The 57,098-nt window shown below is 65.3% G+C and carries 49 protein-coding genes and 4 tRNA genes (2 of these 53 running past the window's edge); 31 read left to right on the top strand and 22 right to left on the bottom strand.

Annotated features, from left to right (window positions below; all coding sequences use genetic code 11):
* Both EYB42_RS05065 and EYB42_RS05060 read left to right on the top strand, forming a co-directional pair.
* A protein-coding gene (locus tag EYB42_RS05065; protein WP_135448765.1) for a peptidylprolyl isomerase crosses the window boundary here: on the top strand, positions 1–185 show its 3' end. 328 nt of this gene lie to the left of the window's left edge; only the last 185 of its 513 coding nucleotides appear in the window; the start codon falls outside the window, past its left edge; its stop codon occupies positions 183–185.
* Positions 186–364: 179 nt separating this feature from the next.
* Complete coding sequence (locus EYB42_RS05060) at positions 365–937, top strand: peptidylprolyl isomerase (RefSeq protein ID WP_135448764.1); 573 nt, start codon at positions 365–367, stop codon at positions 935–937.
* Between the two features lie 37 nt (positions 938–974).
* Here the strand turns inward: EYB42_RS05060 and tyrS are convergent, their stop codons facing one another.
* Positions 975–2,225 (bottom strand): tyrosine--tRNA ligase, encoded by a 1,251-nt coding sequence (gene tyrS, locus EYB42_RS05055; RefSeq protein ID WP_135448763.1) that lies wholly within the window; start codon positions 2,223–2,225, stop codon positions 975–977.
* A 55-nt stretch (positions 2,226–2,280) separates the two neighbouring features.
* Between tyrS and EYB42_RS05050 the strand changes: the two genes are divergently transcribed.
* Positions 2,281–3,381 carry an anhydro-N-acetylmuramic acid kinase gene (locus EYB42_RS05050; RefSeq protein WP_135448762.1) on the top strand — a complete coding sequence of 367 codons (1,101 nt, stop codon included), beginning with the start codon at positions 2,281–2,283 and terminating at the stop codon, positions 3,379–3,381.
* Between the two features lie 87 nt (positions 3,382–3,468).
* On the opposite strand, the gene rarD is transcribed toward EYB42_RS05050, so the two are convergent.
* From rarD to EYB42_RS05020, 6 genes are all read right to left on the bottom strand, one after another.
* The gene (gene rarD / locus EYB42_RS05045) at positions 3,469–4,374 is read right to left on the bottom strand and encodes an EamA family transporter RarD (protein WP_135448761.1); all 906 of its coding nucleotides are present in this window, start codon (positions 4,372–4,374) and stop codon (positions 3,469–3,471) included.
* 78 nt (positions 4,375–4,452) lie between these two features.
* On the bottom strand, positions 4,453–4,872 hold the full coding sequence (locus EYB42_RS05040; RefSeq protein ID WP_135448760.1) for a cupin domain-containing protein: 420 nt from the start codon (positions 4,870–4,872) through the stop codon (positions 4,453–4,455).
* Positions 4,869–5,405, bottom strand: a complete 537-nt coding sequence (locus EYB42_RS05035; RefSeq protein WP_135448759.1) for an rRNA large subunit pseudouridine synthase E — start codon at positions 5,403–5,405, stop codon at positions 4,869–4,871. Before EYB42_RS05035 ends, EYB42_RS05040 begins: the two co-directional genes overlap by 4 nt.
* A gap of 39 nt (positions 5,406–5,444) precedes the next feature.
* Positions 5,445–5,777, bottom strand: a complete 333-nt coding sequence (locus EYB42_RS05030; protein WP_135448758.1) for a YrdB family protein — start codon at positions 5,775–5,777, stop codon at positions 5,445–5,447.
* Between the two features lie 4 nt (positions 5,778–5,781).
* On the bottom strand, positions 5,782–7,059 hold the full coding sequence (gene eno / locus EYB42_RS05025; protein WP_135448757.1) for a phosphopyruvate hydratase: 1,278 nt from the start codon (positions 7,057–7,059) through the stop codon (positions 5,782–5,784).
* 51 nt (positions 7,060–7,110) lie between these two features.
* Positions 7,111–8,007, bottom strand: a complete 897-nt coding sequence (locus tag EYB42_RS05020) for a DMT family transporter (RefSeq protein WP_135448756.1) — start codon at positions 8,005–8,007, stop codon at positions 7,111–7,113.
* A 142-nt stretch (positions 8,008–8,149) separates the two neighbouring features.
* On the opposite strand from EYB42_RS05020, the gene EYB42_RS05015 reads away from it, so the two are divergent.
* The 4 genes from EYB42_RS05015 (at position 8,150) to EYB42_RS05000 (ending at position 14,369) form a co-directional block, all read left to right on the top strand.
* Positions 8,150–9,040 (top strand): DMT family transporter, encoded by an 891-nt coding sequence (locus EYB42_RS05015; RefSeq protein ID WP_135448755.1) that lies wholly within the window; start codon positions 8,150–8,152, stop codon positions 9,038–9,040.
* A 464-nt stretch (positions 9,041–9,504) separates the two neighbouring features.
* Positions 9,505–13,197, top strand: coding sequence for a vitamin B12-dependent ribonucleotide reductase (locus EYB42_RS05010; protein WP_135448754.1), 3,693 nt, complete (start codon positions 9,505–9,507; stop codon positions 13,195–13,197).
* On the top strand, positions 13,197–13,745 hold the full coding sequence (locus tag EYB42_RS05005) for an ImmA/IrrE family metallo-endopeptidase (RefSeq protein ID WP_167850928.1): 549 nt from the start codon (positions 13,197–13,199) through the stop codon (positions 13,743–13,745). Before EYB42_RS05010 ends, EYB42_RS05005 begins: the two co-directional genes overlap by 1 nt.
* A 228-nt stretch (positions 13,746–13,973) precedes the next feature.
* The gene (locus tag EYB42_RS05000) at positions 13,974–14,369 is read left to right on the top strand and encodes a Fur family transcriptional regulator (protein ID WP_240783975.1); all 396 of its coding nucleotides are present in this window, start codon (positions 13,974–13,976) and stop codon (positions 14,367–14,369) included.
* Here EYB42_RS05000 and EYB42_RS04995 read toward each other — a convergent pair.
* Positions 14,366–14,887, bottom strand: a complete 522-nt coding sequence (locus tag EYB42_RS04995; RefSeq protein ID WP_240783973.1) for a flavin reductase family protein — start codon at positions 14,885–14,887, stop codon at positions 14,366–14,368. The two genes, EYB42_RS05000 and EYB42_RS04995, sit on opposite strands and share 4 nt — an antisense overlap.
* 52 nt (positions 14,888–14,939) lie before the next feature.
* The gene (locus EYB42_RS04990) at positions 14,940–16,964 is read right to left on the bottom strand and encodes an NADH:flavin oxidoreductase (protein ID WP_135448750.1); all 2,025 of its coding nucleotides are present in this window, start codon (positions 16,962–16,964) and stop codon (positions 14,940–14,942) included.
* 131 nt (positions 16,965–17,095) lie between these two features.
* Here EYB42_RS04990 and EYB42_RS04985 point away from each other — a divergent pair, with 131 nt between their 5' ends.
* Complete coding sequence (locus EYB42_RS04985; protein ID WP_135448749.1) at positions 17,096–17,728, top strand: TetR/AcrR family transcriptional regulator; 633 nt, start codon at positions 17,096–17,098, stop codon at positions 17,726–17,728.
* A gap of 271 nt (positions 17,729–17,999) precedes the next feature.
* On the opposite strand, the gene EYB42_RS04980 is transcribed toward EYB42_RS04985, so the two are convergent.
* From EYB42_RS04980 to EYB42_RS04970, 3 genes are read right to left on the bottom strand one after another with little or no spacing between them, the layout of a single operon-like run.
* Complete coding sequence (locus EYB42_RS04980; RefSeq protein ID WP_135448748.1) at positions 18,000–21,329, bottom strand: efflux RND transporter permease subunit; 3,330 nt, start codon at positions 21,327–21,329, stop codon at positions 18,000–18,002.
* Between the two features lie 10 nt (positions 21,330–21,339).
* A complete protein-coding gene (locus tag EYB42_RS04975; protein WP_135448791.1) occupies positions 21,340–22,521 on the bottom strand; it encodes an efflux RND transporter periplasmic adaptor subunit in 1,182 nt (393 codons plus the stop codon).
* Positions 22,522–22,528: 7 nt separating this feature from the next.
* The gene (locus tag EYB42_RS04970) at positions 22,529–23,101 is read right to left on the bottom strand and encodes a TetR/AcrR family transcriptional regulator (protein ID WP_240783971.1); all 573 of its coding nucleotides are present in this window, start codon (positions 23,099–23,101) and stop codon (positions 22,529–22,531) included.
* Positions 23,102–23,315: 214 nt separating this feature from the next.
* Between EYB42_RS04970 and tgt the strand changes: the two genes are divergently transcribed.
* The gene (gene tgt / locus EYB42_RS04965; protein ID WP_135448746.1) at positions 23,316–24,446 is read left to right on the top strand and encodes a tRNA guanosine(34) transglycosylase Tgt; all 1,131 of its coding nucleotides are present in this window, start codon (positions 23,316–23,318) and stop codon (positions 24,444–24,446) included.
* On the opposite strand, the gene EYB42_RS04960 is transcribed toward tgt, so the two are convergent.
* On the bottom strand, positions 24,443–24,853 hold the full coding sequence (locus tag EYB42_RS04960; RefSeq protein ID WP_135448745.1) for a hypothetical protein: 411 nt from the start codon (positions 24,851–24,853) through the stop codon (positions 24,443–24,445). The genes tgt and EYB42_RS04960 overlap by 4 nt on opposite strands.
* Before the next feature lie 263 nt (positions 24,854–25,116).
* On the opposite strand from EYB42_RS04960, the gene EYB42_RS04955 reads away from it, so the two are divergent.
* Both EYB42_RS04955 and lon read left to right on the top strand, forming a co-directional pair.
* Positions 25,117–26,199 carry a Hint domain-containing protein gene (locus EYB42_RS04955; protein ID WP_167850927.1) on the top strand — a complete coding sequence of 361 codons (1,083 nt, stop codon included), beginning with the start codon at positions 25,117–25,119 and terminating at the stop codon, positions 26,197–26,199.
* Between the two features lie 187 nt (positions 26,200–26,386).
* Positions 26,387–28,783 carry an endopeptidase La gene (lon, locus tag EYB42_RS04950; RefSeq protein ID WP_135448743.1) on the top strand — a complete coding sequence of 799 codons (2,397 nt, stop codon included), beginning with the start codon at positions 26,387–26,389 and terminating at the stop codon, positions 28,781–28,783.
* 51 nt (positions 28,784–28,834) lie between these two features.
* Here lon and EYB42_RS04945 read toward each other — a convergent pair whose 3' ends face one another.
* Positions 28,835–29,266: a tail fiber domain-containing protein gene (locus tag EYB42_RS04945; RefSeq protein ID WP_135448742.1), complete on the bottom strand. Its 432-nt coding sequence runs from the start codon at positions 29,264–29,266 to the stop codon at positions 28,835–28,837.
* A 168-nt stretch (positions 29,267–29,434) separates the two neighbouring features.
* Between EYB42_RS04945 and EYB42_RS04940 the strand changes: the two genes are divergently transcribed.
* From EYB42_RS04940 to EYB42_RS04905, 8 genes are all read left to right on the top strand, one after another.
* On the top strand, positions 29,435–29,857 hold the full coding sequence (locus tag EYB42_RS04940; RefSeq protein WP_135448741.1) for an HU family DNA-binding protein: 423 nt from the start codon (positions 29,435–29,437) through the stop codon (positions 29,855–29,857).
* Between the two features lie 13 nt (positions 29,858–29,870).
* A tRNA-Val gene (locus EYB42_RS04935) sits at positions 29,871–29,945 on the top strand.
* Between the two features lie 90 nt (positions 29,946–30,035).
* Positions 30,036–30,111 (top strand) — tRNA-Val (locus EYB42_RS04930).
* Positions 30,112–30,364: 253 nt separating this feature from the next.
* Positions 30,365–31,300 carry a pirin family protein gene (locus EYB42_RS04925; protein ID WP_135448740.1) on the top strand — a complete coding sequence of 312 codons (936 nt, stop codon included), beginning with the start codon at positions 30,365–30,367 and terminating at the stop codon, positions 31,298–31,300.
* Positions 31,301–31,383: 83 nt separating this feature from the next.
* Positions 31,384–31,460 (top strand) — tRNA-Asp (locus EYB42_RS04920).
* Between the two features lie 30 nt (positions 31,461–31,490).
* Positions 31,491–31,567 (top strand) — tRNA-Asp (locus tag EYB42_RS04915).
* A gap of 80 nt (positions 31,568–31,647) precedes the next feature.
* Entirely contained in the window at positions 31,648–32,004 is a 357-nt protein-coding gene (locus EYB42_RS04910; RefSeq protein ID WP_135448739.1) for a hypothetical protein, read from the top strand.
* 85 nt (positions 32,005–32,089) lie between these two features.
* Entirely contained in the window at positions 32,090–32,311 is a 222-nt protein-coding gene (locus EYB42_RS04905) for an RND transporter (protein WP_135448738.1), read from the top strand.
* Positions 32,312–32,383: 72 nt separating this feature from the next.
* On the opposite strand, the gene EYB42_RS04900 is transcribed toward EYB42_RS04905, so the two are convergent.
* A complete protein-coding gene (locus tag EYB42_RS04900; protein ID WP_135448737.1) occupies positions 32,384–32,827 on the bottom strand; it encodes a GNAT family N-acetyltransferase in 444 nt (147 codons plus the stop codon).
* Positions 32,824–34,209 (bottom strand): dipeptidase, encoded by a 1,386-nt coding sequence (locus tag EYB42_RS04895; RefSeq protein ID WP_135448736.1) that lies wholly within the window; start codon positions 34,207–34,209, stop codon positions 32,824–32,826. Before EYB42_RS04895 ends, EYB42_RS04900 begins: the two co-directional genes overlap by 4 nt.
* 201 nt (positions 34,210–34,410) lie before the next feature.
* Between EYB42_RS04895 and hemA the strand changes: the two genes are divergently transcribed.
* The 3 genes from hemA (at position 34,411) to ispG (ending at position 38,179) form a co-directional block, all read left to right on the top strand.
* The gene (hemA, locus tag EYB42_RS04890; protein ID WP_135448735.1) at positions 34,411–35,640 is read left to right on the top strand and encodes a 5-aminolevulinate synthase; all 1,230 of its coding nucleotides are present in this window, start codon (positions 34,411–34,413) and stop codon (positions 35,638–35,640) included.
* A gap of 120 nt (positions 35,641–35,760) precedes the next feature.
* Positions 35,761–36,972, top strand: a complete 1,212-nt coding sequence (locus EYB42_RS04885; protein ID WP_135448734.1) for a helix-turn-helix domain-containing protein — start codon at positions 35,761–35,763, stop codon at positions 36,970–36,972.
* Between the two features lie 82 nt (positions 36,973–37,054).
* Complete coding sequence (gene ispG, locus EYB42_RS04880; protein WP_135448733.1) at positions 37,055–38,179, top strand: flavodoxin-dependent (E)-4-hydroxy-3-methylbut-2-enyl-diphosphate synthase; 1,125 nt, start codon at positions 37,055–37,057, stop codon at positions 38,177–38,179.
* Positions 38,180–38,270: 91 nt separating this feature from the next.
* On the opposite strand, the gene EYB42_RS04875 is transcribed toward ispG, so the two are convergent.
* Entirely contained in the window at positions 38,271–39,011 is a 741-nt protein-coding gene (locus EYB42_RS04875; protein WP_135448732.1) for a DsbA family protein, read from the bottom strand.
* 184 nt (positions 39,012–39,195) lie between these two features.
* Between EYB42_RS04875 and EYB42_RS04870 the strand changes: the two genes are divergently transcribed.
* From EYB42_RS04870 to EYB42_RS04855, 4 genes are all read left to right on the top strand, one after another.
* Positions 39,196–40,404 (top strand): N-acetylmuramoyl-L-alanine amidase, encoded by a 1,209-nt coding sequence (locus EYB42_RS04870; protein ID WP_135448731.1) that lies wholly within the window; start codon positions 39,196–39,198, stop codon positions 40,402–40,404.
* 112 nt (positions 40,405–40,516) lie between these two features.
* Positions 40,517–43,066: a penicillin-binding protein 1A gene (locus EYB42_RS04865; RefSeq protein ID WP_135448730.1), complete on the top strand. Its 2,550-nt coding sequence runs from the start codon at positions 40,517–40,519 to the stop codon at positions 43,064–43,066.
* 90 nt (positions 43,067–43,156) lie between these two features.
* Positions 43,157–44,284, top strand: coding sequence for a peptide chain release factor 2 (gene prfB / locus EYB42_RS04860; RefSeq protein ID WP_135448729.1), 1,128 nt, complete (start codon positions 43,157–43,159; stop codon positions 44,282–44,284).
* Between the two features lie 152 nt (positions 44,285–44,436).
* On the top strand, positions 44,437–45,204 hold the full coding sequence (locus tag EYB42_RS04855) for a DUF2189 domain-containing protein (RefSeq protein ID WP_135448728.1): 768 nt from the start codon (positions 44,437–44,439) through the stop codon (positions 45,202–45,204).
* Here EYB42_RS04855 and EYB42_RS04850 read toward each other — a convergent pair.
* The 5 genes from EYB42_RS04850 to EYB42_RS04830 form a co-directional block, all read right to left on the bottom strand.
* Entirely contained in the window at positions 45,183–46,535 is a 1,353-nt protein-coding gene (locus tag EYB42_RS04850) for an MFS transporter (RefSeq protein WP_240783968.1), read from the bottom strand. The two genes, EYB42_RS04855 and EYB42_RS04850, sit on opposite strands and share 22 nt — an antisense overlap.
* A 115-nt stretch (positions 46,536–46,650) precedes the next feature.
* Positions 46,651–47,169, bottom strand: a complete 519-nt coding sequence (locus EYB42_RS04845) for a bactofilin family protein (RefSeq protein ID WP_135448726.1) — start codon at positions 47,167–47,169, stop codon at positions 46,651–46,653.
* Positions 47,159–48,496: a M23 family metallopeptidase gene (locus EYB42_RS04840; protein ID WP_135448725.1), complete on the bottom strand. Its 1,338-nt coding sequence runs from the start codon at positions 48,494–48,496 to the stop codon at positions 47,159–47,161. The genes EYB42_RS04845 and EYB42_RS04840 overlap by 11 nt, the downstream gene beginning before the upstream one ends.
* 190 nt (positions 48,497–48,686) lie before the next feature.
* Complete coding sequence (locus tag EYB42_RS04835) at positions 48,687–49,502, bottom strand: ferritin-like domain-containing protein (protein WP_240783966.1); 816 nt, start codon at positions 49,500–49,502, stop codon at positions 48,687–48,689.
* Between the two features lie 71 nt (positions 49,503–49,573).
* Complete coding sequence (locus EYB42_RS04830; RefSeq protein WP_135448724.1) at positions 49,574–50,035, bottom strand: peroxiredoxin; 462 nt, start codon at positions 50,033–50,035, stop codon at positions 49,574–49,576.
* 164 nt (positions 50,036–50,199) lie between these two features.
* Between EYB42_RS04830 and EYB42_RS04825 the strand changes: the two genes are divergently transcribed.
* The 5 genes from EYB42_RS04825 to lpdA all read left to right on the top strand — a co-directional run.
* Positions 50,200–53,547, top strand: a complete 3,348-nt coding sequence (locus EYB42_RS04825) for a hypothetical protein (RefSeq protein WP_167850926.1) — start codon at positions 50,200–50,202, stop codon at positions 53,545–53,547.
* A complete protein-coding gene (gene queA, locus EYB42_RS04820) occupies positions 53,544–54,584 on the top strand; it encodes a tRNA preQ1(34) S-adenosylmethionine ribosyltransferase-isomerase QueA (RefSeq protein ID WP_135448722.1) in 1,041 nt (346 codons plus the stop codon). Before EYB42_RS04825 ends, queA begins: the two co-directional genes overlap by 4 nt.
* Positions 54,584–55,846: an MFS transporter gene (locus EYB42_RS04815; RefSeq protein WP_135448721.1), complete on the top strand. Its 1,263-nt coding sequence runs from the start codon at positions 54,584–54,586 to the stop codon at positions 55,844–55,846. The genes queA and EYB42_RS04815 overlap by 1 nt, the downstream gene beginning before the upstream one ends.
* A 54-nt stretch (positions 55,847–55,900) precedes the next feature.
* Positions 55,901–56,482 (top strand): DUF924 family protein, encoded by a 582-nt coding sequence (locus tag EYB42_RS04810; protein WP_135448720.1) that lies wholly within the window; start codon positions 55,901–55,903, stop codon positions 56,480–56,482.
* A gap of 76 nt (positions 56,483–56,558) precedes the next feature.
* Positions 56,559–57,098: the 5' end (the start) of a dihydrolipoyl dehydrogenase gene (gene lpdA, locus EYB42_RS04805; RefSeq protein ID WP_135448719.1), read on the top strand. It continues 858 nt past the right edge of the window; only the first 540 of its 1,398 coding nucleotides appear in the window; the start codon lies at positions 56,559–56,561; its stop codon lies off the right edge, out of view.

Genomic DNA, 57,098 nt, shown 5'->3' with positions numbered 1-57,098 from the left:
ACCCGAACTCGGCCAACAGCCAGTTCTTCATCAACTTCCGCGACAATCATTTCCTGAATGGCCAATATACCGTCTATGGCCGCGTGATCTCGGGGATGGAGCATGTGGACAAGATCACGCGCGGCGAGCCGCCGGCCAACCCGGACCGGATGATCTCGGTCCGCGTGGCGGCCGACGTTCTGTGACGGCAGTTCCGGCGTGACCGGCTGGTCGTGGGGCAGGCCATCGTGCCTTGCCCCGCCCACCCCTGGCGGGATGCGGCAGGCCTGCCGGACAGCCCCCGCGGATGTGATGCCTCCCCGGTTGACGCAGGGGCCAAGGCCATGGACAAGGCCTCCGAACCAACATCTCGAAAGGACATCTCATGCTGCGCAGACTTGTCGTCGCCCTGACGCTTGCGGCGACGCCCTTGCTTGCCCAGGACTCTGACGGCCCCGGCCCGAACCTCGTGATCGAGATCGCCGGTCAGGCCAACGGCACCGTGGTCATCGACCTTCTGCCCGATGTGGCGCCGAAACACGTGGCGCAAGTCGTCGCGCTGGCGAAAGAGGGCGCCTATGACAACGTGGTGTTCCACCGCGTCATCGACGGCTTCATGGCGCAGACGGGCGACGTGCAATACGGCAAGGCCGGGGGCGACCTTTCCATGGCCGGCATGGGCGGCTCTGCCATGCCCGACATCCCGGCAGAGTTCACCAACGCGCTGTCCTTCCAGCGGGGAATGGTCGGCATGGCGCGGGCGCAGGATCCGAACTCGGCCAACAGCCAGTTCTTCATCATGTTCGATGACGGCAGCTTTCTTGACGGGCAGTATACGATCTTCGGCCGGGTGATTTCCGGTATGGAGGTCGTGGACGCAATCAAGCGGGGCGAGGGGCGGAACGGCGAAGTTACCGCCCCCGCCGATGTCATGGTGAAGGTCACCGTCCAGGAATGAGACCTGCGCGGGGTGGGCGCATGACCCACCCCAATTGCTAGCTCATCACCACCAATGCGTGGCGTTTCTTGCCTGCGCTCAGCTTCATCGGCTCGATCAGATGGCTCGCGCCGAAGCGCAGGCCCGGGTCGGTGATCAGCTCGTCGTTCACCCGCGCGCCCCCTTCCGCGATCAGACGCTTGGCCTCCTTGCCGCTGGATGCCAGGCCCGCACGCACCAGAAGCTGCACAATGCCCACACCTTCGGCCAGCTCTTCGGGTTCCAGAGCCACGGTGGGCAGGTCGTCGCCGATTCCGCCCTTTTCGAACACTTCGCGTGCCGTTGCCTCGGCCGCCGCCGCTGCCTCGGCCCCGTGCAGAAGGGTCGTGGCATGGTTCGCAAGAACAACCTTTGCCTGATTGATCTCGGCCCCGCTCAACGCGCCCAGGCGGTCGCATTCCTCGACCGGCAGTTCGGTGAAGATCTTCAGGAACCGGCCCACATCGGCGTCGGTCGTGTTGCGCCAGAACTGCCAGAACTCGTAGGGGCTCAGCATGTCGCCGTTCAGCCAGACCGCGCCCTGCGCCGATTTGCCCATCTTGCGCCCGTCGCTGGTGGTCAGCAGCGGCGTGGTCAGCCCATAGATCTCCTTGTCCACCACGCGGCGGGTCAGGTCGATCCCGTTGATGATGTTGCCCCACTGGTCCGACCCGCCCATCTGCAACAGGCAGCCGTAGCGCCGGTAGAGTTCCAGGAAATCATAGGCCTGCAGGATCATGTAGTTGAATTCCAGGAACGACAGCGACTGTTCGCGGTCCAGCCGGGACTTCACGCTCTCGAAGGACAGCATCCGGTTCACGCTGAAATGCCGCCCGATGTCGCGCAGGAAATCCAGGTAGTTCAGATTGTCCAGCCATTCGGCATTGTTCAACATGATGGCGTCGGTCGGGCCCTCGCCATAGGTCAGATAGTTTGCAAAGACCTTCTTCAGCCCGGCGATGTTGGCGTCGATCGCCTCGGGCGTCAGCAACGGCCGCTCCTCCGACCGGAACGAGGGGTCGCCCACCTTGGTCGTGCCCCCGCCCATCAGCGTGATCGGCTTGTGGCCCGTCTTCTGCAACCAGCGCAGCACCATGATGTTCATCAGATGCCCAACATGCAGGCTGGGCGCGGTCGCGTCATAGCCGATGTAGGCCGGCACCACACCCTTCAACAATGCCTCGTCAAGCGCCTGATAGTCCGTGCAATCGGCAACAAAGCCGCGCTCGAACATCACGCGCATGAAGTCAGATTTCGGATGGTAGTGCATGGGTGCCTCGGTCTAGGATGCGCGCGGTATATCTTTGGCGGGAGCCTAAGGGAAGATGCGCAAGGAAGGGGCCCTGTGGGCGCTGGGCGCGATGTCCGGCACCTCGCTCGATGGTGTCGATGCCGCCATGATCAGGACAGACGGGATCACGATCGAGAGCTTCGGCCCCTCGGCCTTCCGCCCTTACAGCGCGAAGGAACAGGCCACGATCCGTGCCGCCCTGGGGCGCTGGCCTGGTGAGCCGGGCGTCGCCGAGGCGGCCCGTGTTGTCGAGGATGCGCATGTCGAGCTTCTGGCCCGGTTCACCGGGGCGGAACTGGTGGGCTTCCACGGCCAGACCCTGGCACATGACCCGGCCGGGCGCGGTACGCACCAGTGCGGGGACGGCGCCCTTCTGGCGCAGGTTCTGGACCTGCCGATCGTCTGGGATTTCCGCAGTGCCGATGTCACCATGGGCGGGCAGGGCGCGCCGCTTGCGCCTTTCTATCATTTCGCCCTCGCCCGCCATCTGGGCCTGACCGAGCCGGTGGCCTTCCTGAACCTTGGCGGGGTGGGCAACTTGACCTGCGTGAACCCCACCGCCGATAGGCCGGAAACGCCGGGCGCGCTGCTGGCGTTCGATACCGGGCCGGCAAATGCGCCACTGAACGACCTGATGCTGGCTAGAACCGGCCAGCCGGTTGACCGTGACGGCGCGCTTGCGGCTCGGGGCCGGGTTGACGAAGATTTTGTCGCCAGGGTTCTGTCGGACCCATGGTTCGATCTGCCCCCGCCCAAGTCGCTGGATCGCAACGATTTCCAGAGTATGGTCGAGGCACTTGACGACCTTGGTGACGCCGATGCCGCCGCCACGCTGACAGCGGTGGCAGCTGCGGGCGTCGGTGCGGGCCTTCTGCACCTTCCCGCGCCGGTCAGCCGCATCCTGGTGACCGGCGGAGGGCGGCGCAACCCGGTGATGATGGCCGAGTTGCGCCGCCGTCTGCCATGCCCTGTCCAGCCTGTCGAGGATCTGGGTCTCGACGGTGACATGCTGGAAGCACAGGCCTTTGCCTTTCTGGCCGTGCGGGTGCTGCGCAAGATGGCCACGTCGGGCCCCGACACGACGGGCGCACCGGCCCTGGTCGGTGGCGGCCAGATCAGCCGCCCCGAGGGCTAGGCCCCTGCCTCGGCGACCCTGCGCCGGTGTGGCCATCCGGCTCTTGGGCAGCTGTCCCTGATCGTTCCTGGAACGGCCTGCCGAAGCTCAGCGAAGGCGTGCCCTCAGGACCGGCAGCGAATAGAGGGCAAGCGCGCTCCAGATCATTCCAAAGGCCAGCAGCTTCATGCCGCTGAACGGTTCGTCGAAGATGAACACCGCTGTCAGGAAGATCAGCGTGGGGGCGATGTATTGCATCACCGCAATTGTCGAAAGCCGCAGCCGTTTCGCCCCGTTGGCATAGATCATCAGCGGGCCCGCGGTGACGATCCCGCAGCCAAGAAGCAGTGCGTCGTCCCAGGCCACCCCTTGCAGGAAATGCCCGCCCCCCGTTGCGGAAAGCCAGATCATGTAGCCCAGCGCTACGGGCAGCAGGATCAGTACCTCCAGGGCGAACCCTTGGTTCGGTCCGATCGGCAGCCATTTCTTCAGGAAGGCGTAGAAGCCCCATGTGACCGTCAGCCCCAGTGCGACCAGCGGCAGGCGCCCTGCGTCCCACGTCAGGATTGCCACGGCAACGGCAGCCAGGCCAATGGCCACACCCTGCATCCGCCCGATACGCTCGCGCAGAAGTGCCGCGCCCAGGAAGATGGAAAACAGCGGGTTGATGTAATAACCCAGTGCCGCATCCAGCGCATGGCCGGATCCAATGGCCCAGACATAGATCCCCCAGTTCACGCTGATCAGCGCAGCCGTCATTGCGCCCATGCCCAGCATCCGGGGGCTGCGCAGCGCGGCCGTCAGATCGGCCGTCCGCCGAAGCCAGAGCAAGACCGCCATTGCCACCGGCACCGACCAGATGACCCGGTGGGCGATCACCTCGACCGGCGGGACATGCGCAAGCGCCTTCATGTACAGCGGCAGGAAGCCCCACAGCAGATAGGCCGTCAGCGCGAACAGAAAGCCCGACAGGCTGTCCTCGTTCCTTGCAGTCAGGGCAGGGGTATCGACCATGGGCTTCCCCTACCCAATGCGCCCGCCGGCCACCATGACAATCTTGTGCCCGGAACAATGCGCCAGACAGGTCTTGTCTCAGATCTGGCGCGGCAGCGTCCAGCCTGGCGGGGCAAGCTCGAACCCATCGAAACGGAAGCCGGGCGATACCGTGCAGCTGACAAGGGTCCATTCCCCCGTGGACCGTGCGGCCTGCCACCAGCCTGCCGGCACCACCGTCTGCACGACCTCGCGCCCCAGGATGTCCGGGCCCAGCCGCACATCGGCTGCGGCTGTCACGCCCAGCGACAGGACCAGCGGGGCACCTGCGTGCCACAGCCAGATTTCGTCCGCATCAACGCGATGCCAATGGCTTCGCTCTCCGGCGCGCAGCAGGAACAGGATCGCGGTTCCGCTGGCCCGGCCACCGATGTCCGGTCCGGCCCAGGTCTGTCGATACCAGCCCCCCTCCGGGTGAGGTTCCAGTTCGAGCTTGCGGATGATGTCTTCTGCGCTCATGCCTGTCTCCATTCGCCGGGGGCCAGCCCCTCCAGCGTCCAGTCCCCGACCCGCCAGCGGATCAGCCGCAGGCAGGGCAACCCCACAGCCGCGCACATGCGCCGCACCTGCCGGTTGCGCCCCTCGCGGATCGTCAGCTCGATCCAGCTGTCCGGCACGGTCTTGCGCACCCGGATCGGCGGCGTCCGGGGCCAGAGCCAGCCCGGCTGCCCCACCGCACGGGCCTTTGCGGGCAGGGTCGGGCCATCGTTCAACTCCACACCCCGCCGCAAACGCTCCAGCGCTGCCTCGGTCACCAGCCCCTCGACCTGCGCGAAATAGGTCTTTTCCAGCTTGAACCGCGGGTCCGCGATCCGCGCCTGCAACCGGCCATCGTCGGTCAGCACCACCAGCCCCTCGCTGTCGCGGTCCAGCCGCCCGGCCGGATAGACCCCTTTGACCGGCACGAAATGGGCCAGCGTCGCGCGCCCCTCGCCGTCGGTGAACTGGCAAAGGACGTCATACGGTTTGTTCAGAAGGATAACCCGCGCCATGTCTTTGCCATAACCCGCCGCAGGCACAGCTAAAAGCCGTCAGGGCCGGTCGGCAAGCCCGAGTATCAGCGACAGCGCGGCTGCTCCGGCGAACAGGGGCCAGGCCCAGCCGGGTCCCCCGGCCCGCCAGGCCAGCGTGCCAAGCAGGAAAAGGCCTGCCTTGAGTGCAAGAAGTGCCCCGGGATCAAGGCGGCGGGGCGAGGCAGGGGCCGCCCATAGACCCCAGACCACCGTCACGCCCGCAATGGCCATTGCGGCAATCAGCCATCCCGCCGGCCCGCTCTCGAAGGTCAGGTAGGTTGCACGACCGACCCCGGCCAGCAGCGCCATCTCGACCGCAAAGGCCAGTGCGCCGTTGACCAGGGTCAGCACGCGGTCAACCCTTCAGGATCGACCGCCCGGCATACTCTGCCGTCTCGCCCAGCATCTCTTCGATACGGATCAGCTGATTGTATTTCGCCAGCCGGTCAGACCGCGAAAGCGAGCCGGTCTTGATCTGCCCGCAGTTCGTGGCCACGGCGAGGTCGGCGATGGTGCTGTCCTCTGTCTCGCCTGACCGGTGGCTCATGACGTTCGTATACCGCGCGCGGTGCGCCATCTCGACGGCATGCAATGTTTCGGTCAGGGTGCCGATCTGGTTGACCTTGACCAGCATCGAGTTCGCTACCCCTTCGGCAATCCCGCGCGACAGGCGCTTGGGGTTGGTCACGAACAGATCGTCGCCCACCAGCTGCAGCTTGTGGCCGAGCTTGTCGGTCAGAAGCTTCCATCCTTCCCAGTCGTCCTCGGCGCAGCCGTCCTCGATCGAAACGATCGGATAATCCGCCGCCAGCCTGGCCAGCCATTCGACATTCTCTTCCGGGCTCAGCGACAGGCCCTCGCCCTTCATCTCGTACTTGCCGCCCCGGAAGTATTCCGTCGAGGCGCAGTCGAGCGCGAGGTAGATGTCCTCGCCAGGTTTGTAGCCTGCCTTTTCTATGGATTTCAGAATGAAATCAAGCGCATCTCGGGCCGAATTCAGATTCGGCGCGAAGCCGCCCTCGTCGCCGACATTGGTATTATGCCCGGCCGCCGACAGTTCTTTCTTCAGCGTGTGGAACACCTCGGACCCCATCCGCACCGCCTCGCGGATGTCCTGGGCACCGACCGGCATGATCATGAATTCCTGGATGTCGATCGGGTTGTCGGCGTGTTCGCCGCCGTTGATGATGTTCATCATCGGCACCGGCAGCACCCGGGCGCTGGTCCCGCCCACATAGCGATACAGGGGCTGCGAGGTATATTCCGCCGCTGCCTTCGCCACCGCAAGGCTGACCCCCAGGATCGCATTTGCGCCGAGCCGCGACTTGTTCGGCGTGCCGTCCATCTCGATCATCGTGCGGTCGATGCCGACCTGCTCGGTCGCGTCGAAACCGACGATCTCTTCGGCGATCTCGCCGTTCACCGCGGCGACGGCCTCCAGAACGCCCTTGCCCTTGTAGCGCTTGGCGTCACCATCGCGCTTCTCGTTGGCCTCATGCGCGCCGGTCGAGGCGCCCGAGGGCACCGCCGCGCGGCCCATGCTGCCGTCTTCCAGCGTTACGTCCACCTCGATCGTGGGGTTGCCGCGGCTGTCCAGGATTTCGCGGGCGTGAATGTCGATGATCGTGCTCATGGGCGGTTTCCTCAAGGCCGAAGGGTGCTCTCCCGGCCCCTTTACCCCGGCTCAGGCGACGAGGGAAGCGCGTTTGAGCCGCCGTTCGCGGGCGAAGGCGTAAAGCCCCGAAGCGACGATCAGACCCGCGCCGGCAAGGGTCGGGCCGTCGGGGCGTTCAGCCAGGAACGCCACCCCGAGGCTCATCGAAAAGACCAGACGACTGTAACGGAACGGTGCCACGACCGCGACTTCGCCCGTGCGCGTGGCCGCCGTCACCGCCCAGTAGCCCGCGGTGCCGAAGACGACAGCCCCCAGCAGGATGATCGTCTCGGGTCCGGAAACCGCCTTTGCCTGGCCGCTGGCCAGCATCATCCCGATGCCGAGCAGCGTCACCGACAGAAGCCCCCAGGCCGAGACCTGCGCCGTCGTGACCGAGGCCGGAATAGCGCGCGCTGCAAGGTCGCGCAGCACGATCCCGGCGACCGAGATCAGGACCAGAAGCGTTTCCACCCGGAAGCCATCGCTGCCAGGGCGGATCACCAGCAGAACCCCTGCGAAGCCCGCCAGAATCGCCGTCCAGCGCCGCCAGCCAACCCGCTCTGCGAAGACCAGGGCAGCGCCCATGGTGACGGCCAGCGGAAGCGCCTGCAACACTGCGGCAACGGTGCCAAGCGGCACTGCGGCAAGGGCGGCGACGTAACTTGCCGCAGCGATCATTTCTCCGGCATTTCTTGCAAAGACAGCGGGATGAAGCGCTTCCTTCACCCAGATTCCCCGCCCTTGCCTGCGCGCCATGACCCAGAACACCGGCGCGCCAAGGGCACCTGAAATCAGGACGATCTGACCGACGGGCAGGCCAGTGGCAGCAAGTTTCAGGAACAGGTCCTCGACCGCAAACAGCGCCATCTCGGCCAGCATCAGAAGGATGCCTGTCAGGTTATCGCTTCGGGGTTCGCTGCGGGCCATCGGGCCGTTCTATGCCCGCCGCGGAGCGAAGGAAAGCGTCTGCACCTCGATCAAGGTGGCTGATCCCGCCACGCTTGGGCATCGCGGCCTTGTTCCCGCCGCGCAGGCCATGCACAAGTGCCGGGCGGCAAGGAGCAAGAGCATGCAGCGCAAGGATCGGCTTGATGCCTTCGGCGGATCAGTCCTTTTGGGGGTGACGCTGCTTCTGGCCTTCAACCAGGTAATCGTGAAGCAGGTGAACCAGGGCTTGCAGCCTGTGTTCTTCGCGGGTCTGCGGTCAGCGCTGGCAGTGCTGTTCGTCTGGGCCTTGCTGCTTTTCCGGCACCGTCCACCGCGACTGAGGCGCAGCGCCCTTGGCCCGGGCCTGCTGATGGGCGCCGTCTTCGCAGCCGAGTTCTTTTGCCTTTTCATGGCGCTCGACCTGACGACGGTGGGGCGCACCTCGGTCATCTTCTATTCCATGCCGGTCTGGTTCGCGATCATCGCGCATTTCGGTCTTGGCGAACGGATCACGCCGATCCGGGCGCTTGGGCTTGCAATGGCCTTCACCGGGGCGGCCTGGGCGATCCTGGCTGGCAGTGCTTCGGGCGAAGGCAGTCTGATCGGCGACCTTTTCGCCCTGGGCGGTTCCTGGGGCTGGGCGGGGACCGCCTTCATCGCGCGCCGCCCGGTGATGCGGGACGAGGGGCCCAAGATGCAGCTGTTCTGGATGGTCCTTGTCTCTGGACCGATTCTTCTGCTGGCGGCGCCGGCGTTCGGCCCGCTGATCCGCGATCTGCAACCGGCCCATCTGTTCTGGCTGGTGTTCCAGGCGTCGGTCGTGGTGGCCGGGGGCTTCGTCACATGGCTCTGGCTTCTGTCGGTTTATCCGGCCTCGACCGTGGCCTCGTTCTCGTTCCTGACCCCGATCCTGGCCATTCTGCTGGGTGCCTTGATCTTCGGCGAATCCGTCACCTTGCCGATTCTCGGCGCGGCCTGTCTGGTCGCGGCCGGAATCGTGCTGATCAATCGGCCGGCGCGCCCGGCGCTCTGAAGGCCTGTGCAGAATCGCCCGGCGCCGAATTGGCGTGGGCCCTCCGGCTGCAAGGCGGCCGGTCAAGCGCGCTGCATTTCTGCGAAATCGGGGACACTTCACAAACTGCTCGAACCTTGTCCCCAAACCTGTCCACAGGGGGGCGTCTGCTGCACCGCTGACAGGGTGGTGTGGCAGCCCAACGTCAAGGGAGAAAATTTCGATGAAGGCAAAATTTTCCCGTTGATCGACTGTCATGATTACGACAGTTTGATAAAGCGGCAGGGGAAACCACAAAATCTAGTGCCGCAGTGGACAGGCAGATTGACCCAGTAGAAAGGGCATCCGGAACGGATGCGCCCCTCCCGCCGGTGCAGGCCGGCAGGATGGCGGGTTGTTGTCTTTCGCTGCAACCGGATCGGCACCCCGCGCAAGATTGCAGCATTCATCGGCCTTATTGGCCGCAAGAACGGGAGTTCAGGGGCATGAAGATCGAGCGGCACTTCACCACCGAGGCCACCGGCGCCTATGGGGCCATGGCCTTCACGACCACCGTTTCGGAAATCCGCAACCCCGACGGGAAGGTTGTCTTCCGCAACGACGCGGTGGAAGTCCCCGAAGGCTGGAGCCAGGTCGCCAGCGACGTTCTGGCACAGAAGTATTTCCGCAAGGCAGGTGTGCCGGCGGCGCTGAAGAAGGTCAGGGAAAAGGGCGTGCCCGAGTTCCTGTGGCGCTCGGTCGCAGACGAGGAGGCCTTGGCCAGCCTGCCCGAGGACCAGCGCTACACTGGCGAGACCTCGGCCAAGCAGGTCTTTGACCGTCTGGCAGGCGCCTGGGCCTACTGGGGCTGGAAGGGCGGCTATTTCACCACCGAGGCCGACGCCCGTGCCTATTATGACGAGATGCGCTTCATGCTGGCCCGCCAGATGGCCGCGCCGAACTCGCCGCAGTGGTTCAACACCGGCCTGCACTGGGCCTACGGCATCGACGGCCCCGGCCAGGGCCATTTCTACGTGGACTACAGGACCGGCAAGCTGACCCAGTCCGACAGCGCCTACGAACATCCACAACCCCATGCGTGCTTCATCCAGTCGGTGAAGGACGACCTTGTGAACGAAGGCGGCATCATGGACCTCTGGGTGCGCGAGGCGCGGCTGTTCAAGTATGGCTCGGGCACCGGCACCAACTTCTCCAGCCTTCGGGGCGAGGGCGAGAAGCTTTCGGGAGGCGGCAAGTCCTCGGGCCTGATGGGCTTCCTCAAGATCGGCGACCGCGCGGCGGGGGCGATCAAGTCGGGCGGCACCACGCGCCGCGCGGCCAAGATGGTGATCGTGGACATGGATCACCCCGACATCGAGGAATTCATCAACTGGAAGGTGATCGAGGAACAGAAGGTCGCCTCTTTGGTGGCCGGATCCAAGATGCACGAGGCGCGGCTGAACGACATCTTCGCCGCGATCCGCCAGTGGGACGGCGCGGAAGGGGATGCCACCGATCCGGCGAAGAACGCCGCTCTGAAGGCTGCGATCAAGGCAGCCAAGAAGGCGATGATCCCCGACACCTATACCAACCGCGTGCTGCAATACGCGCGGCAGGGCTTCACTTCGATCGAATTCCCGACCTACGACACCGACTGGGATTCCGAGGCTTACATCTCGGTCTCGGGCCAGAACTCCAACAACTCGGTCCGCGTCACCGACGCCTTTCTGCGCGCGGTGAAGGAGGATCTGCCCTGGGAGCTGATCCGCCGCACCGACGGCAAGGTGGCCAAGACCGTCTCGGCACGCGATCTGTGGGACCAGATCGGCCATGCCGCCTGGGCCTGCGCCGACCCCGGCATCCAGTTCCACGACACCGTCAACGCCTGGCACACCTGCCCCGAGGACGGGCCGATCCGGGGCTCGAACCCGTGCTCGGAATACATGTTCCTCGACGACACCGCCTGCAATCTGGCGTCGATGAACCTGCTGACCTTCTACAAGGACGGCCGCTTCGACGCCCAGGCCTATGTGCATGCCACCCGCCTGTGGACGGTCACGCTGGAAATCAGCGTTATGATGGCGCAGTTCCCTTCGAAGGAAATCGCCCAGCTCTCCTATGATTTCCGCACCCTTGGCCTGGGTTATGCCAACATCGGCGGCCTTCTGATGAACATGGGCCTCGGCTATGACTCGGACGAAGGCCGCGCCCTTTGCGGTGCGCTGACCGCGATCATGACGGGCATCTCCTATGCCACCAGCGCCGAGATGGCAAAGGAACTGGGGCCGTTCGCGGGCTATGAGCGGAACAAGCAGCACATGCTGCGCGTCATCCGCAACCACCGCGCCGCGGCCCATGCGACCGGCCAGTATGAAGGGCTGAACGTCCCGGCTGTCCCGCTGGATCATGCGAACTGCCCCGACCAAAGCCTTGTTACCCTTGCCAAATCCGCGTGGGATGAGGCGCTGCGCCTGGGCGAGGCCTACGGTTACCGTAACGCCCAGACCACGGTGATCGCGCCCACCGGCACCATTGGCCTCGTCATGGACTGCGACACCACCGGCATCGAGCCCGACTTCGCCCTGGTGAAGTTCAAGAAGCTTGCCGGCGGCGGCTATTTCAAGATCATCAACCAGTCGGTCCCTGCCGCGCTGGAGGCCCTCGGCTATTCCACGTCGCAAGCCGCCGAGATCGTCGCCTATGCCGTCGGCCACGGCTCGCTCGGCCAGGCCCCGGCGATCAACCACACCGCGCTGATCGGCCACGGCTTTGGCCCGCGCGAGATCGAGAAGATCGAGGCTGCGCTGCCTTCGGCCTTCGACATACGCTTTGTCTTCAACCAGTGGACGCTGGGCGAGGACTTCTGCAAGGGCACTCTCGGCATCCCCGCCGAAAAACTTGCCGATCCGACCTTCGACCTGCTGCGTCACCTCGGCTTCACCAGGGCGCAGATCGAGGCCGCCAACGATCATGTCTGCGGCACCATGACACTGGAAGGCGCTCCGCACCTCAAGCCCGAACACTACAAGGTCTTCGACTGCGCCAATCCCTGCGGCAAGAAGGGCACCCGCTATCTGTCGGTGGAAAGCCACATCCGCATGATGGCTGCCGCCCAGTCCTTCATCTCGGGCGCGATCTCCAAGACGATCAACATGCCGAACTCCGCCACCATCGCTGATGTGCTGGCAGCCTACGAACTGTCGCATTCGCTGGGTATCAAGGCCAATGCGCTTTACCGCGACGGCTCCAAGCTCAGCCAGCCGCTCGCCTCTGCGCTGATCGAGGACGACGACGAGGCCGAAGAGCTGCTCGCCTCGGGCACGGTCACCGAAAAGGCCCAGGTCGTGGCCGAGAAGATCGTCGAGAAGGTGATCGTCAAGGAGATCGTCCGCAGCCACCGCGAGAAGCTGCCGGAACGCCGCAAGGGCTATACCCAGAAGGCGATCGTGGGCGGGCACAAGGTCTATCTGCGCACCGGCGAATATGCCGATGGCAGCTTGGGCGAGATCTTCATCGACATGCACAAGGAAGGCGCGGGCTTCCGGGCGATGATGAACAACTTCGCCATCGCGGTCTCGGTCGGCCTGCAATACGGCGTGCCGCTGGAGGAATTCGTCGAGGCCTTCACCTTCACCCGGTTCGAACCCGCCGGTATGGTCCAGGGGAACGACTCGATCAAGAACGCGACCTCGATCCTCGACTACATCTTCCGGGAACTGGCGATCAGCTATCTTGACCGCACCGACCTTGCCCATGTCGCGCCCAAGGGGGCGAGCTTCGATGACCTCGGCCGGGGCGACGAGGAAGGCAAGCGCAACTTCGCCGAACCCAGCGAGATCGCGGCCTCGAAATCGCTCGAGGTGCTGAAGCAGGTCGCCTCGACCGGCTACATGCGCAAGCGCCTGCCGCAGGAACTGGTGGTGTTGCGGGGCGGGCAGGGGGCCACCGGCTTCGGCGGGGGGCTGGCGACCGGCACCGACAGCGCCGCGCCCCTGACGGCGGTCCTGTCGGAGACAAGGGTCTCGGGCTTCTCGGAAACCACCAGCAGCTTTGCGATCAGCACGGCGGATGCGCGCACCAAGGCCAAGCTGCAGGGCTATACCGGTGACAGCTGCGGCGAATGCGGCAACTATACGCTGGTCCGCAACGGCACCTGCCTGAAGTGCAACAGCTGTGGCGCCACGACCGGGTGCAGCTGATGGGCAAGAAGCAGTTTCTCACCCTCAATGATGCCTTGAGTGTCGTTCGCACCGGCGCCGATGCGCATGCGCTCAGGCAGTTCAACTTCATGAACAAATCGCTACCTGCTTCGGTGGGTGACTTGCTGCGGGAACTCGGGTTTGGCTGCCGTTTTGAAGCTATGCCCCATGCCGTCTCTGGCAAACTCGTGCCCGATACCTGGGCCGAAAAAAGCTACGAGGTGGTTCTGAATAGCCGGCACCCGCGCTTGCGGCAGCGCTTCAGCGCTTTGCACGAAGTGGGCCACTATTACCTGCATGTCGACCCGTGCGATCCTCTTGCGCCCGTCAAGCATAGGGCGACTGGCGATACGTTGGACCAAGTATATGACCTTGCCGGGATGCTCGAAGAGAGCGAGGCAAATCAATGGGCCGACGCTGTCATTTTTGGCAACCAAGCTCTGGAGGGAGCCCTTGGGCTATACGGGAGGGATCTGGACGCGCTGTCTCGCCATTTCGCGTTCTCGAAAGAGGTTGTGGAGCGGGCGCTGAAGCGTCGCGGGCTCTGAGCCAGCTTCAGTAGACCTTTCCCTCCCCAAAGATCCCACGGGGGTCCGGGGGTGTGAAACCCCCGGTCCTCTACCAGCCATCCGGCGCAATGACTGAAAGCCTGGGACCTCCCTCCCCCCACGGTGGGGGAGGGATGGGGTGGGGGGATATGCCTTCCGGCCCGAAGGTTTGACCCCCGGCAGCCCAGCCGCTACCATCCCGGCATGAAGCCCGATCCTGCCCGCAAGATGACTCAGGCCCTCCGCGACACCGGCGTGCGCGTCACGCGCCAGCGCGAGGCATTGCTCAAGGTCCTGACCGAGGCCCAGGACCACCCCGACGCGGCCGAGTTGCACCGCAGGGCGCGGGAGTTAGACGACAGCCTGTCGCTGGCCACCGTCTATCGGACGCTCTCGGTGCTGGAGAGGGAAGGCGTGGTTCTGCGCCTTGCCCTGGAAAACGGGGGCGCGCGGTACGAGGTGGCGAACACCGCGCATCACGACCACATCATCGACCTCGACAGTGGCGAGATCATGGAGTTCCACTCCGAAAAGATCGAGCAGCTTCAACGCGAGATCGCCGCCGAGCTTGGCTACGAGATCGTCCATCACCGGATGGAACTTTACTGCCGGAAGAAGCCCTAGCCGGCAAAGCTGCCATAGCGGCCCTGGCTGAAGACCAGTGGCTTGCCCGCCCGCACCGCCATGCGCAGCACACGGCCCAGGATGATCGCATGATCCCCACCGTCATGAACGGCATGGCGCGCGCAGTCGAACCGGGCCAGCGCCCCGCTCAGCGCGGGCAGTCCTTCGGACGTCAGCGAATGGTCAAGCCCGGCGAACCCGGCACCGCCCCGGGCGAAGCGAGCCACCCAGTCGCGCTGCCCTGCCTCCAGCACATGGATCGCGAAATGCCGTGCCCCGGTGAAGATGGCAAACCGCGACGAGGCGCGGGCAGGGGACCACAGCACCAGTGGCGGGTCAAGCGACACCGACGAGAAGCTGTTGGCCACGAAGCCCACCGGCCCTTCGGGCCCCAGCGTCGTGACCAGCGTCACGCCGGTCGCAAAGCGCCCGAAGGCGTCGCGCAGCGCGCGCGGGTCGGAAGGGTCAAGCAGCAGTTCGGTCGAAGCTGTTCCGTCAGGCATGGCAGGTCCGTTCATGGGCCCTACCAGATATGCCGACGTCCGCGACAATCAACGTCAGATCTGCCGGTCAGACTGTGCGCAAAAGCCTGAGTGCGTCGTAGATCGCCGCATGGGTATTGCGCGCGGCCACCGCATCGCCGATCCGGTAAAGCGCAAAGCCGGGTACCTCGGGTTGCGGCCGTCCGCCGATCAGGGCCTCATAATCCACGGCGCCAAGATTGCCTGACAAGGGCTTGAGGTCAAAGTAGATATCTGCCAGCGGCTGGGTGCCGTGATTGACCACCACCTGATCGTACAGCGACGTTTTCGCCAGCTTCATGTAGTCCGACCCGATGGTGGCCTTCAGCTGGTTTCCGGCCCTTTCCACCGCCAGCAGGCGATAGGTCACCGTGAAGGTCACGTCCTTGTCCTGCAAGGCGCGCATGTAGGGCACCAGATTCATGCCCATCACCTCGGGCGCGAAGGTGCGGTCCGGTGTCATGATCTCGACCCTCGAGCCTGCCTCGGCGATGACCTGCGCCGCCTGCAGGGCCGCATGGTCCCCGGCGTCGTCGAACAGCAGCACGTTCGCCCCCGGCTTCACATCGCCTGACAGGATGTCCCAGGTGGAGACGACCAGATCGTTGCCGGCACCAAGCACATCGGTCGTGGGCAGCCCGCCCGTGGCGATCACCACCACGTCCGGGTTTTCTGCCGTCACGTCGGCGGCTTCGGCAAAGGTGTTGAAGCGGAACTCTACCCCCCGTGCGGCGCATTGCGCCATGCGCCAGTCGATGATGCCGATCATCTCGCGCCGGCGCGGCGTCAGCGAGGTCAGCAGCACCTGCCCGCCCGGATCGGCCGCTGCCTCGAACACCACGACGTGGTGGCCGCGCTCGGCCGCCACGCGCGCGGCTTCCAGGCCTGCGGGGCCCGCGCCAACCACAACGACCTTCTTCTTAACCGAAGCTGGCGCGATCTCGTGCGGCTGCGTTTCCTCGCGCCCGGTCGAGGGGTTGTGGATGCACAGCGCCATGCCCCCCTGATAGATCCGGTCCAGGCAGTAGGTCGCACCGACACAGGGGCGGATGTCGGCCTCGCGCCCCTCGACGATCTTGCGCACGATATGGGGGTCGGCCATGTGGGCGCGGGTCATGCCCACCATGTCAAGCTGCCCCGTGGCCACTGCATGCCGGGCGGTCGCCACGTCGGGTATCCGCGCGGCGTGGAAGGTGGGCATCCCCACCTCGGCCCGCACGCGGCCTGCGAAATCCAGATGCGGGGCGGATCGCATGCCCTGGATCGGGATCACGTCCGTCATGGCCGGGTCGGTATGGATGCGGCCCTTGATGATGTTGAGAAAGTCCACCAAGCCGCTGTCGCGGAACAACTTTCCGATGGCGATGCCTTCCTCGGGGTCGATCCCGCCGGGCGCGTCCTCGTCTGCCGTATAGCGCACGCCCAGCAGGAAATCCGGCCCCACGCGCCTGCGGCAGGCGGCCAGCACCTCCATCGTGAATCGGGCTCGGTTTTCCAGACTGCCCCCCCAGGGCGCAGGCAGTGCATTGGTCAGGGGCGACATGAACTGGTCCATCAGGTGGCCGTAGCATTCGAATTCCACCCCATCGAGCCCCGCCGCCTGCATCCGTTCGCAGGCATCGGCATAGTCCGTGATGATGCGGCCGATGTCCCAATCCTCGATCACCTTGGGAAAGGCGCGATGAGCCGGTTCCCGGGATGGCCCCGCCCCCACCACCGGAAGCCAGTCGCCCTTGTCCCAGCGCGTGCGGCGGCCAAGGTGGGTCAGCTGGATCATCACGGCGGCCCCGGCCTCGTGGCAGTCGTCGGCCAGCCGCCTCAGCCACGGCACGACCTCGTCCTTGTAGGCCAGAACGTTGTTGAAGGCTGGCGGACTGTCCTTCGACACCGCGGCCGAGCCGGCCGTCATCACCATCGCCACGCCCGCCTTGGCCCGTTCCAGATGATACAGCCTGTAACGGTCCTTCGGCATGCCGTCTTCCGGGTAGGCCGGTTCGTGGCTGGTGGTCATGATCCGGTTGCGAAGCGTCAGGTGCTTCAGTTGATAGGGCTGAAGAAGCGGGTCGTTCGACATGGGCCGGGGCCTCTGGCTTGGAAGTCTGGGCCAACGCTAGACCGGGGATGGAGTCGGCTCAAGAAAAATCGACATGTGTGTCGAGTTTTCTGGCCTTGTGCCGGAAGCCGGCCCGCGCATAGGGTGCCGCCATGGATGCAGAGCGCAACGAACGCGGCTGGCGTGGCAGTCCGGACCTCTGGCTGGATGCCGCCTACGAACTGCTTGTCGAAGGCGGGGTCGAGGCCGTCAAGGTCATGCCGCTGGCCCAGCGCCTTGGCCTGTCGCGCACCAGTTTCTACTGGCATTTCCCCGACCGTGAGGCGCTTCTGGCCGGGTTGATCGACCGGTGGCAGGCAAAGAATACCGGCAATCTGGTCGCACGATGTGAGGCCCCGGCCCAGACCATAGCCCAGGCCATGTTGAATCTCTGCGACTGCTGGCTGGACTCTGCGCTGTTCGATAGCCGCCTGGAATTTGCCATGCGGACCTGGGCGCTGACCGACAGGGCGGTTGAGCAGGCGATGGCCGATGCAGATGCCACACGCATCGCCGCGATTACCGCGCTTTTCCGTCGCTTCGGCTATCCAGACGGCGAAGCCGACACCCGGGCACGCACGCTGTATCTGACCCAGGTGGGCTATATTGCACTTCGGTCGAACGAGACCCTCGAACAGCGGATGGCACGGATCCCGGCCTATGTTCTGACCTTCTGCGGTGTGCCGCCCACCTCGGATGACGTGGCCGCCTTCGAGGCCCGCCACCAGGAATGGTCAGGCGGCTAGGCCGGGCCGGAAGCTGCCGGCTCAGCTTTGCGTTCGGGGCCGATTGAAGCAGCCGCTGACGGATCCTTGCGCATGGATCCCTACAGGGGGGGGCGGGCGTATCGCGTCCCCATTTCAGAGCCCGCTGACCAACCTGAGCTGACCGACCTGCATCGCAAATCGTCTGCCGCCATGATCTTCAATGGAGAGCGTCAGGGATCGTGCGGGGTGCCGCGACCAGTGCCCACGCCCCCATCCCCTCCCCACACACAAGGGGGGAGGGGGAGGTGCCTCATTCTGCCGCGTGTGGGCGCGGCTTGCGGGCGGCAAGCGCTGCTTCCAGCGCGGCAAGGCGGCCTTGCAGCAGGGCAAGGTCCATCTCCCCGCGCTCGATCCGTTCGGCCAGAACATGCGGCTCGGGGGTTTCAGGCTCGGCCTCCTTCCTGCCGATGAACCGACCGAGCACCCACGAAAGCAGCCGCGACAGATCGTCCATCACCAGATACATCGACGGCACGATCACAAGGCTGAGGACGGTCGAGACGATGATCCCGCCGATCACGGCGATGGCCATGGGCGAACGGAACGCGCCGCCTTCGCCCACCCCCAGCGCCGAGGGCAGCATCCCGGCCGACATCGCGATCGATGTCATCACGATCGGCCGCGCCCGCTTGTGCCCGGCCTCGATCACGGCGTCGATCCGCTTCAGGCCGCGCGCCCGCATCTCGATGGCAAAGTCGATCAGCAGGATGGCGTTCTTGGCCACGATCCCCATCAGCATCAGGATGCCGATAAGAACGGGCATCGACAGCGGATTCTGGGTCAGGATCAGTGCCGCGGCCACCCCGCCCACCGACAGCAGCAGCGAGAAGATGATCGTCAGCGGTTGCAGCACCGAGTGGAACAGCAGGATCAGGACGAACATCATCAGAAGCACGCCCAGCACCATGGCATTGACGAAGCTGCCGACCAGTTCCGCCTGGATCTCGGCGTCACCCGAGGGGCGCACCACGACCGAAGACGGCAGGTTCAGTGTCGGCAGGATCTGCATGAAGCGTTCGGTCGCCTGGTCCAGCACATAGCCCGGTGCGATGTCGGCGCCGATGGTGGCCACGCGCTGGCGGTTCAGCCGCTTGACGATCGAGGGCCCTTCGCCCACTTCCACGGTCGCCACGGCCGACAAGGGCACCGGGCCCCTTGCGGTCTGCACTTTCAGCGCCGAAATCCGGGCCAGACTGTCGCGCGACACCTCGTCAAGCTGCACGCGGATCGGCACCAGACGATTGTCGATCGAAAGCTTGCCCAGCGCGGCAGACACGTCACCGATCGTCGCGACGCGGACAACGTTGGCGATCTGCTGCACCGTGACACCCAGGCGCGCGGCTTCTTCCAGCTTGGGCGTGATCTGCACCTCGGGACGGGGCAGGGCGGCCTCGGCCGAGGGGTTCACCAGCATCGGCTCGTCCCGTAGCGCGGTTTCGATCTTCTGCACCGCATGGTTCAGCGCCGCCTCGTCAGAGGACAGGATGTCGAAACTGAAGGGCCGCGACCCGCCGCCGGGACCGCCCACCTTGAAGGCGCGGACGTCGGGGATGGCGCGAAGGGCAAGGAAAACCTCTTCCTCGATTTCGGATTGCGGCCGGATCCGGCCCTGCAACGGTGTCTCTGGCAGCAGGGCGCCGATCAGCGGCAGTTTCTGACCCAGATCGGAAAGCTTGCGGCCTAGCCCGTTGTCCAGGCGGTCCAGGATGATGGTGAAGCTTGCCCGCCGGATGTCTCGATCACCCAGCGGGGTCGAGCCGCCGACCACGAGAACCGATTTCACGCCGTCTATGTCCGCGACCACCTGGCGCATCGCCTCGGTCGTCCGGTCAGTATCCTCCAGCGTAGCGCCCGGCGGCAGCTCCACGGCAACGACGATGCGGCTTTCGTCCTCGGGCGGGAACAGGCTGCCCGGAACCCCCAGCATCGCCTGGACCGAGAAGATCACCAGTCCGATGGCGGCCACGACGGTCAGGTAATAGGTGGGCAGGCCCAGCCATGGCAGCTTGCGGAAGCGCCAGACCCGCGTGGTGAGGCGCACCAGTCCCAGATAGCCACGCATGATGAAGCCGTCGCGATGGCTGTTTTCGCCATGCCCCTCGGCATCCTTTGCGCGCATCAGGTAGGCGGCCATCATCGGCGTAATGAGGCGCGCCACCGCCAGCGAGAACAGGACAGCAATCGCCACGGTCAGGCCGAACTGCCGGAAATACTGACCCGGAATGCCCGGCATGAAGCTGACCGGCACGAAGACTGCCACGATGGTTGCGCTTGTGGCGATGACCGCAAGGCCGATTTCGTCCGCCGCGTCGATCGCCGCGCGGTAGGGCGTCTTGCCCATGCGGATGTGCCGGGCGATGTTTTCGATCTCCACGATCGCGTCATCGACCAGGATGCCGGTTGCAAGGGTGAGGGCAAGGAAGCTGACAAGGTTCAGCGAGAACCCCAGCATGTCCATCAGCCAGAAGGTCGGCACGGCAGAAAGGGGCAGGGCAACCGCCGCAATCAGCGTTGCGCGCCAGTTGCGCAGGAAGGCCAGCACCACGAGAACCGCCAGCAGCGCCCCTTCCAGCAGCGTATGGATCGCCGCTTCGTAGTTGCCGTATGTGTAGAACACCGAATCGTCGATCATCGTGATCTTGACGTTCGGATTGTCCCTGCGCAGCTGCTCGACGACGCTGTTGGTGGTCTCGGCAACGCTGACCTCCGATGCGCCCTTGGCGCGGAACACAAGAAAGCTGACCTGCGGCTCGCCGTCGATGCGGGTGAAGCTTTTCAGTTCCTCGTAACTGTCGATGACCTGGCCGAGGTCGGACAGGCGTACGAACCGACCTGATGGCAGGGCGATAGTGGTGGCGGCCAATTGCTCGACCGTGCCGCTGTCGCCCAGGGTGCGGATCACCTGTTCGCCCGAGCCGAGGCTCAACTTGCCCGCGCCAAGGTTCGTGTTCGTCGCCGCGATCTGGGCGCTGACCGCCTGGGCCGTAACGCCGTAGCTGTCCAGCTTGACCGGGTCGAGTTCGACGCGGATTTCCCGGTCGGCCCCGCCGATCCGGGTGACGCGACCGATCCCGGGGCGGCCTTGCAGCGCGCGGGTCACCGTGTCGTCCACGAACCAGCTGATTTCCTCCATCGTCATGTCGGGGGCGCTGACCGCGAAGGTCATGATCGCCTGGCCCTCGACGTCGATCCGGCTGACGATGGGCGCCTCGATGCCGCCGGGCAGGTCGCCACGGATCTGGTCGACCGCATCCTTCACATCCTGCACGGCCTTGTCGGTGGGCACCTCCATGCGGAATTCGACAACCGTTGTGGACAGCCCGTCGGTGACGTTCGAGGTGACGTTCTTCACCCCGGTGATGCCGGCGACGGCATCCTCGATTTCCTTGGTGACCTGGCTTTCCATCTCGGCCGGCGCAGCGCCGGACTGGGCCACGCTGATGGCGACAAGCGGCACGTCGATGTTCGGAAAGCGCGTGATCGGCAGGGTATTGAAGCTCTGCCAGCCAAGCACCATCAGCAGGAAGAAGGCCAGAAGCGGCGCAACCGGGTTTCGGATCGACCAGGCGGAAAAGTTCATGATGCGATCCTCAGTTGGTGGCGCCGGCATCCGGCACCGGGTTGATCCGGTCGCCTGCCCGCACGAAGGCCCCGGCCTTGGCAACCACTAGGTCGCCGGCCGCAAGACCGTTGACGATCTCGACAAAGGCGCCGTCGCGAATGCCGGTGGTGACCACCACCCGTTCGACCAGCCCATCCCGGACGCGCATCACCGTGGGGCCCTCGGCGGATGAACCGACTGCGGTCAGCGGCACCGCCAGAGCCTGATGCTCGTCTGCCACGATCTCTGCCTCGACGAACATGCCGACGCGCAGCCGGTCCGGCTCGTCGATGTGGATCCGTACCCTCCCCAGGCGGGTGACCGGGTCGATGGTGGGTTCGACCATCCGCACAATGCCGGACAGGGTATCGGGCACGCCCACGGCACGCAGCAGGGCGGGCTGGCCTTCCTTCAGCCGCAGCACATCGCCCTCCGATACATCGGCGCGCAGCTCCAGTGCCCCGTCGCGGATCAGCACGAACATCGGCTGTCCCGCAGCCGTCGCAATGGCGCCCAGCCTGGCGTTGCGCGCAATGATCCTGCCGGCAACCGGTGCCTTCACCTCGGTCCGGCTGAGCATAAGATCGACGTTCTCAAGCCGGGCCTCGGCAAGGGCAAGTTGGGCCCGTGCCGATTCCAGGGCCTCTTTCGCCACTTGCACCCGCGCCTTTGCCGCGGTGGCATTCGCGTTCGCGGTGTCCAGTTGCGCCTGCGGGGCTGTGCCCTGTTCGCGCAGCCGCGCAGTGCGATCGGCAACGCGGACGGCCTCGGCCTCGGCGGCCTGGGCCTCGACCAGTTGCGCCTCGACCTGGGCGATTCCCGCACGTGCGGCTGCCAGGGATGCCACGGCCTCGGACTTCTGCAGCTCCAGCGACGTGCGGGAAAGGACCGCCAGCACCTGCCCGGCAGCGACCGTATCGCCCACGTCGGCCCGCAATTCTTCCAGCGGCTGGCCCTCGATCAGGGGCGCGACCTGGACCTCTTCGACAGCGGCCACAAGGCCCGAGGCGATCACGCGGTCGGTCAGCGTGCGCGACCGCACCTCGGTCACGGTGATCGCCGGAAGCGAGGACATCGCCGGTTCGGCCGCAGCTTCCTGCGCCAAAAGCATGGGGGCTGGCAGCACCAGGCCGAGGGACAAGGCAAGTGTCAGGAAATGAGAGGAACGCATCACGCGGTCAGCCTTCTGCAATATCGTTGGAAATGTCGGCAAGGATGCGGTCGATCACCGCAACAACCTGTTCCCGTAGCGCCGGAGAGGCCGGCCCGCACTGTGCGGTGCGTGTTGCCATGGCTTTCACCAGCATCACCAGCAACTGGCACTGCCCAAGATAGCGGGCACAGGCATCCTCATGGCTGCGGCGGGTTATCCGGGCGAAGATTGCGCAAAGCAGCCGGGTGATCGTTTCCTCCATCTGGCCGGCCGCGGCACGGATCTCGGGCTTGCGGATTGCCGCAGCGGTGATTTCGGCCCAGAGCTGGCCATCCTTCAGGCTGTCCTCGTGGAAATGCGACAGGATCCGTTCCCGAAGGCACGCGATCGGCTGATCCGATGTCTGGATTTCCGCGAAATCGGCCTGGATTTCGGCAAGGTCGTAGCTGCACATCGCCTGCACGATGGCCGCCTTGGACGGGAAATAGCGGTAGAAGTTGCCCACGCTCATGCCGGCGGCACGGGCGAGATCCTGCATCGAGGCCCCGTCGAACCCCTTTTCGGCAAACGCCTGCCGGATGGAGCCAAGGATCTCCATCGTGCGTTCTTCAGAGCCTTGCGGCGCGCTGGGGATTGGAAAGCCTGCCATGTCTGAGGAGTGACCCGGTTGGGAATGAACGTTCATTCACGCAAATAGACAACTGCACGGGAACGTCAAGTGGAATACGCGGCAGTGGGCGCTGCGGATGTCTTCCGCTTGGCATTTCCGAAGTTTTGGCCCAAAGGGGCGGCAGAAAGGGGACGTTTCCGCCATGGCCGAAGGCTTCAGTTTCTCAATTTCGGCGACAGACGGCGCCGCACGGACCGGGGTGATCCAGACCCCGAGGGGAGAGATTCGCACCCCCGCCTTCATGCCGGTGGGCACCGCCGCCACGGTCAAGGCAATGCTGCCCGAAAGCGTGCGTGCCACGGGGGCTGACATCCTGCTGGGCAATACCTATCACCTGATGCTGCGCCCCACGGCCGAGAGGATCGCGGCTCTGGGGGGGCTGCACCGGTTCATGAACTGGCCGAGACCGATCCTGACCGACAGCGGCGGGTTCCAGGTCATGTCGCTGGGCCCCTTGCGCAAGCTGACCGAGGAGGGGGTGCGCTTTTCCTCGCATCTTGATGGCTCTCGGCACATCCTGACTCCGGAACGCAGCATGGAGATCCAGCGCCTTCTGGGATCGGACATCGTGATGTGCTTTGACGAATGCCCCGCGCTGCCGGCGACCGAGGCAGAGGTCGCGCGCGCCATGCGCCTGTCGATGCGTTGGGCGCAGCGGTCGCGCGACGCCTTCGGCGACCGGCCGGGTCACGCGCTGTTCGGGATCATGCAGGGCGGCGTCACGCGCGAGCTGCGCGAGGAATCGGCCGAGGCGCTGAAGGCGATCGGCTTTGACGGCTATGCCATAGGGGGCCTGGCCGTGGGCGAGGGGCAGGAGGCGATGTTCGGCGTGCTCGACTATGCGCCGGGTTTCCTGCCGGTGGACAAGCCGCGCTATTTGATGGGCGTGGGCAAGCCCGACGACATCGTGGGGGCGGTCGAACGCGGTGTGGACATGATGGACTGCGTGCTTCCCTCGCGGTCGGGGCGCACCGGTCAGGCCTGGACCCGGCGCGGTCAGGTGAACCTGCGCAACGCGCGACACAAGGACGACCCCCGTCCCCTTGACGAGGCCTGCACCTGCCCGGCCTGCACAGGCTATTCCCGCGCCTATCTGCACCATGTGGTCAAGGCCGACGAGATCATCGCCTCTATGCTGCTGACCTGGCACAACCTGCACTATTACCAGACCCTGATGCAGGGCCTGCGCGACGCGATTGCCGGGCAGCGTCTTGCCGCATTCGTGGCCGAATTTCATGCAACGCGCGCGGCGGGCGACCTGGAGCCTGTCTAGGCCGTTGCCGTGACCGGGCGCCGCTGGCGCTGGCGCATGGCAACGATGGCCATGCCGCCCAGAATGACGACGGTTGCACCGAGAAGGGGCTGATCGGCAACCGGGCGCAGCACGGCGGGAAAGGCCGCGACTGCCGCCGCGAAAGTCAGCCTCGCCCACTGCACGGCATCCGAAAGCGCGGTGAGACCCGGAAGCAGAAGTGCCGTCGCCACCGCGGCCGGCGTCACGAATGCCATGTAAAGCAGCCCCGTGAACAGCGGTATCGGCAGGCTGCCCACATGGCCCGTGCGATCGACATGCAGCAGCAGGCCCGCCAGGAAGGAAAGAACCGCAACCCGCAGGGCCCGATGCCGCTGCGCGGCAATTCCCCTTAGCCTTATCCTGACCTGATCCAAGCGCGGTTTCATGCCGCCTTGGTGTCATCCAACTGCGGAAAGATTGCGGCAGAAAGGGTGTGAAACCGTGTCCGCCTTCTGCAGCAAAGCGGCTTGGTGTGCGAATGCCGTTGGGATCGGCGGGCACTGGCGGAAGATCATGGGAATGTGACTGATTGGCCGCAGTAGCCTCGGTAAGAGTGCCTTTCGGGCAAGGCTTATCGGTCCCGATGTTGACAGCAGGGGGCCGTGCTTGTTTTGTTCGAGCAAAGGATCGTCGAACGGGAGATCGGGCAGTGGGGACGTTTACTGTATGGGCTCGACAGGACTCGATCACAGCCAACAATGCGACCCTGAACCCCATCGGGACTAATCAGGCGCCGACCACGGAACTTACCTTTACCGACAACAACGGTGCCGGTGACCTGAATATCGAATACAACGGTGGGTTGCCCGACCCGGATACCCAGGTCATAATCGATGGCACCGCCTACAATTTTACCGTGGTGCTTTCCGGCACTCTGCCCAGCAACTCTCAAGTGCCGGCGTCCCTTGTCGGGCGAACGGTGCTTCTTCTGCGAGTGACTGTCGGCGGAACGGTGCGCGAGTATTTCTACGTCGTTGGTCAACCACCGGCGACATCTGCGCAGATGGACGCTATCGGCAGCGGCGCCATTCCCCTTCAGAATGTCAACACCACGCCGCCGCCCTACTGCTTTGGCATGGGGACAGAGATTGCGACACCATCGGGCCGGCGCAAGGTCGAGACGTTGCGTGCGGGTGACTGTGTTCTCACCGCGGATGACCGCACCGTCACCATCGCCTGGATCGGAATGTCGCGTTACACCAGAGAGGAGGCTATTGCTTCCTGTGCTTTGCGCCCGGTGCATATTCATGCCAATGCGTTCGGGCCCGGCTGCCCGGATCGTGAACTTGTCGTGTCGCCGCAGCACAGGATCGTCGTCCAGGGTGGCGCCTGCGAGCTTCTGTTCGGCCATTCGAAGGTCTTCGTCACGGCCCGTCACCTGATCGGAACCCTTGCAAGCGCACCAGAACCAGAGGACGACGTGGTCTACTACCACATCCTGCTGGAAAAGCACGATACCTTGTTGTCGAACGGCCTTTCCACGGAAAGCTTCCAGCCGGCGCGGCGCATGGTAGAGGCCATGGACACCGCCGCGCGCGCATCGCTTGAGGCGGTCTTGGATGTTCTGGGCCGCGACGCGATGCTGACAAGGACTGACGCCTTGCAGACGCTTACCCACCGGGAAACCCTGGTGCTTCTTGATGATCTGGTCGAGGAAGTGCCGCCAATCGGTGTAAGCCTGTCATCAACTCGGCGCGCGACGGTCTTAGCTGATCGTGGATGCGCGGCCTGACTGGGGCAGCTCATCGCAAAGGCGGCGCAAATGGTCTTGTCCCTGCCTGCGCAGAGGTTCAGACTGAGCCTTCCGAACGCCGCTTGAATCCCGAAAGCCGGGACCACAAATAACAGCCAACAGGCGGAACGGGCCGGGTTGCCGATGGTCGGGGCCCCGCCGCGTTGCCGCGAGTGAAGGTAGTCACATGAGCACCGAAAGCTATCCCGTCCTGCCGCTGCGCGACATCGTGGTCTTTCCCCACATGATCGTGCCGCTTTTCGTCGGCCGCGAGAAATCGGTCCGCGCGCTGGAAGAGGTGATGCAGGACGACAAGCAGATCCTTCTGTCCTCGCAGAAGGATCCCACCGCAGATGACCCGCAGAGCGACGGGATCTTCCGCGTGGGCGTTCTGGCCAATGTCCTGCAACTGCTGAAGCTGCCCGACGGCACGGTGAAGGTGCTGGTCGAGGGCAAGCAGCGCGTGCGGATCACCGGCTTCCTGGACAACCCCGCTTTCTTCGAGGCGACGGTCGAGCCGCTGGTCGAGACCGAGGGCGACAAGACCGCCGTCGAGGCTCTGGTCCGCGCCGTGAGCGAAGAGTTCGAGCGCTACGCCAAGATCAAGAAGAACATTCCCGAAGAGGCGCTGGCGGCGGTGTCAGACACGCGCGACCCGGCGCGTCTGGCCGACTTGGTGGCAGGCCATCTGGGCGTGGACGTGAACCAGAAGCAGGCGATCCTTGAGACGCTGGAAATCGCCGAGCGGCTGGAGAAGGTCTATGGCCACATGCAGGGCGAACTTTCGGTCCTGCAGGTCGAGAAGAAGATCAAGTCGCGCGTCAAGACCCAGATGGAGAAGACCCAGCGCGAATACTACCTGAATGAGCAGATGAAGGCCATTCAGCGTGAACTGGGTGACGGCGAAGACGGCCAGAACGAGATCGCCGAACTGGAAGAGCGGATCAAGAAGACCCGGTTCAGCAAGGAGGCGCGCGAAAAGGCCGAGGCCGAGCTGAAGAAGCTGAAGTCGATGTCGCCGATGTCGGCCGAGGCGACGGTCGTGCGCAACTATCTCGACTGGCTTCTGGGTGTGCCGTGGGGCGTGAAGTCCCGCGTGAAAAAGGATCTGTCGGCCGCTCAGAAGGTGCTGGACGCCGACCATTACGGGCTTGAGAAGGTCAAGGAACGGATCGTTGAATACCTGGCGGTGCAGGCGCGCTCGACCAAGCTGAAGGGGCCTATCCTGTGCCTCGTCGGCCCTCCGGGCGTGGGCAAGACCTCGCTGGGGCGGTCGGTAGCCAAGGCCACGGGGCGCGAGTTCATCCGCATCAGCCTTGGCGGCGTGCGGGATGAATCGGAAATCCGCGGCCACCGGCGGACCTATATCGGGTCGATGCCGGGCAAGATCATCCAGGCCCTGAAGAAGGCCAAGACGACCAACCCGTTGATCCTGCTGGATGAAATCGACAAGATGGGCCAGGACTTCCGGGGTGACCCCGCGTCGGCGCTGCTCGAGGTGCTGGATCCCGAACAGAACTCGACCTTCGTCGATCACTATCTGGAGGTCGAATACGACCTGTCGAACGTGATGTTCATCACCACGGCCAACAGCTACAACATGCCGGGGCCGCTGATGGACCGGATGGAGATCATCCCGCTGGCCGGCTACACCGAGGATGAAAAGCGCGAGATCGCCAAGCAGCACCTGCTGCCCAAGCAGATCAAGGCGAACGGCCTGAAGAAGGGCGAATTCAGCATCACTGACGAGGCGCTGAACCATGTCATCCGCTACTATACCCGCGAGGCGGGCGTGCGGAACCTGGAACGCGAGATCGCCAAGCTGGCCCGGAAGGCCGTGACCGACATCCTGAAGGGCAAGGCCAAGCGCGTCGAGGTCGATCCGGCGAAGGTCGAGGAATACCTGGGCGTACAGAAATACCGCTATGGTCTTGCCGAAAAGGAGGATCAGGTCGGCGTGGTGATGGGGCTGGCCTGGACCAGCGTCGGCGGCGATCTGTTGCAGATCGAGGCGCTGAAACTGCCGGGCAAGGGCCGGATGAAGACCACCGGGAAACTGGGCGACGTGATGAAGGAATCAATCGACGCGGCGTCGAGCTATGTCCGCTCGATCGCGCCCCAGATCGGGGTGAAGCCGCCCAAGTTTGACACGATCGACATTCACGTCCACGTTCCGGATGGCGCGACGCCCAAGGATGGCCCTTCGGCGGGTCTGGCCATGGTGACGTCGATCGTCTCGGTGCTGACGGGCATTCCGGTCCGCAAGGACATCGCCATGACCGGCGAGGTCTCCCTGCGCGGCAACGCCATGCCGATCGGGGGCCTGAAGGAGAAGCTGCTCGCCGCACTGCGCGGGGGAATCAAGACCGTTTTCATCCCCGAGGAAAACGCCAAGGATCTGGCAGAAATCCCCGAGAACGTGAAGCAAGGGTTGAAGATCATCCCCGTGAGCCACGTGCGCGAGGTTCTGGCCCAGGCGCTGGTGCGCCAGCCCGAACCCGTGGAATGGGACGAGGCGGCGGAAGAAGCGGCCGCTGCGGCCAGGGCGGCGCAGAACCAGCCGCCAGCGCAGACCGCGCATTAGCCAGGCAGAAGGCGCGCCCATGGGGCGCGCCTTTTCCTTTCCGGCATTGTGCTATTCGATGCGGCGCAGTTCCAGGCCGAGCTTTGCGTAATCGACCGCCTTGTAGCCATAGGGCAGCGGCTTGATGGCGCCGGGGTGCATCACTTCGACCTCCTGCGCCATCACGCCCTCCCAGACGCCCTCCATGCCCTTGTAGCGATACCGATAGACGCCAAGGCCCAGATGGTTCGTGCCGAGGCGGCGGATATCCTCCTTGAGCCGGATGTCGCTGACCTCGACCGGCGGTTGCGGATCATCGTCGCCCGAGGCGACGGCGACCAGGATAGCCGCCACCAGCAGAAGCGGGATCAGCGCGCCGCTGGAGGATGCGGGCTTCTCCTGGACGACCTCGAGCTCGTCCTGGATCGCCACTGGTCCGCCGGCGCTGACGGGGTTGAGGGTGCCCAGGGTCAGGGCGGTGGAAAGCAGAAGGGCCTTGCGCATGTCTACTCCTGTCACTGAAACGCGCGCTTTCGCGGCGTGCAATGAAGGCTAATCCGCTGAGGTTCGGCGTGACAAACCTTTCTGTCGCGAGGGTCGCAATGCCGCTGGCACAGGGACGGAACGCCGACTACAGTTCGGCGCTGACGCGACAGTCTTTCAGAAGGCATCATGGCACCGCGCACGTCCAAGACCCCCGAGACGAAACCGGCCAAGTCCTCGGCCAAGGCCAGGTCTGCAGGCAAACCGACAGCGAATTCCCCAGCGGCGGCGAAGCCTGCCAAACCGGCGCTGACCGTCGCCGAGAAGGCTGCCTCGGCAGAGGGCAAAGTCGGCACCCTGAGGCTCAAGGATCTGGTCGATCGCGCGGCCGCTGCCACCGGGGGCAAGAAACCACAGGTCAAGAAGACGGTCGAGGCGACGCTTGCCGCGATGGCTTCGGCGCTGGCCTCTGGTCATACTCTTGTCCTGCCACCGCTTGGCAAGCTGCGGGTTGCGAAATCCACCGGTGGCGCGATGACACTGAAACTGCGCGTGCCGACTGGAAAGGTTCCGGCCGGAAAGCCCCTTGCAGACGACGGCGAGGACGAATAAAAGCGCGGACATCGGGCGATTAGCTCAGCGGTAGAGCGCTTCGTTCACATCGAAGATGTCAGCGGTTCAAATCCGTTATCGCCCACCATTCTTTCCGAAAGCGCGCCCCTTGGGCGCGTTTTCTTCATTTCGGCGGGGCTTGCGCTGCCCGTCTGCAAAAGGGTAGGGACAAAGGCGGGGGCGGTTAGCTCAGCTGGTAGAGCGTCTCGCTTACACCGAGAATGTCGGGGGTTCGAATCCCTCACCGCCCACCATTTCCCATCCGATCGTCTTGCCACCCGAATCGTCGCGCGAGCGGACGGATACGCGAGGCATTTCCGGCCTTCCTCTCTGCACAAGTATCCCGGGGATGCGGGGCCTGGCCCCCGCCTTTGCCCCGGTGAGGCGTGGGCCACTGTCCGCGGAAGCGTGGCGGCGCGTGTTCGCCCCTGCACAGGGTTCGCGCGGGGCTTCGGGGGTGCAATTCCGCTCTGTCGCCCCTACCTTTCAGACAAAGGAGATCCGCCCATGTGGAACCCGCTGCTTGACCCGTCCATCCCGATCGGCGACGCCGTCGATGCGATCGAAACCGTCATCGTCCCTCGTGCCCGCGACCTGGGTGGCTTCGAGGTGCGCCGTGCGTTGCCTTCGGCGCAGCGCCAGATGGTCGGGCCGTTCATCTTCTTCGACCAGATGGGCCCGGCCGAGTTCCTGACCGGGCAGGGCATCGACGTGCGGCCGCATCCGCACATCGGGCTGGGCACGGTGACCTATCTGATGAAGGGACGCCTGCACCACCGCGACAGCCTTGGCACCGACGCCTGGATCGAGCCTGGCGCAGTGAACTGGATGCTGGCGGGCCAGGGCATCACCCATTCCGAACGCACCGATGGCGAGGCCCGCAAGGGCCCTCAGTCGATGTTCGGGCTTCAGACCTGGCTGGCGCTGCCGAAGGACCGCGAGGAAGACGCGGCGGGTTTCGTGCACCTGCCCAAATCCGCGCTGCCCGAACTGGAAGGCGAGGGCAAGGAGGTGCGCCTGATCCTGGGCAACGCCTGGGGGGTGCGCGTACCGATGGAGATGCCCTCCGAGGTCTTCTACGCCGACGCGCGGCTGGCCCCCGGCGCGGCGATTCCCCTGCCGGACGATCACGAGGATCGAGGCGTCTATGTGCTGGAGGGCGAGGTCTCCGTCGGCGGGCAGGTCTTCGATTCGGGGCGGATGCTGGTCTTCCGGCCGGGCGACCGGGTTTCGGTCAGGGCAGGCAACAGGGGCGCGCGGATCATGCTTCTGGGCGGCGCCACGATGGACGGGCCGCGCTTTATCTGGTGGAACTTCGTCGCATCGAGCCGAGAGAAGATCGAGGCCGCGCGCGAGGCCTGGCGTGCGGGTGACTGGATGCACGGCCGCTTCAGCCTGCCGCCGGGGGATGACCAGGAATTCATCCCGGCACCCGAGCGGTGAAATTTCGCTGTCGTGCCCATTGACGGCGGCGAAGGGGTTCAGTATCACGCCCCCCACGTCCGGGGGACCGGAGGAAAGATCGCGCGGTGGTAGCTCAGTCGGTTAGAGTACCGGCCTGTCACGCCGGGGGTCGCGGGTTCGAGCCCCGTCCACCGCGCCAGTTTCCTGAAATCGTCCCGGTCGCCCATGCGCGGTGGTAGCTCAGTCGGTTAGAGTACCGGCCTGTCACGCCGGGGGTCGCGGGTTCGAGCCCCGTCCACCGCGCCATTTCGTTCCCGACCCCGAATACCGGCTTGCGATTTGTTCCTGTGGCTGGATAAACCAGAAGCAGTTGCAGAAGGTGTCGGATGGTTCACCGCAAGCTTGCCGTCGTGCTGAGTCTCGTGTGCGGGCCCGTTCTGGCCGAGGCTGTTGATCTGCCATACGGGTTCGATGGTCTCTATGCGCCCGAGGGCACGAAGTGCGGCTCGGCCGAGATGTTCGTGGTCAAGGAGGGCACGATGGTGGGTGCCGATTCGGCCATCGTGGTGACTGGACTTGTCGAGACGCCCGGCGTTGTGGGGCGGGTCGAGGCGACCCTGTTCGTGCGCGACCGTCGCGGCGACCGTTTCGATTCGGCGGTGATCACGCTGGACGAGGACGAAGGCATGCTGGAGATGGTCTTCATGGACGGCATGTCCCTGCGCCTGCGTCGCTGCGAATAGGCTGCATTGCGCTTGAACGGCGTCTGGGTCAGGGTCCGCCCCGTCTGCGCCGCCGGGCGCCGGACTTGCACCAGGAGGCCCGACCATGTCGTTTCTTGATCAACTTCCCCTGGCGATCCTAGTGATCGCGGCGCTGACTCTCGGCCTTGCGCCCTTCGTGCCCGAGCCGCATCTGTGGGAAAAGCTCAAGATGCTTGCCGCGGGCAATCTGGTCCGTCCCATCGACATCTTCGATCTGCTGATGCATGCCGCGCCCTGGCTGCTCTTGGCGGCCAAGCTGGCCCGCATGGCCCTGGCACGAGGTTAGGCAGGGCAGTGAACGCCTTGCTCGGGGCGCTGCCCGGCAAGGCGGCAAGGTTCGGGCGACAAGGGACGCGGGTCAGAGCGTCATGCGGTAGCGGATGTGGCCGTCATTCTCGCAAAACTGGTCGTAAAGGCGCCGGGCCGTGGTGTTGCCGATCTCGGTCAGCCAGTAAAGTCGCCGCCAGCCGCGCGCACGGCCGATGGCGATCAGATCCTCGATCAGTGCCCGGCCCAGACCCCGGCCCCGCGCCTCGGGCGCGACATAGAGATCCTCCAGATAGCCGTCGTCGCCCATCACCCAGGTCGAGGGATGGTGCTGGTGGATGGCAAATCCTTGCGGAATTCCGTCAAGGCAGGCCAGCCTGGCCTTCAGCGGACTGTCCGGATCCATGAGGCGCGTCCAGGTGAAGGCAGTCACCCCTTCGGGCAGGGTCAGGTTGTAGCCTTCGGTAAACCCCTGCCAGAGACGCAGGAAGGCGGCCTCGTCGGCAGGGGTTGCATCGCGGATCTCGACGCTCATGCGATGCGAGCCAGGATGCGCGCCCAGGAGCGGATACCCTTGTGAAACGACTCGACATCGTATTTCTCGTTCGGGCTGTGGATGTTGTCGTCATCCTTGCCGAAGCCGATCAGCATGGCGTCCATCCCGAGGATCGACTTGAAATAGCCGGCGACCGGGATCGACCCGCCCGAGCCGATGAAGGCCGCAGGCTTGCCCCATTCGTCGGACAGGGCCTGGCGGGCGGCCTCGAAGGCGGGGTCGGAGATTTCCATCACGCTGGCCGGCGCGCCGTCGCTGCCGCCGTGCCAGAAGATCTGGCAGTCGGCCGGCATCTGTGCCTCGGCCCAGGCCTTGAAGGCGGCGATGATCTTTTCCGGGTCCTGGCGCGAGACAAGACGGAAGCTGACCTTGGCATGGGCCTCGGACGGCAGCACGGTCTTGAACCCTGCGCCGGTATAGCCGCCCCACATGCCGTTCACCTCGGCGGTCGGGCGCGACCATATCATTTCCAGCGGCGTGCGGTCCTGTTCGCCCGCGGGGACCGACAGGCCGACATCGCGCAGATAGGCAGCGTGGTCGAAGGCCAGCGCCTGCCACTGCTGGCGCAGCGTCTCGGGCAGCTCGTCCACATCGTCGTAGAAGCCCGGCACCTGCACGCGGCCCTGGCCATCATGCAGGCCCGCCAGAAGCCGCGCCATCACATGCAGCGGGTTCCGTGCCAGCCCACCATACATGCCGGAATGCAGATCGCGGTTCGCCGCGCGTATGGTGAATTCGGCCTTGCAAAGGCCCCGCAGCATGGTTGTGATCGCCGGGGTATGTTCGTCGTAAAGCCCGGTGTCGCAGATCAGCGCCAGGTCGCAGGCCAGTTCGTCCCGGTGCTGTTGCAGGAAGGGGACCAGCGATGGCGAACCCGATTCCTCTTCGCCTTCCAGGAAGATCGTCAGCTTGCCGGGCAGTGTTCCATGCACGGCCTTCCAGGCGCGGCAGGCTTCGATGAAGGTCATCAGCTGCCCCTTGTCATCGGATGCCCCGCGCGCGCGGATCACGCGGCCTTTCGGGGTATCCTGCACCTCGGGATCGAAGGGAGCGCGGTGCCACAGTTCCAGCGGATCGACCGGCTGCACATCATAGTGGCCGTAGAACAGGATGTGCCGTCCCGGTCCGTCGCAATGCGCGACAACCATGGGATGGCCCGGCGTAGGGGCTGCACGGGCCCGAAAGCCCAGGGATTGCAGGTCGGCGACAAGCCAGTCGGCGGCGCGGGCGCAATCGGCCCTGTAGGACGGATCGGTCGAGATCGAGGGAATGCGCAGCAACTCGATCAGCCGCTCGAGGCTTTCGGGCAGAGTGTCGTCGATGCGTGCCAGCACGGCGTCGATCTGCGGGGCGGGGCTCATGTCGTCTCTCCGGATTGTGATTATCGGGCAGCCTATCAGGCGGCGGGGGGCTGTCCAGAGCGGCCGGGTTGGGGTAGAACACCGCGACCGTGACAAGGGGGTGACAATTCGCCCCCTTGGACCGCGGGGCCAATTGACCGAAATCAAGGCACCACGCCCGCGGGTCCGGCAGGATCGGGGCACAAGGGACCGAGGAAGACCATGGATTACGAGCGCGCGCTTGAGGCCAGCCTGCAACGCCTGCACGACGAAGGCCGCTACCGGACCTTCATCGACATCGAACGGCGGAAGGGCCAGTTTCCGCACGCGGTCTGGACCAGGCCGGACGGCACGCAGAAGGACATCACGGTCTGGTGCGGCAACGATTACCTTGGGATGGGGCAGCACCCCGATGTGCTGGCCGCGATGCATGAGGCGCTTGACGCGACCGGCGCAGGTTCGGGTGGCACGCGCAACATCAGCGGCACCACGGTCTATCACAAGCGGCTGGAGGCGGAACTGGCCGACCTGCACGGGAAGGAAGCCGCTCTCGTCTTTACCAGCGCCTACATCGCCAATGACGCGACGCTTTCCACCCTCAGGACGATCTTTCCCGGCCTGATCATCTATTCCGACGCGCTGAACCACGCCTCGATGATCGAGGGCGTCCGCCGCGGGGGCGGCGAGAAGCGCATCTTCCGCCACAACGACGTGGCCCATCTGCGCGAGCTGCTGTCCAGGGACGACCCGCAGGCGCCGAAGCTGATCGCCTTCGAATCGGTCTATTCCATGGATGGCGACTTCGGCCCGATCGCCGAAATCTGCGATCTGGCGGCTGAGTTCGGCGCGCTGACCTATATCGACGAGGTGCATGCCGTCGGCATGTATGGCCCGCGCGGGGCAGGTGTTGCGGAACGCGACGGCCAGATGCATCGCATCGACATCATCAACGGCACCCTGGCCAAGGCCTATGGCGTGTTCGGCGGGTATATCGCCGCCAGCGCGAAGATGGTGGATGCCGTGCGTTCCTACGCGCCGGGGTTCATCTTCACCACTTCGCTGCCGCCGACGGTGGCGGCGGGGGCGGCGGCTTCGGTCCGCTTCCTGAAGGGGCAGGGCGGGCAGGTGCTGCGCGAACGGCATCAGACGCAGGCAAGGATCCTGAAGGCACGGTTGAAGGCCATGGGGCTGCCGATCATAGACCACAAAAGCCACATCGTGCCGGTCCATGTCGGCGACCCTGTGCACTGCAAGCTGATCTCGGACATGCTGCTTGAACGGCATGGAATCTATGTCCAGCCGATCAATTTCCCCACCGTCCCGCGGGGCACGGAACGGCTGCGGTTCACCCCGTCTCCGGTGCATGGTCCGAAGGACATCGACCGCCTTGTGAAGGCCATGGATGAGCTGTGGAGCCACTGTGCGCTGAATCGCGCCGAAGCGGTTGCCTGAGCCATACTGCGTGTGCAAAAGGCCTTGCCGTATGCTACCGTTTCGCCAATACGAAAAATGAGTGAGTCGTTCGGGAAGGCGACTTCACGAAATCGGCGCACCTAAGGGGACAGGGCGGACATGATCGGTTGGAGGTCGAAACCTTCGACAACCGAAGAGGACAAGCCGAAAGGCTTTGACGACTTTGAGTTGCGGCTGGGGGATCTCATGCGCGGCGAGCGTGCCACGCTGGGCAAGTCCCTGCTCGACGTGCAGCGCGAGCTGAAGATCAAGGCCACCTACATCGCCGCAATCGAGAATGCCGACCTTTCGGCCTTCGAGACCCCCGGTTTCGTTGCAGGCTATGTCCGGTCTTATGCGCGTTACCTGGGCATGGACCCGGAGTGGGCGTTCGAGCGGTTCTGCGCAGAGGCCGGCTATACCGTGTCGCACGGTCTGTCGTCGGCTGCGGCACCGCAGATGATCGTCAAGACCCGCCCGCGGACCGAATTTTCCGAGCCGCTGGCCAATCCGAACGCGACCTTCATTCCGCGTGCCGAGGCTGTCTGGTCGCAGATCGAACCCGGTGCCGTTGGTTCGGTGGCGGTGCTTGTTGCTCTGATCGCTGCCCTTGGCTACGGTGGCTGGTCGGTCCTGCAAGAGGTGCAACGCGTGCAGCTTGCCCCGGTGGACGAGGCGCCGAAGGTCGTGGCGCAGATCGACCCGCTGGAAAGTATCGGCCCGGCGGCGACGAACCTGGTTGCCACACGTCCCGCGGCGGAAACGGTTGCCCAGGGCACCGCATCCGCCGAGGTGATGGACCGACTCTACCGTCCGCAGGCGCTGGACGTTCCGGTGCTGACCTCGCGTGACGGTCCGATCGCGGCGATCAACCCGCGCGAGGCGGGCGTTCTGGCGGGCGCGGCCAGCACGGCCTCGGCCGTGGATGCGGCCCTTGCCGAGGCCTTGGGAAGCGATGTGCAGGTCGTGGCCGAAGCCAAGCAGGGCATCGAGGTTCTTGCCGTGCGTCCAGCCTGGGTTCGGGTGAATGCGGCGGATGGCACCGTCCTGTTCGAGAAGATCCTGGATGCAGGCGAACGTTACGCCGTGCCCGCTCTGGAAGAGCCGCCGGTGTTCCGCACCGGAAATTCCGGTGCCGTGTACTTCGTCGTCGATGGTAAGACATACGGCCCTGCTGCGCCGGGGGCGAATGTGGTACGTGACATCTCGCTGTCGGCCGAGACCCTGACCCAGACCTTTGCGCAGGCCGATCCGGGTCGCGATGACGACCTTGCGCGCTTCGCCACGGCCGATGCGGGCGCGCTGGCTCCGGCTGAAGGCGCCACCGAATAAGCATCTGCCGAGGCGTCAGGCTGGTTGCCGCCGCGCCCGGCAGACCCTATCCTTTCGGGGAAGGTGCAGCCAAGGCTTCAAGATGACCCACAATCCGATCCGTCCATGGCGCAATATCGACCGGCGCAAGTCGCGGCAGATCCGGGTCGGAAAGGTGCTGGTGGGCGGCGATGCCCCGATCAGCGTGCAGACCATGACCAATACGCTGACCACGGACGTGTCGGCGACCATCGAACAGATCCAGCGTTGCGCGATCGCCGGGGCCGACATCGTTCGTGTCTCGACCCCGGACGAGGACAGCACGCGCGCCCTTCGCAAGATCGTCAGCGAGAGCCCGGTCCCGATCGTCGCGGACATCCATTTCCACTACAAGCGCGCCATCGAGGCGGCCGAGGCCGGTGCAGCCTGCCTGCGGATCAACCCCGGCAACATCGGCGACGCGAAGCGCGTGGCCGAGGTGGTGCGGGCCGCCAGGGACCACGGGTGCAGCATCCGCATCGGGGTGAATGCGGGCAGCCTTGAAAAGCATCCGCTTGAGAAATACGGCGAGCCCTGCCCGGATGCGATGGTGGAGTCGGCCCTGGATCACATCAAGCTGCTGCAGGACAACGATTTCCACGAGTTCAAGATCAGCTGCAAGGCCAGCGACGTGTTCCTGGCGGCGGCAGCCTACCAGCAGCTTGCCATTGCCACCGACGCGCCGATCCACCTGGGCATCACCGAGGCCGGGGGGCTGATGTCCGGCACGGTGAAATCGGCCATCGGTCTGGGCAGCCTTCTGTGGTTCGGCATCGGCGACACGATCCGCGTGTCGCTGTCGGCCGACCCGGTGGAAGAGGTGAAGGTCGGCTACGAAATCCTCAAGAGCCTTGGCCTGCGCACGCGGGGCGTGCAGATCATCAGCTGCCCCAGCTGTGCGCGGCAGGGGTTCGACGTGATCAGGACGGTCGAGGCGCTGGAGAAGCGGCTGGAACACATCAAGACGCCGATCAGCCTGTCGATCATCGGTTGCGTGGTGAACGGCCCTGGCGAAGCCCTGATGACCGACATCGGCTTCACCGGGGGCGGGGCGGGCAAGGGAATGGTCTACATCGCCGGCAAGCAGGACCATACGCTGTCCAACGACCGGATGATCGACCATATCGTCGAACTGGTCGAGAAGAAGGCAGCCGAAATCGAGGCGGCAGAGAAACTGGCGGCGGAATAGCGCGGCCAGTTGCCGCACACGCGGCAGGGCGCTAGACGCAGGCTACCGCCGGGCGGCTGTCTCAGGGCGGCACGCGTGCTGCCTTGTCGCTTCAGCCGTCGGCCCGCACTTCGGCCACGATGTTTCGCATCGCATCCAGCGGGATGTAGCCGCGCAGCATCATGTTCTTCAGCACGAAGGTCGGCGTCCCTGAAATCTCCAGCGTGTCGGCCAGTGCATGGTTCGCCTTGATGACCGCCATCACCTCCTCCGAACCCATGCGATGCAGGATCGGCTGTGGATCAAGGCCTAGATCCGTTGCCAGGCGGGAAAGCGTTTCGGTGTTCGGCTCGCCCCGCAGGGCGATCAGGGCGTCATGCACTGTCTCGTAGGCGGCATCGCCATGCAGCTGCCGGACGGCAATGGCGAACTGCGCAGACTGCAGCGAGGCCTCACCCAGGATCGGGAATTCCTTCACGACAAAGCGGATGTTGCCGTCGGATTCCACCAGCTCCGCCACCTCGGCATAGGCCTTGCGGCAGTAGCCGCAGCGGTAGTCCATGAATTCCACCAGCGTCACGTCGCCGTCCGGGTTACCGCCCACCCAGTCATCGGGGCTGGCAAAGATTGCGTCGGCATTTTCGGCCAGAAGCATCAGGTCGCGCTGCGCCATGGCGTCCTGCTCGCGCGTTTGCAGCACGTTCATCGCCTCGATCAGCACTTCGGGATTTTCCAGAAGATAGGCCCGGATCTCTTCGCGCAGGGCAGCACGATCAAGGTCGGTGATCTCGGCCACGGCGGGCGGCGCAAGAAGGCCGGTTGCCAGGGCGGCGATGGCGGCAAGGCGGCGCATGGGTAATCCTTTCTGCTCGCGGCGGGATGCAAGACAAGGACACCCCTGCGTCGTCGGGCGGAGGATGCGGTGGCTGCCGGCAAAGATCAAGGCAGGGCATTGCCCATCGCCGGTTTGTGAACGGTGCCGATGGCCTTGCGGTGCGGAATTTACTTTTCCTTTCCGGGCGGGAATAAGTCCAGCCATGCCGATCCCGTTCCGCGCCCTCTGGTTCGTTCTTCTGCTGCTTTCGCTGGTCCTGCCGGTGCAGGCGCAGGGGCTTTCGGCGCTGGCCCGCCTTGACCGCGCCGCCTCGTCGGTCACCCGGTCGGGGGATGAGGTCGATCTTGTGCTGTCGCTCAGCCAGCCCGTTCCGTGGCGGATGCGCTTCCTTGACGGGCCGCCGCGTCTGGTCATCGACACCCGTGAGGTGGACTGGACCGGCGCGGCCGATCTTGACCTGCCCGAAGGGGTGGTTGCGTTGCGGGCGGGCAGCTTCCGGCCGGGCTGGTCCCGGCTGGTGGTCGAGCTGTCCGCACCCAGCAGGATCGTGTCGTCCGAGATGACCACCGAAGGCGGCACGGCAATCCGGGTGCGGCTGGCCGCGACCGACCCGGAAAGTTTTGCCGCGCTTGCCGCCCAGCCGGAGCTGCCCGAATGGGTGGCGCCTGCCGCTGCCGACCTGCCGCCCCCCTTGCCTGAAGGCGCCGGGCCGATCACCGTGGTCCTTGATCCCGGCCACGGCGGCATCGACCCCGGGGCCGAGCGTGAGGGCTATACCGAGGCTGCACTGATGCTGACCTTCGCGCGTGAGCTGAAGGAGGTGCTTGTCCGGGACGGCCGCTTCCGCGTTGTGATGACCCGCGAGGAAGACATCTTCGTGCCGCTTGAAACCCGGACTTCGGTGGCGCGCGATGCCCGCGCCGACCTGTTCATATCGCTTCACGCCGATTCTCTGGCGCAGGGCGATGCGATCGGGGCTACGGTCTATACGCTGGACGAGAAGGCGACAGATGCCGCAAGCGCGGCGCTCGCCGAACGGCACGACCGCGACGATCTTCTGGCGGGACTTGACCTGTCGGATCAGGATGACGTGGTAGCGCAGGTGCTCATGGACATGGCCCGCACCGAAACCTCGCCCAGGACCGATAGACTGGCCGGTGCCATCGTGGAAGCGATCCGGGCGGAAGGTCTGCGGATGCATCGCCGGCCGCGCCAGACCGGCAGCTTCTCTGTTCTGAAATCCCCCGATATCCCTTCGGTTCTGCTGGAACTGGGGTTCCTGTCATCGGAACGCGACTTTGCGCGGCTTACCGATGCAAAGTGGCGGGCCCAGATGGCCGAGGCCCTGCGCAGCGCCCTGGTGGCATGGGCACAAGAGGATGCCGAACTGCGCGCACTGGTTGCCCCCTGAGTGCGCCCGGCATCGGCGCAAAAGCCCGCTGCTGCTGAAAAAGTGACCGGTCAAGGTTTTGACGGGCCCCGGCGTCTGGTATAGGGGAGGCTGGCAATCTGCGGGGGCGCGCGTGCTTCGTTTCGTCGGCAATGTTCTGGGCGGCATCTTTTCGGCGGTGACGCTGGGCCTGGTCTTTGCCGCGCTCACGCTGGGCGGCATTTTCTACATGTATTCCCGTGACTTGCCCAGCTATGAAAGCCTGGCGCAATACACGCCTGCCACGATCAGCCGCATTTATTCCGGCGAAGGCGAGATCATCGACGAATTCGCCCGCGAACGCCGCCTGTTCGTGCCAGCCGAGGATATCCCCGATCTGGTGAAGCAGGCCTTCATCAGCGCAGAGGACAAGAACTTCTATACCCACCACGGCTATGACACGCGCGGGATGATCGCCGCCGTGGTCGAGGCCGTGCGCACGCGGGGCGAAAGGGTTCGGGGTGCCTCGACCATCACCCAGCAGGTGATGAAGAACTTCCTGCTGTCCTCGGACCGGACGGCGGAACGCAAGATCAAGGAAATCATCCTGGCCGCCCGCGTCGAAGGCGCAATGAGCAAGGAAAAGATCCTGGAACTCTATCTGAACGAGATCTTCCTCGGTCAGAACTCGTATGGCGTGGCGGCGGCGGCGCAGACCTATTTCAACAAGACCCTGGCGCAGCTGTCGGTTGCCGAGGTCGCCTATCTGGCCGCGCTGGCACAAAGGCCCGGCAACCTGCATCCGGTCCGCCAGGAAAAGGAAGCCATCGCCCGGCGGAACTATGTGCTGCGCGAGATGCGAGACAACGGCTACATCGACGACGCGACCTATGAGGCAGCGCGCAACGAACCGCTGCTGACGGTCCAGGGCGGCCACTACGAGGCATTCCGCGAGGCGCTGCCGCCGCGAGACTACTTCACCGACGAAATCCGGCGCCAGCTTTCAGGCACCTTCGGGGAAGAAGAGTTCTTTTCGGGCGGTCTGACGATCCGCGCTACGGTAGACCCTGATCTTCAGGCCGCCGCCGCCGCGGCCCTGCGCGAGGGGTTGGAGAAATACGATCGATCCCAGGGGGTCTGGCGCGGAACCGGCAAGAAGATCCCGGCCGATCGGCTGACCTCGGAAGCCGACTGGCGCGCCGCTCTGGCGGAGGTCGAGGTGCCGCGCGACGTGGCCACCTGGTTTCCGGCCGTCGTGCTGGAGGTTGGCAGCAACAGCGCGCGCATCGGCATCGAGGGCGTCGCCGAGGACGAGGACGGCCATTTCATCCCTGCCGAGGATGTGACCTGGGCGCGCAAACGCCGCGCCGACGGGACGCTGGGGCCGCGCGCCAAGGTCGCCGGCGATCTGGTCGAGGTCGGCGATGTGGTTCTGGTTCGCGCGGTGACGAACGACGATGGCACCTTCCGGCGCTGGTCGCTGCGCCAGGTGCCGGAGGTGCAGGGTGCCTTCATGGCCATGGACGTGAACTCGGGCCGGGTTCTGGCGATGCAGGGCGGGTTCAGCTATCAGGATTCGGTGTTCAACCGGGCGACGCAGGCCACGCGGCAGCCTGGGTCGAGCTTCAAGCCCTTCGTCTATGCCGCGGCACTGGATTCGGGCTTTACCCCGGCGACAATCGTCGTCGATGCGCCGATCGAGGTGGACACGCCGCAGGGTCTTTGGACGCCGAAGAATGCCTCGGGCAAATACTACGGCCCCACGCCGTTGCGCACCGGCATCGAGCAGAGCCGCAACCTGATGACCGTGCGCATCGCGCAGGAAATCGGCATGCAGACGGTGGCGGCCTATGCTGAGCGCTTCGGGGTCTATGACCGGATGGGCCCGTTCCTTGCCAATTCGCTGGGGGCGCAGGAAACGACGCTGTTCAAGATGGTCGCGGCCTATGCCATGTTCGCCAATGGCGGCGAGCGGGTCGAGCCAACGCTTGTGGACAGGGTGCAGGACCGCTACGGCCGGACGATCTATCGCCACGACCAGCGCGTCTGCGAAAACTGCAGCGCCGCCGATCTGCCGCAGGGCAGGGGCGTCACCATCCGCACCAACCGCGAGCGGGTGATGAACGCGATCACCGCCTATCAGTTGACCAGCATGATGGAGGGGGTCGTCCAGCGCGGCACGGCGCGCGGCATCAACCTGCCGGTCCCGGTGGCGGGCAAGACCGGGACGACGAACGATTCGAAGGACGTCTGGTTCATCGGTTACACCTCGAACATCGCGGCCGGCTGCTACATCGGCTATGATCAGCCGCGCACCATGGCTGGCGCCTCGGGCGGGGGCTTCTGCGGGCCGGTGTTCGAAAGCTTCATGCGGGAAGCGATCAAGAAATATGGCGGCGGCAAGTTTGCCGTGCCGCCAGGTGGCTATTTCATCAAGATCGACCGCTTTACCGGCCAGCCGCTGCCCGACGATGCGACCGGCGATCATGTGGTGGCCGAATATTTCCGCGACGGCGAGACGCCGATCTTCGGCCTTGGGGCGATGGTGGATGGCGGCTTTGCAATGGGTTCGAACCTGCCGCTCTTCGCCTATGGCGAGGGCGAGGGTGACAGTGGCACCACCGTCACCAATGCCGAGGGCCAGACCGTCGTCGTGCCGAAGAAGGCCGATTTCGGCACGGTTTCCTCTGGCGGCCTGTACTGACACATCCCCCCCTGGCGCTGCCCGCGCCCTTGCCGGCGCGCGGCCAAAGCCTTATGACCGCCCGCTGAAACCTCAGGACACGACCCGAAGATGCGCGCCGAGACCCAAGCCAACATCGAAGCGATCCAGAAATCGCTGAAGCTTCTGGCCCAGCGGATGGACTGGGAGACCGCGCCGCACCGGCTGGAGGAATACGACGCCATGATCGAGGCGCCGGATCTGTGGAACGATCCGGCCCGCGCGCAGAAGCTCATGCGCGAACGCCAGGCGCTGCTGGATGCCGTCAATGGCTACAAGATGATCGACCGCGGGCTGAAGGAAAACGTCGAACTGATTGAACTCGGCGAGGCCGAGGGCGATGCCGAGATCGTGGCCGAGGCGGAAAAGGCATTGGCCGATCTGGTCAAGACTGCCCACGCCAAGGAAATGGAGGCCCTGCTGAACGGCGAGGCCGACGCCAACGATACCTTTCTGGAAATCAACGCCGGTGCAGGCGGCACCGAAAGCTGCGACTGGGCAGCCATGCTGGCACGGATGTATGTTCGCTGGGCGGAAAAGCACGGCTATACGGTCGAGCTTCAGTCCGAGACCGAAGGCGAAGGTGCGGGCATCAAGTCGGCCAGTTACAAGATCTCTGGCCACAACGCCTATGGCTGGCTGAAGACCGAGGCCGGGGTACATCGCCTTGTCCGCATCTCGCCCTATGACAGCGCGGCGCGGCGGCATACGTCTTTCTGTTCCGTCTGGGTCTATCCGGTGGTGGATGACAACATCGAGATCGAGGTGCTGGACAAGGACATCCGCATCGACACCTTCCGCTCCAGCGGTGCCGGCGGCCAGCACGTCAACAAGACCGACTCTGCCGTTCGGATCACCCACTTTCCGACGGGGATCGTCGTCACCTCGTCCCTCAAGTCGCAGCACCAGAACCGCGACATCGCGATGAAGGCGCTGAAGTCGCGGCTGTATCAGATGGAGCTGGACAAGCGGAACGCCGCGATCAACGAAGCCTACGAGAACAAGGGCGAGGCTGGCTGGGGTAACCAGATCCGGTCCTATGTGCTGCAACCCTACCAGATGGTCAAGGATCTGCGGACGGGGTATCAGACGTCCGACACGCAGGGGGTGCTTGACGGCGATCTGGACGGCTTCATGCAGGCGACGCTGGCCCTGAATGCCAGCGGCAAGAAGCGCGGCGACATCGAGGACGTGGACTGAGGCCGGCCATGTCCGCCGGTCGGTAGGCATGGCCTTGCCCGGAAAGCCTTCAGGCGCAGGCCGGCAAGCAGACAGTCGCAGCCGCGGCGGTCGGCCTGCGCCATGGCGGATCCCGCTTGCCAGATCCTTGTCGTGCCGCCTAATCTTTCGGCATGAACGACGCCACCGCCACTGCCACGCCCGAAATCAACCAGGTCGATCTTTCTGACCTGAAGGCCAGCCTTGCCCTTGGCTGGCAGGATTTCCGCCGTGCGCCGTTGCTGGGCTTCATCTTTTCGCTGGTCTATGTGCTGGGGGGCTGGCTGATCGTCTGGGCGATGACGACGAAGGGCCAGGTCTGGTGGACCCTGCCGGCCAGCGCTGGCTTTCCGATCCTGGGGCCTTTCATCGCCTGCGGCTTCTATGAAATATCGCGGCGGCTCGAGGCGGGCGAACCCCTGCGCGCGACCGAGATCTTCGGCGTCATCTTCCGCCAGAAGGACCGCCAGATCCCGGCCATCGCCGCGGTGATCGTGGTCTATTTCCTGTTCTGGAACTTCCTCGCGCACATGATCTTCGCGCTGTTCCTTGGCAATGCGACGATGACCAATGTCTCGTCCTCGCTGGCGGTGTTCCTGTCGGCGCAGGGGCTGGCGATGCTGGCCTTCGGCACAGCGGTTGGCGCAGTCTTTGCGGCGCTGCTGTTCAGCCTGACGGTGGTCAGCCTGCCGATGCTTCTGGACCGCGAGGTGGATTTCGTCACCGCAATGCTGACCAGCTTTGCCCTGGTGCGAGAAAACCCGGTCGTCATGCTGGGCTGGGGCGCGCTGATCGGGGCCTGCCTGTTTGTCGGCATGCTTCCCGGTTTCGTCGGCCTGTTCGTCGTGCTGCCGCTGTTCGGCCACGCAAGCTGGCACCTTTACCGGCGCGCGATCACCTGAGCCTTCCCCCCGATCCCCATGGCAAGCAGGGCGGCAAGCCCGGCCATGATTGCCCCGATCAGCGCGACGCTGCCGAACGCTGCGCCGGTGGCCGCCAGGTGCACGGGTCCGGCACCGGGCAAGCCGAAGCCTGGCGTCCCCGATCCGTAGGCGCGCTCGGCGACCTGCCCAAGGGCGGCAATCGCGATCAGCCCGGCGACCCGCGCCACGGCATTGTTCACGCCCGAGGCCGCGCCCTGTTCGCCGTCTTCCGCTACCTGCATCGCTGCAGCTGTAAGCGGCGCGACCGCAAGGCCCAGGCCCAGTCCGCCAAGGGCCATGAGGGGCACCACATGGCCCCAGAAATCGCCGGATGCGGCGGTCCACCACAGCCCGGCATAGGCGCAGGCGACCAGCGCCGATCCCGCCGCCATCAGTGGGCCGGGCCCGATACGATCGGCCCAGCGACCGGCTGGCGCCGAAAGCAGCCCGATCAGAACCGAGATCGGCAGGAAGGCCGCCGTCACCTGCAGTTCCGTCACGCCCCAGGCCGAAACCGCGGTCATCGGCAGATAGAACATCACGCCGTTCAACGCGAAATACAGGAACAGCGTGACCAGATTCGTCAGGCTGAAGAGACGCGAGCGGAACATTCCCAGCCGCAACATCGGCGCAGGCGCCATGGCCTGCCAGACCAGGAAGGCGGCAAGTGTCAGGGCCGTCAGAAGCCACAGCCCCAGAGGCGCCCCCGGCTGCGTCAGCGCCCAGGCCAGAAGCCCCAGGCCAAGCGTCGCCAGCACCACCCCCACCCAGTCCACCCGCAGCACGGCTGCGCCGCGATCCCCTGCGGTCCGGCCCCGGATCAGCGCCAGAGCGGCCAGGCCCAGAGGCAGATTCAGCCCGAAGATCATCCGCCAGCCTGCCTCACCGCCCCATGTGATCATCATGCCGCCCAGCACCGGCCCCAGCGCGGTCGTCATCGTCGAGGCGGCAGCCCAGAGGCCAAGCGCCCGACCGCGATCGGCGACCGGATAGGCGCGCGAGACCAGCGCCATCGAGCCTGGCACCATGAGCGCGGCGCCGATGCCCTTGACAGCGCGGGCCGCGATCATCTGACCGGGGTCAAGTGCCAGCGCACAGGCGACCGACCCGGCGACAAAGATCAGGATCCCGGCGGCGAAGACCCGAGCCGTGCCGAAGCGGTCCCCCAGCGCGCCGCCGGCCAGCACCAGCGAGGACAGGGCCAGAAGATAGGTCGCGTTGATCCATTGCGCCTGGACAAGGCTTGCCCCCAGCCCGGTGCGCATCGCGGGCATGGCGATGGCGGTCACCGAGGAATCGATGAACCCCATGGACGAAGCCAGAATTGCCGCTGCCAGAACCAGCCCGCGGTCGGCGGGCGCACAAAATGAAACGGGCACCGAGGGGTGCCCCGATGCCCTTGAAAGCCGCATGCGCGGTTCAATCTCAGCCTGCGTCGCCCGGCGCCGGTGCGACGGCCGCCGCGTCAGGCCTTGCGGAACCGGCGGTCGTCGGCCGGCCGGTGGCCAGCGGATCTTCCTGCCGCTGAACAGAGCCCTCGAAATGCGCGCCGGATTCGATGGCGATGGTCTTGTGGATGATGTCGCCTTCGACCCGTGCAGTCGATGTCAGGCGAACCTTCAGCCCGCGCACGCGCCCGATCACGCGCCCGTTCACCACGATGTCGTCGGCCACGATCTCGCCGCGAATGGTGGCGCTTTCGCCCACGGTCAGCAGGTGGGCGCGGATGTCGCCTTCGACGGTGCCCTCCACCTGGATGTCGCCGGTGGTGCGCAGGTTGCCGACCACTGTCAGGTCAGAGGACAGAACCGACACAGCCGCCTTGCCCTTCGGCGCCGAGGCAGTGAAGTCCATCGCGGGTTTGGTCATCGGGGCCTCCGGGGCTTTGGCCTTATCTGCTTCAGCCTTGGGGCCGGGCTCGTTGATGCGGCTCTTAGAAAACATTTTTCGCTGCCTTTATGAAGGTCATCGGGTTCACGGGCGATCCGTTCAGACGCACCTCGTAGTGAAGGTGGGTGCCAGTCGACCGGCCTGAATTGCCCATATCACCGATCCGGTCCCCGCGCGAGACCCTTTGGCCTACCTCGACGCGGATCTGACTAAGATGTGCATAGCGCGTCTCGACGCCGAAATCGTGGCGGATGGTCACAAGCCGGCCATAGCCGTTGTCCCATCCGGCATGAACCACCACACCGTCCGCCGTGGCGTAGATCGGGGTGCCGTAGGCGCCGGCCATGTCGGTGCCTTCGTGCATGCGGGTGCCCGCACCCTTGGGGTCACGACGGTAGCCGAATCCCGATGTCCAGCGGAAGCGGTCCTTGACCGGCATCGCGAACGGCAGCTTGAAGGCAGCGATGCGATACATGTTCATCTCGTCCAGACCGTCCAGAATTGCGTTTGCACGCAGTTCCTCGGGTGTCGGCACCGCGCCCGAAGTCGACATCGAAATCGGCGTAAGCGGCCCGCCCTGGCCGGAATAGCCGCGCCGGATGGTCTTTAACAGGTCCTCTGGCGACATGCCGGCCTCGCGGAACATCCTGTTCAGCGGCTCCATCGACACGGTGACGGCCTCTTCCAGCCGTGAGAAGATGAGATCGTTGCGCTGTTCCAGAGCGCGCTTTTCTTCCGCGATCAGACGGGCTTCCTCGCGCGCGGCGTCCGCGGCGGCAAGCATCTCGTCCCGTTCCTCGGCGGTCAGACCAAGCGCATTCACCAGGAATTCCAGTGTTGCCACTGCGTCACGGATGCGACCGATTTCGGTTGCCCCGCCGTGCTGTTCGTTCAGCGCCAGCGTAGCCCTTTCCGCCTCGGCCCGCGCCTCGTCCCGTTCCTTGATGGTCCGGCGGAGCGTTTCCTGAATGGCGTCGATTCCGGTTTCCAGTTCGCGCCGGCGGTCCTCGGAAGCAAGAAGCCGTTCCTGCATGTCCGATACCTGCGCCAGGGCAAGGTTGTATCGTTCCTGCGCACGGGCCGCTTCCTCGGCGCGCAGGTCGCGATCGGCCGACAGCGCGTTCAGCCGCTCTTCATAACGTGCCTGGGCGCGCGCCGACTGTTCGCGCGCCGACCCCGCACCGATCGTATCCATCATGATCACTGCGGTAGCGACGATGGTCCAGGCCAGCGCCAGTGTGCCCCCCACCAGCGCGATCAGCTGGGTGGCCGGGCGCAGGCGGATGAAGCGGGTTTCGGTGTCCGACTTGAGGAACAACCGCTGTTCGGGAAAATGGTGCTCCAGTGTCTGGTGAAACCGGTAGGCGAGGCGGTTCAGCACGTCTTGGTCATCCGTTTCATGCCCTTGTTGCGGGTGACAGGCGTTTCTGCCGTCAGCTGGTCCCGTCCAGCGCGTGAGGCGGCGTCGGGTGCCGTTTGATTAGCCAGCCTGTTTCAGCGCCGCAACGATTTTGACCACAGGGTGGGTTTTCCTGCCCGGTCTCGTGATTTCATCGGCAAGAAACCGCCGATCAGTCGGCGGCCTCGGCCAGCGGCCAGTAGAAGTCGGGTGGAAGGCCCGCGTCTGCGCGCTTTTCCTCGTTGAAGGGTGGCTTCAGCGCGCCGTGGAAGTAGCGTCGGACCAGCGTGTGGAACACCTCCTTCGGGTCGGTGCCGTCCCGTCCACAAAGCCAGTTGAACCATTTCGAGCCATAGGCGACATGGCCGACCTCTTCGGCATAGATCATCTCAAGCGCCGAGACTGCTGCGGTTTCGCCCGCTTTGCGGAAGATCTCGATCATGCCCGGCGTCACGTCGAGGCCCCGCGCTTCCAGCACCATGGGCACGACGGCAAGTCGGCCTTGCAGGTCGGATGCCGTATCCTCGGCCGCGCGCCACATTCCGGCATGGGCGGGCAGGGCGCCATAATGGCTGCCCATGCCTTCCAGACAGTCGCAGACCAGGTTGAAATGCTTGGCTTCTTCGTCCGCGGCCTTTACCCAGTCATCGTAGAAACCCATCGGCATCGGCTGGTCGGCGAAACGCGCGATGATGTCCCAGTGCAGATCGACCGCGTTCAGTTCGATGTGGGCGACGGCATGCAGCAGCGCGATCCGCCCCTGTAACGTGCCGGGGCGGCGGCGGGGAACGTCCTTCGGCGCCAGAAGTTCGGGCCGCGCCGGACGGGCCGGGCGCAGGGGAGGGTTTGCGCGCCCGATCGGCAGGGGCTGCCCCTGGGCGCGCGCGGCGAACCATGCTGCGGCATGTGCGCGCGAAAGCGCCGTCTTGGCGCGACCGTCAGGGGTGGTCAGCACATCGACGGCCATTTCGGCAAGGGACAAGGGCATCGGGCAGGCTCCTGCAAATCTTTCCGAAAGACTTGCAAATTCCGGCGTGAGAATTTGCGCCCGGCCTTATCTCACAGGGCCTTGACCGCCGCCAGCACCTCGTCGGCGTGGCCCTTGACGCTGACCTTGGGCCAGACGCGCACGACCTTGCCTGTGCCGTCGATCAGGAAGGTCGAACGTTCGATGCCCATGTAGGTGCGGCCATACATGCTTTTTTCGACCCATACGCCGTAGTCTTCGCAGGTGGTGCCGCCTTCGTCCGAGGCCAGGATGATGCCGAGGCCATGCTTCTTGCAGAACTTGTCATGGCTTTTCACGCTGTCCTTGGAAATTCCGATCACCGTGGCCCCGGCGGCGGTGAAGTCGGCGAGTCGCGCGTTGAAGTCCTGCGCCTCTAGCGTGCAGCCGGGGGTGTCGTCCTTGGGGTAGAAGTAGAGCACGACCTTACTGGGCCGCAGGGCAGACAGCGTGACCGTGGCGCCGCCATCGCGCGGCAGGGTGAAATCGGGGGCGGTATCGCCGGCGGAAATCATGGGCGGCTCCTTGCCTTTTTAGGGAATGTGACTTCCGTTCTAGTTGCCTTCTGCCAAAGTCAAAGGCAAGGAACCCGGTGACTTTCGGCAGGGGTCGCAGGATAGGGGCAAGGTGCGCACGGGCAGGTATGGAGGACGGAAGGGCGGCCCATCTGGCGGACAAGGTGCCTGAACGCAACAGGCAGACAGCCGAGGTCGCCACGGCCCCGGTGGGGCCCCCGCGCCGCCCTGCGCGCGGGGCGAAGCGTGTTCGCTTCAGCCTGACGGTGGTGCTGACCCTCGTCGGGCTTGCGCTTGGTTTCGGCTATCTTGCCATGGCCTACACCGGCAAGGCACTGCGCCTTCCCACGGCCGCGGTGGCCGAGATCGAGGCGCGTCTGAACGCCGGGCTTGCCGGAGACAACCTTCCAGCGGGAAGCGCGGTATCGCTGGGGGCGGTGGAAGTTGCCGTGGACGATCACTTTGCGCCGCGCTTCCGGCTGCAGGACATCAGGCTGCTGTCTGCTTCGGGCCGGTCGCTGCTGACCCTGCCCGAAGCCCTGGTTGCCTTCGATCTTGCCTCGCTGGCCGAGGGCAGGGTTCGGCCTGTCTCGGTCCGCCTGGTCGGCGCCCGGCTTGCCGTGCGTCGCGACAGCGCCGGTCGGCTGGATCTGGATTTCGGAGGGGGGGGCGCGGCAGGGCCGCAGACGGTTGCCGACGTGCTGGACGGGGCGGCGGCACTGTTTTCCACCCCCGCACTTGCCGCGCTGCGCACGATCGAGGCCGAGGCGCTGACCCTCAGCCTGACCGACGATCGCGCCCGTCGGACCTGGGAGGTGGGCGATGGGCGCCTGACGGTCGAAAGCCAGCGTGACAGGATCTCGGGCGAACTTGGCCTGACGCTGCTGGACGGACAGGCCGCGGCGCAGGCGACGCTGCGGCTGAATCTGGACAAGGCAGACGGGGCGGCCAGCTTTTCCGCCTCGATGGACAATCTGGCAGCGGGCGACCTGGCTGCCCTTGCGCCGCCGCTGGCCTTTCTGGCCGCAGTCGATGCGCCGATCTCGGGCGGGCTTGATGTCGCCATTTCCGGCGCCGGCGCGATTTCCGATCTGTCGGCCGAACTGGAACTGGCCGCCGGCAGCCTGGCGCCCGGTGGCGCGGCGCGGCCCGTTGCCTTTGACCGCGCGAGGCTGGCGCTGCGCTTCGATCCCGAGACGGCGCGGCTTAGCCTGACCGACCTTTCGGTGGAAAGCCCATCGCTGCGGTTGCGGGCAACCGGCTTCGGCTTTCTGCAGGATTCGCAGGGGGCGCCTCTGGCGTCGGGAAACCTGCCACAGATGCTGGTGATGCAGATGGCCGCGTCTGAGGTGATGGTCGATCCCGAGGGTCTTTTTGAGGAACCCGTTCGCTTTGGTCAGGGCGCGCTGGACCTGCGGTTGCGGCTGGATCCGTTCCGGGTGGAGATCGGCCAGCTTGCCCTGGTGGACGCCGGAGAGCGGCTGCACCTGAGCGGTGCGGTCACCGCCACCCCACAAGGCTGGGACGGGGCGCTGGACGTTCAGCTCGACCGTATCGATGCCGACAGGCTGCTTAAGCTCTGGCCGCTATCGGCGGTGCCGAAGACGCGGGACTGGTTTGCCAGCAATGTCGGCGCCGCCAGTCTGAGCAACGTGCGCGCCGCGCTGCGCCTGTCGCCAGGCGGGCAGCCGCGGCTGGCGCTTGGCTACGAATTCTCGGAGGCGCGGGTGCGCTTTGTCCGCACTCTGCCAGAAGTCCTGGGCGCGCGTGGACATGCCATGCTGGAAAACAACGTCTATACCGTGCGGCTTGAGCGCGGCCATGTCGTGCCGCCCGAGGGTGGGCGGATCGAGGCGGATGGATCCATCTTCCAGGTGCTGGACGTCACGCAGCGCCCGGCCACGGCAAAGATCATCCTGCGCACCTCCTCGCCGCTGACAGCCACGCTGTCGCTGCTGGACCAGCCGCCGTTCAGCTTCTTTTCCAAGGCCGGACAGCCGGTGAACCTGGGTAATGGCCGGGCCGAACTTGTCACGACGATGTATCTGCCGCTGAAGCCGCGGATCGACCTGCCGGATGTCGATTTTGTCGTGACTGGCAGGATCGTTGACTTCACCTCGCCGTCGCTGGTGCCGGGCCGTATCCTGCGGTCTGACGAGATCGCGGTTGCGGTGGACACCGACGGAATGGAGCTGTCGGGCAGGGGTGTGCTGGACCGCATGCCCGTCGATCTGACCTATGTGCAGGGCTTCGGCCCCGACCAGAACGGACGCGCGCGGGTGAATGGCACGGTGATGCTGTCCGATGTGGCACTCAGGGATCTGGGGGTCGAATTGCCCGAGGGCAGCGTTCGCGGCGAAGGGCCGGCGGCGATCGATATCGCGCTGGTCAAGGACCAGCCGCCGCAACTGACGCTGACCTCGACCCTGGCCGGCCTTGCGCTGCGGCTGGATGCGTTGGACTGGTCCAAGCCCGCAGGTACCCGCGGTTCCCTGGACCTGGAGGCGCGCCTGACCCGCACGCCCGAGGTGGAGCGGCTCAAGTTTTCGGCGCCTGGTCTGCAGGCCGAGGGCCGGATCACCACGCGCGAGGGCGGCGGCCTCGATACTGCGCAGTTCACGCGGGTCAGGGCAGGCGACTGGCTGGACGCGCCCGTGACACTGAAAGGCGGCGGTCGGGGCGGGGCGCTGGATGTGGCCGTGACCAGTGGGCGGATCGACATCCGTCGCATGCCGGACGGCAGCACTGGCAGCGGGGCGGGCCTGGGCGGAACGATCCGGCTGGCCCTGGACCGGCTGGTGATCAGCGACGGGATCAGTCTGACCGGGTTCAGCGGTGAATTCCGGCAACGCGGCGGGTTGAACGGCCAGTTCCGCGCCGGCGTCAACGGCCAGGGCGAGGTTCTGGGCACCATGGCGCCGGCCGTTGGTGGCAGCGCCTTCCGCATCACCTCGCGGAATGCGGGCACGGTGATGGCGGCGGCCGGCATCTTCGACAAGGGCCGCGGGGGCGAACTGGACTTGACGCTTTTGCCGCGCGGGCCGGCGGGCCAGTATGACGGCCGCGCCACATTTACCCGGATGCGGGTGCAGGGTGCGCCGGCGCTGGCCGAGCTTCTGTCGGCGATTTCGGTCGTGGGTCTGCTGGAGCAGATGGGCGGAGAGGGGCTGGCCTTCAACAATGGCCAGGTCAGCTTCATCCTGACGCCAGAGGCGGTGGAGATAAGCCAGGGCTCGGCCGTGGGTGCCTCGCTTGGCATTTCCTTTGCCGGGCTCTATCAGACCGGAAGCGGACGGATGGACCTGCAGGGCGTGATCTCTCCGATCTATCTGGTCAATGGGGTCGGACAGATCTTTTCGCGCCGGGGCGAGGGGCTTTTCGGCTTCAACTACCGGGTGACAGGGACAGCCGAGGCGCCGAACGTGTCGGTCAATCCCCTCTCGGTCTTCACGCCCGGCATGTTCCGCGAAATCTTTCGTCAGCCCCCGCCGAATCTGAAGGATGCCGGATGAAACTTTCCGATTTCGATTTCGACCTGCCGGAGCATCTGATCGCCACCCGGCCTGCGCGGCCGCGCACCCATGCACGGCTGCTGCTGGCCGAAGGCGACCGGATCAGCGACCGGCATGTCTTTGACCTGGTGGAGATCTTCCGCCCCGGCGACCGGCTGGTGCTGAACAACACCAAGGTTCTGCCCGCCCGCCTGTTCGGCACGCGGCAACGTGGCGACGCTGTCGCCAGGATAGAGGTGACGCTGCTGGAGCCCGTTTCGCAGGGCTGGCGCGCGCTGGCCAAGCCCCTGCGCAAGGTGCAGGCGGGCGAGGTGATCCGCTTTTCTGACCGTCTGTCCGCAACCGTGGCCTCGAAGTCCGAAACTGATCTGACGCTGGCCTTTGACCTGACGGGCGAGGATTTCGACGCCGCACTGGCCGAGGCAGGTGTCATGCCCCTGCCGCCCTACATCGCCGCCAAGCGCGCAGCGGATGACCAGGACAAGACCGACTATCAGACCGTCTTTGCCCGCCATGCGGGGGCGGTGGCTGCCCCCACTGCCAGCCTTCACTTCGACGAACCGCTGTTGCGGGCGCTGGCGGCGAAGGGGGTGGATTTCACCGAGGTCACCCTGCATGTCGGTGCCGGTACCTTCCTGCCGGTAAAGGTCGAGGACGTGACAACCCACCGGATGCACGCCGAATGGGGTCGCGTCACCGCGGCGGCGGCGGCAGAGATCAATGCAACCAGGCGGGCAGGGGGACGGGTGATTCCGGTCGGCACCACCGCGTTGCGTCTGATCGAAAGCGCAGCCGACGAGGCCGGCGTCCTGCACCCCTTCGAGGCCGAAACCGACATCTTCATCTATCCCGGCTACCGCTTCCGCGTAACCGACGCGCTGATGACAAACTTCCACCTGCCGAAATCGACGCTGATGATGCTGGTTGCGGCGCTTATGGGAAAGAGCCGGATCGACAGGATCTATCAACATGCGATCCAAAAGGGCTATCGCTTCTTTTCTTACGGCGACAGCTCGCTTCTGATCCCGGAGCCCTGATGCTGCGCGTTCTTACCCAGTCCTGGCCGCTGCTGATGGGCGTAATGCTGCTGATGGTCGGCAACGGCATCCAGGGCACGCTGCTGGGTATTCGCGGCAATCTGGAAGGGTTCACGACCTATCAACTGTCCTATGTGATGGCGGCCTATTTCGTGGGTTTCCTGTTCGGATCATGGGCCGCGCCGCGGATGATCCGGCGTGTGGGGCATGTGCGGGTCTTTGCGGCCATGGGGTCGCTGATCTCGGCGGTGCTGGTGATCTACCCGGTCTATCCTGACTGGATGGCCTGGACGTTGCTGCGGGTTCTGGCAGGATTCTGCTTTTCCTGCGTCTACATCACCGCGGAAAGCTGGATCAACAATACCTCCGGGAACGAGACCCGGGGTCAGGCGCTTTCTGCCTACATGATCGTCCAGATGCTGGGGATCATCGCATCGCAGGTAATCCTGAATCTGCCGGATCCTTCGGGTTTTGCACTGTTCATCATCCCTTCGGTGCTGGTCTCGCTGGCCTTCATGCCCATCCTGCTTGCCCCCACGCCCGTGCCCGCCTTCGACACCACCCGCCGCCTGCCCTTTGCGGATCTGTTCCGTATCTCGCCCCTGGGCTGTGCGGGCATGCTGCTGACTGGGGGCGTGTTTTCCGCAATGTTCGGCATGGCCGCAGTCTGGGGCGCGCAGGAGGGGCTGACGGTGCGCGAGATCTCGATCTTCGTGGGCGCGCTCTACGTCGGTGGGCTGGTGCTGCAATACCCGATCGGCTGGGCATCAGACCGGATGGACCGGCGCACGCTGATCATGGGGCTGTCGGCCATGGCGGCGCTGACCATGCTGGTTGCCGCCTTCGTGCCGCTTCCCTTTGTCGCGCTTATTCTGGTGGCGCTGCTTCTGGGCGGAATCACAAACCCGGTCTATGCCCTGCTGATCGCCTATACCAACGACTTCCTGACCCGCGAGCAGATGGCCGCAGCTTCGGCGGGGCTGATCTTCCTGAACGGTTTCGGGGCGATCTTCGGCCCCACCGCCACCGGCTGGATGATGGAGACCGTTGGCCCACGCGGATTCTTCCTGTTCATCGGCATCCTCTATGTCGCGCTGGCGGCCTATGCGCTGTACCGGATGACCCGCCGCGCCGCGCCGCAGGTGACGGGTGCCTTCCGCACGGTGACGCCGACGGCCTCGCCGCTGGCCGTTGGGGCTGTGCTGGACGACGCCTCGGTCGAGGTGCAGGCAGAGGTGCAGGCTGGGGCTGGGCAGACATAGGCGGTTGCGGCCCGCGCCATTCCCTGCAAGGCTTGCCGCAGCACGGAGGCGCCCATGTCGGACCCGATCGAGGTTCTGGAGTTCTGGCTGCACGAGATCGGACCGGAGGGCTGGTATTCCGGCGGGGAAGATATTGACCTGGCCTGCACCCGCTTTGCTGGTCTCTGGCAGGCAGCGCGTGACGGCGGGCTCGAGCACTGGGCCGAAGGGACGGTCGGCACGCTTGCCTACCTGATCCTGACCGACCAGATCCCGCGCAACATCCATCGTGGCACCGCGCTGGCCTTCGCAACCGACCCGCAGGCCCGCGCCGCCGCCCGCAAGGCGCTGGAGGCCGGCTGGGACATGAATGCCCCCGAACCTGAACGCCAGTTCTTCTACATGCCCTTCGAGCATTCCGAGGATCCGGCCGACCAGGAGCTGGCGGTGAATTACCTGACCGAGCGGGTGGCCTCGGACCCGGAAATGGCGCTGCACGCCCGCGCGCATCAGGAGGTGATCGCCCGCTTTGGCCGGTTTCCCACCCGCAACGAGGCGCTGGGGAGGACCAGCACACCGGAAGAGCAGGCCTATCTCGATCAGGGCGGTTACATGGCCGTGGTCAAACGGCTGAAAAGCCATGCGCCCGATGCATAGGGCCACGGCAACCCCAGCGTTGCCTGGGGTTTCAAGATAGTTTAATGGCAAACTACTTTTTCTGGAGGAGGGAAAGATGGCTGCCCAAAGCTTCGACGTGATCGTGATCGGCGCCGGACCGGGGGGCTATGTCGCCGCCATCCGCGCCAGCCAGCTGGGCCTCAAGGTCGCCATCGTCGAACGCGAACACCTGGGCGGCATCTGCCTGAACTGGGGCTGCATCCCGACGAAGGCGCTTCTGCGCAGCGCTGAGGTCTTCCACCTGATGCACCGCGCCAAGGAATTCGGTCTGAAGGCGGACGCGATCGGCTATGACCTGCCCGCCGTCGTCGCGCGCAGCCGCGCGGTGGCAAAGCAGCTTTCGGGCGGGATCGGCCACCTGATGAAGAAGAACAAGGTCACGGTGTTCATGGGCACCGCGACCCTGCCCAAGGCCGGGACCGTCTCGGTCAAGACCGACAAGGGCACCGAGGAGTTGACGGCGAAGCACATCATCCTTGCCACCGGCGCTCGCGCGCGCGAACTGCCGGGGCTCGAGGCCGACGGCGATCTGGTCTGGTCCTACAAGCACGCACTGGTCGCCAGCAGGATGCCGAAGAAGCTTCTGGTCATCGGC

It is taken from the genome of Tabrizicola caldifontis, assembly GCF_004762095.1.
Lineage (GTDB): Bacteria > Pseudomonadota > Alphaproteobacteria > Rhodobacterales > Rhodobacteraceae > Tabrizicola > Tabrizicola caldifontis.
This window is presented reverse-complemented; position numbering and strand designations above follow the sequence as displayed.

Bases quoted from the DNA above. Each gene is read 5' to 3' on its own strand.
- hemA (WP_135448735.1), top strand. From the start codon at position 34,411: ATGGATTACGAGCGCGCGCTTGAGGCCAGCCTGCAACGCCTGCACGAC.
- EYB42_RS04925 (WP_135448740.1), top strand. From the start codon at position 30,365: ATGTGGAACCCGCTGCTTGACCCGTCCATCCCGATCGGCGACGCCGTC.
- EYB42_RS04960 (WP_135448745.1), bottom strand. From the start codon at position 24,853: ATGAAACCGCGCTTGGATCAGGTCAGGATAAGGCTAAGGGGAATTGCC.
- EYB42_RS04975 (WP_135448791.1), bottom strand. From the start codon at position 22,521: ATGCGTTCCTCTCATTTCCTGACACTTGCCTTGTCCCTCGGCCTGGTG.
- EYB42_RS04980 (WP_135448748.1), bottom strand. From the start codon at position 21,329: ATGAACTTTTCCGCCTGGTCGATCCGAAACCCGGTTGCGCCGCTTCTG.
- EYB42_RS04875 (WP_135448732.1), bottom strand. From the start codon at position 39,011: ATGCGCCGCCTTGCCGCCATCGCCGCCCTGGCAACCGGCCTTCTTGCG.
- EYB42_RS05010 (WP_135448754.1), top strand. From the start codon at position 9,505: ATGAAGATCGAGCGGCACTTCACCACCGAGGCCACCGGCGCCTATGGG.
- EYB42_RS04985 (WP_135448749.1), top strand. From the start codon at position 17,096: ATGGATGCAGAGCGCAACGAACGCGGCTGGCGTGGCAGTCCGGACCTC.
- EYB42_RS04945 (WP_135448742.1), bottom strand. From the start codon at position 29,266: ATGCGCAAGGCCCTTCTGCTTTCCACCGCCCTGACCCTGGGCACCCTC.
- rarD (WP_135448761.1), bottom strand. From the start codon at position 4,374: ATGGTCGATACCCCTGCCCTGACTGCAAGGAACGAGGACAGCCTGTCG.
- EYB42_RS05040 (WP_135448760.1), bottom strand. From the start codon at position 4,872: ATGAGCGCAGAAGACATCATCCGCAAGCTCGAACTGGAACCTCACCCG.
- EYB42_RS04845 (WP_135448726.1), bottom strand. From the start codon at position 47,169: ATGTTTTCTAAGAGCCGCATCAACGAGCCCGGCCCCAAGGCTGAAGCA.
- prfB (WP_135448729.1), top strand. From the start codon at position 43,157: ATGCGCGCCGAGACCCAAGCCAACATCGAAGCGATCCAGAAATCGCTG.
- EYB42_RS05015 (WP_135448755.1), top strand. From the start codon at position 8,150: ATGCAGCGCAAGGATCGGCTTGATGCCTTCGGCGGATCAGTCCTTTTG.
- EYB42_RS04940 (WP_135448741.1), top strand. From the start codon at position 29,435: ATGGCACCGCGCACGTCCAAGACCCCCGAGACGAAACCGGCCAAGTCC.
- EYB42_RS04810 (WP_135448720.1), top strand. From the start codon at position 55,901: ATGTCGGACCCGATCGAGGTTCTGGAGTTCTGGCTGCACGAGATCGGA.
- tyrS (WP_135448763.1), bottom strand. From the start codon at position 2,225: ATGCACTACCATCCGAAATCTGACTTCATGCGCGTGATGTTCGAGCGC.
- EYB42_RS04850 (WP_240783968.1), bottom strand. From the start codon at position 46,535: ATGGGGTTCATCGATTCCTCGGTGACCGCCATCGCCATGCCCGCGATG.
- eno (WP_135448757.1), bottom strand. From the start codon at position 7,059: ATGAGCACGATCATCGACATTCACGCCCGCGAAATCCTGGACAGCCGC.
- EYB42_RS04830 (WP_135448724.1), bottom strand. From the start codon at position 50,035: ATGATTTCCGCCGGCGATACCGCCCCCGATTTCACCCTGCCGCGCGAT.
- ispG (WP_135448733.1), top strand. From the start codon at position 37,055: ATGACCCACAATCCGATCCGTCCATGGCGCAATATCGACCGGCGCAAG.
- lon (WP_135448743.1), top strand. From the start codon at position 26,387: ATGAGCACCGAAAGCTATCCCGTCCTGCCGCTGCGCGACATCGTGGTC.
- EYB42_RS04895 (WP_135448736.1), bottom strand. From the start codon at position 34,209: ATGAGCCCCGCCCCGCAGATCGACGCCGTGCTGGCACGCATCGACGAC.
- EYB42_RS04870 (WP_135448731.1), top strand. From the start codon at position 39,196: ATGCCGATCCCGTTCCGCGCCCTCTGGTTCGTTCTTCTGCTGCTTTCG.
- EYB42_RS04970 (WP_240783971.1), bottom strand. From the start codon at position 23,101: ATGGAGATCCTTGGCTCCATCCGGCAGGCGTTTGCCGAAAAGGGGTTC.
- EYB42_RS05005 (WP_167850928.1), top strand. From the start codon at position 13,197: ATGGGCAAGAAGCAGTTTCTCACCCTCAATGATGCCTTGAGTGTCGTT.
- EYB42_RS05020 (WP_135448756.1), bottom strand. From the start codon at position 8,007: ATGGCCCGCAGCGAACCCCGAAGCGATAACCTGACAGGCATCCTTCTG.
- EYB42_RS04900 (WP_135448737.1), bottom strand. From the start codon at position 32,827: ATGAGCGTCGAGATCCGCGATGCAACCCCTGCCGACGAGGCCGCCTTC.
- EYB42_RS05060 (WP_135448764.1), top strand. From the start codon at position 365: ATGCTGCGCAGACTTGTCGTCGCCCTGACGCTTGCGGCGACGCCCTTG.
- EYB42_RS04995 (WP_240783973.1), bottom strand. From the start codon at position 14,887: ATGAACGGACCTGCCATGCCTGACGGAACAGCTTCGACCGAACTGCTG.
- tgt (WP_135448746.1), top strand. From the start codon at position 23,316: ATGGCCGAAGGCTTCAGTTTCTCAATTTCGGCGACAGACGGCGCCGCA.
- EYB42_RS04835 (WP_240783966.1), bottom strand. From the start codon at position 49,502: ATGCCCTTGTCCCTTGCCGAAATGGCCGTCGATGTGCTGACCACCCCT.
- EYB42_RS05000 (WP_240783975.1), top strand. From the start codon at position 13,974: ATGACTCAGGCCCTCCGCGACACCGGCGTGCGCGTCACGCGCCAGCGC.
- EYB42_RS04885 (WP_135448734.1), top strand. From the start codon at position 35,761: ATGATCGGTTGGAGGTCGAAACCTTCGACAACCGAAGAGGACAAGCCG.
- EYB42_RS05050 (WP_135448762.1), top strand. From the start codon at position 2,281: ATGCGCAAGGAAGGGGCCCTGTGGGCGCTGGGCGCGATGTCCGGCACC.
- queA (WP_135448722.1), top strand. From the start codon at position 53,544: ATGAAACTTTCCGATTTCGATTTCGACCTGCCGGAGCATCTGATCGCC.
- EYB42_RS04905 (WP_135448738.1), top strand. From the start codon at position 32,090: ATGTCGTTTCTTGATCAACTTCCCCTGGCGATCCTAGTGATCGCGGCG.
- EYB42_RS04910 (WP_135448739.1), top strand. From the start codon at position 31,648: ATGGTTCACCGCAAGCTTGCCGTCGTGCTGAGTCTCGTGTGCGGGCCC.
- EYB42_RS04855 (WP_135448728.1), top strand. From the start codon at position 44,437: ATGAACGACGCCACCGCCACTGCCACGCCCGAAATCAACCAGGTCGAT.
- EYB42_RS04990 (WP_135448750.1), bottom strand. From the start codon at position 16,964: ATGTCGAACGACCCGCTTCTTCAGCCCTATCAACTGAAGCACCTGACG.
- EYB42_RS04815 (WP_135448721.1), top strand. From the start codon at position 54,584: ATGCTGCGCGTTCTTACCCAGTCCTGGCCGCTGCTGATGGGCGTAATG.
- EYB42_RS05035 (WP_135448759.1), bottom strand. From the start codon at position 5,405: ATGGCGCGGGTTATCCTTCTGAACAAACCGTATGACGTCCTTTGCCAG.